Source organism: Nannocystis punicea (assembly GCF_026965555.1).
GTDB lineage: Bacteria > Myxococcota_A > Polyangia > Nannocystales > Nannocystaceae > Nannocystis > Nannocystis punicea.
The window spans coordinates 5,174,353-5,232,023 of the sequence record NZ_CP114040.1; the positions used below are offsets into that span (position 1 = coordinate 5,174,353).

Annotated in this window: 44 protein-coding genes and 1 pseudogene (2 of these 45 only partly in view); 18 read left to right on the forward strand and 27 right to left on the reverse strand. The window is 71.8% G+C overall.

What is annotated here, in order from left to right; genetic code table 11:
* A protein-coding gene (gene serS / locus O0S08_RS20005) for a serine--tRNA ligase (protein WP_269040798.1) crosses the window boundary here: on the reverse strand, window positions 1–1,312 show its 5' portion. It extends 62 nt beyond the left edge of the window; only the first 1,312 of its 1,374 coding nucleotides appear in the window; the start codon lies at window positions 1,310–1,312; its stop codon lies off the left edge, out of view.
* 211 nt (window positions 1,313–1,523) lie between these two features.
* Between serS and O0S08_RS20010 the strand changes: the two genes are divergently transcribed.
* The 3 genes from O0S08_RS20010 (at window position 1,524) to O0S08_RS20020 (ending at window position 5,079) form a co-directional block, all read left to right on the forward strand.
* Window positions 1,524–1,709 (forward strand): hypothetical protein, encoded by a 186-nt coding sequence (locus tag O0S08_RS20010; RefSeq protein ID WP_269040799.1) that lies wholly within the window; start codon window positions 1,524–1,526, stop codon window positions 1,707–1,709.
* Window positions 1,710–1,951: 242 nt separating this feature from the next.
* Window positions 1,952–3,529: a D-alanyl-D-alanine carboxypeptidase/D-alanyl-D-alanine endopeptidase gene (gene dacB, locus O0S08_RS20015; RefSeq protein ID WP_269040800.1), complete on the forward strand. Its 1,578-nt coding sequence runs from the start codon at window positions 1,952–1,954 to the stop codon at window positions 3,527–3,529.
* A 494-nt stretch (window positions 3,530–4,023) separates the two neighbouring features.
* Window positions 4,024–5,079 (forward strand): D-alanine--D-alanine ligase family protein, encoded by a 1,056-nt coding sequence (locus O0S08_RS20020; protein ID WP_269040801.1) that lies wholly within the window; start codon window positions 4,024–4,026, stop codon window positions 5,077–5,079.
* 259 nt (window positions 5,080–5,338) lie between these two features.
* Here O0S08_RS20020 and O0S08_RS20025 read toward each other — a convergent pair whose 3' ends face one another.
* From O0S08_RS20025 to cysC, 5 genes and pseudogenes are all read right to left on the reverse strand, one after another.
* Entirely contained in the window at window positions 5,339–5,719 is a 381-nt protein-coding gene (locus O0S08_RS20025) for a hypothetical protein (RefSeq protein WP_269040802.1), read from the reverse strand.
* 49 nt (window positions 5,720–5,768) lie between these two features.
* On the reverse strand, window positions 5,769–6,488 hold the full coding sequence (locus tag O0S08_RS20030) for a TerB family tellurite resistance protein (protein ID WP_269040803.1): 720 nt from the start codon (window positions 6,486–6,488) through the stop codon (window positions 5,769–5,771).
* A gap of 99 nt (window positions 6,489–6,587) precedes the next feature.
* The gene (locus tag O0S08_RS20035; protein WP_269040804.1) at window positions 6,588–7,949 is read right to left on the reverse strand and encodes a DUF4215 domain-containing protein; all 1,362 of its coding nucleotides are present in this window, start codon (window positions 7,947–7,949) and stop codon (window positions 6,588–6,590) included.
* A gap of 178 nt (window positions 7,950–8,127) precedes the next feature.
* Window positions 8,128–8,346 carry a translation initiation factor IF-1 gene (gene infA / locus O0S08_RS20040; protein WP_096334112.1) on the reverse strand — a complete coding sequence of 73 codons (219 nt, stop codon included), beginning with the start codon at window positions 8,344–8,346 and terminating at the stop codon, window positions 8,128–8,130.
* A gap of 393 nt (window positions 8,347–8,739) precedes the next feature.
* Window positions 8,740–9,267 (reverse strand): annotated as a pseudogene (cysC, locus tag O0S08_RS20045) (adenylyl-sulfate kinase); the annotation flags it as partial.
* Between the two features lie 204 nt (window positions 9,268–9,471).
* Here cysC and O0S08_RS20050 point away from each other — a divergent pair.
* Together O0S08_RS20050 and O0S08_RS20055 are read left to right on the forward strand one after the other, a co-directional pair.
* On the forward strand, window positions 9,472–11,946 hold the full coding sequence (locus tag O0S08_RS20050; protein ID WP_269040806.1) for a DNA gyrase/topoisomerase IV subunit A: 2,475 nt from the start codon (window positions 9,472–9,474) through the stop codon (window positions 11,944–11,946).
* An 18-nt stretch (window positions 11,947–11,964) separates the two neighbouring features.
* Window positions 11,965–13,875, forward strand: a complete 1,911-nt coding sequence (locus O0S08_RS20055; protein WP_269040807.1) for a DNA gyrase/topoisomerase IV subunit B — start codon at window positions 11,965–11,967, stop codon at window positions 13,873–13,875.
* 196 nt (window positions 13,876–14,071) lie between these two features.
* Here O0S08_RS20055 and O0S08_RS20060 read toward each other — a convergent pair whose 3' ends face one another.
* Both O0S08_RS20060 and O0S08_RS20065 read right to left on the reverse strand, forming a co-directional pair.
* Window positions 14,072–14,527 carry a helix-turn-helix domain-containing protein gene (locus O0S08_RS20060; protein WP_245914033.1) on the reverse strand — a complete coding sequence of 152 codons (456 nt, stop codon included), beginning with the start codon at window positions 14,525–14,527 and terminating at the stop codon, window positions 14,072–14,074.
* 388 nt (window positions 14,528–14,915) lie between these two features.
* Window positions 14,916–15,530, reverse strand: a complete 615-nt coding sequence (locus O0S08_RS20065; RefSeq protein ID WP_096334117.1) for an RNA polymerase sigma factor — start codon at window positions 15,528–15,530, stop codon at window positions 14,916–14,918.
* 63 nt (window positions 15,531–15,593) lie between these two features.
* Here O0S08_RS20065 and O0S08_RS20070 point away from each other — a divergent pair, with 63 nt between their 5' ends.
* From O0S08_RS20070 to O0S08_RS20080, 3 genes are all read left to right on the forward strand, one after another.
* A complete protein-coding gene (locus O0S08_RS20070) occupies window positions 15,594–18,050 on the forward strand; it encodes a serine/threonine-protein kinase (protein WP_269040808.1) in 2,457 nt (818 codons plus the stop codon).
* A gap of 460 nt (window positions 18,051–18,510) precedes the next feature.
* Window positions 18,511–18,942, forward strand: a complete 432-nt coding sequence (gene arfB, locus O0S08_RS20075) for an alternative ribosome rescue aminoacyl-tRNA hydrolase ArfB (protein WP_269040809.1) — start codon at window positions 18,511–18,513, stop codon at window positions 18,940–18,942.
* Window positions 18,939–19,346: a c-type cytochrome gene (locus O0S08_RS20080; protein WP_269040810.1), complete on the forward strand. Its 408-nt coding sequence runs from the start codon at window positions 18,939–18,941 to the stop codon at window positions 19,344–19,346. The genes arfB and O0S08_RS20080 overlap by 4 nt, the downstream gene beginning before the upstream one ends.
* Window positions 19,347–19,535: 189 nt before the next feature.
* Here O0S08_RS20080 and O0S08_RS20085 read toward each other — a convergent pair whose 3' ends face one another.
* The 7 genes from O0S08_RS20085 to O0S08_RS20115 form a co-directional block, all read right to left on the reverse strand.
* Complete coding sequence (locus O0S08_RS20085; protein ID WP_269040811.1) at window positions 19,536–21,347, reverse strand: sensor histidine kinase; 1,812 nt, start codon at window positions 21,345–21,347, stop codon at window positions 19,536–19,538.
* A gap of 68 nt (window positions 21,348–21,415) precedes the next feature.
* A complete protein-coding gene (locus O0S08_RS20090) occupies window positions 21,416–23,272 on the reverse strand; it encodes a sensor histidine kinase (RefSeq protein WP_269040812.1) in 1,857 nt (618 codons plus the stop codon).
* 179 nt (window positions 23,273–23,451) lie between these two features.
* Window positions 23,452–24,897: an OmpP1/FadL family transporter gene (locus O0S08_RS20095; protein ID WP_269040813.1), complete on the reverse strand. Its 1,446-nt coding sequence runs from the start codon at window positions 24,895–24,897 to the stop codon at window positions 23,452–23,454.
* Between the two features lie 131 nt (window positions 24,898–25,028).
* Window positions 25,029–26,789 (reverse strand): acetyltransferase, encoded by a 1,761-nt coding sequence (locus O0S08_RS20100; protein ID WP_269040814.1) that lies wholly within the window; start codon window positions 26,787–26,789, stop codon window positions 25,029–25,031.
* Window positions 26,790–26,810: 21 nt separating this feature from the next.
* Window positions 26,811–28,634, reverse strand: coding sequence for an acetyltransferase (locus O0S08_RS20105; RefSeq protein ID WP_269040815.1), 1,824 nt, complete (start codon window positions 28,632–28,634; stop codon window positions 26,811–26,813).
* 53 nt (window positions 28,635–28,687) lie between these two features.
* Window positions 28,688–30,751: a hypothetical protein gene (locus tag O0S08_RS20110; RefSeq protein WP_269040816.1), complete on the reverse strand. Its 2,064-nt coding sequence runs from the start codon at window positions 30,749–30,751 to the stop codon at window positions 28,688–28,690.
* Between the two features lie 796 nt (window positions 30,752–31,547).
* On the reverse strand, window positions 31,548–32,105 hold the full coding sequence (locus tag O0S08_RS20115) for a hypothetical protein (RefSeq protein ID WP_269040817.1): 558 nt from the start codon (window positions 32,103–32,105) through the stop codon (window positions 31,548–31,550).
* 185 nt (window positions 32,106–32,290) lie between these two features.
* Between O0S08_RS20115 and O0S08_RS20120 the strand changes: the two genes are divergently transcribed.
* Window positions 32,291–32,968, forward strand: coding sequence for a hypothetical protein (locus tag O0S08_RS20120; protein WP_269040818.1), 678 nt, complete (start codon window positions 32,291–32,293; stop codon window positions 32,966–32,968).
* Window positions 32,969–33,040: 72 nt separating this feature from the next.
* Here O0S08_RS20120 and O0S08_RS20125 read toward each other — a convergent pair whose 3' ends face one another.
* Both O0S08_RS20125 and O0S08_RS20130 read right to left on the reverse strand, forming a co-directional pair.
* On the reverse strand, window positions 33,041–34,384 hold the full coding sequence (locus O0S08_RS20125; RefSeq protein WP_269040819.1) for a YhjD/YihY/BrkB family envelope integrity protein: 1,344 nt from the start codon (window positions 34,382–34,384) through the stop codon (window positions 33,041–33,043).
* 56 nt (window positions 34,385–34,440) lie between these two features.
* The gene (locus O0S08_RS20130; protein ID WP_269040820.1) at window positions 34,441–35,205 is read right to left on the reverse strand and encodes a hypothetical protein; all 765 of its coding nucleotides are present in this window, start codon (window positions 35,203–35,205) and stop codon (window positions 34,441–34,443) included.
* A 47-nt stretch (window positions 35,206–35,252) separates the two neighbouring features.
* On the opposite strand from O0S08_RS20130, the gene O0S08_RS20135 reads away from it, so the two are divergent.
* Together O0S08_RS20135 and O0S08_RS20140 are read left to right on the forward strand one after the other, a co-directional pair.
* A complete protein-coding gene (locus O0S08_RS20135; RefSeq protein ID WP_269040821.1) occupies window positions 35,253–37,391 on the forward strand; it encodes a serine/threonine protein kinase in 2,139 nt (712 codons plus the stop codon).
* On the forward strand, window positions 37,375–38,049 hold the full coding sequence (locus O0S08_RS20140; protein WP_269040822.1) for a hypothetical protein: 675 nt from the start codon (window positions 37,375–37,377) through the stop codon (window positions 38,047–38,049). The genes O0S08_RS20135 and O0S08_RS20140 overlap by 17 nt, the downstream gene beginning before the upstream one ends.
* Before the next feature lie 346 nt (window positions 38,050–38,395).
* On the opposite strand, the gene O0S08_RS20145 is transcribed toward O0S08_RS20140, so the two are convergent.
* Window positions 38,396–39,526: a DUF4215 domain-containing protein gene (locus O0S08_RS20145; RefSeq protein ID WP_269040823.1), complete on the reverse strand. Its 1,131-nt coding sequence runs from the start codon at window positions 39,524–39,526 to the stop codon at window positions 38,396–38,398.
* A 259-nt stretch (window positions 39,527–39,785) separates the two neighbouring features.
* Here O0S08_RS20145 and O0S08_RS20150 point away from each other — a divergent pair, with 259 nt between their 5' ends.
* Window positions 39,786–41,648, forward strand: a complete 1,863-nt coding sequence (locus O0S08_RS20150) for a protein kinase domain-containing protein (RefSeq protein ID WP_269040824.1) — start codon at window positions 39,786–39,788, stop codon at window positions 41,646–41,648.
* 172 nt (window positions 41,649–41,820) lie between these two features.
* On the opposite strand, the gene O0S08_RS20155 is transcribed toward O0S08_RS20150, so the two are convergent.
* The 3 genes from O0S08_RS20155 to O0S08_RS20165 form a co-directional block, all read right to left on the reverse strand.
* The gene (locus tag O0S08_RS20155; RefSeq protein ID WP_269040825.1) at window positions 41,821–43,245 is read right to left on the reverse strand and encodes an outer membrane protein assembly factor BamB family protein; all 1,425 of its coding nucleotides are present in this window, start codon (window positions 43,243–43,245) and stop codon (window positions 41,821–41,823) included.
* A 128-nt stretch (window positions 43,246–43,373) separates the two neighbouring features.
* Window positions 43,374–43,703: a YkgJ family cysteine cluster protein gene (locus O0S08_RS20160; RefSeq protein ID WP_269040826.1), complete on the reverse strand. Its 330-nt coding sequence runs from the start codon at window positions 43,701–43,703 to the stop codon at window positions 43,374–43,376.
* A gap of 5 nt (window positions 43,704–43,708) precedes the next feature.
* The gene (locus O0S08_RS20165) at window positions 43,709–43,903 is read right to left on the reverse strand and encodes a hypothetical protein (protein ID WP_269040827.1); all 195 of its coding nucleotides are present in this window, start codon (window positions 43,901–43,903) and stop codon (window positions 43,709–43,711) included.
* Between the two features lie 91 nt (window positions 43,904–43,994).
* Between O0S08_RS20165 and O0S08_RS20170 the strand changes: the two genes are divergently transcribed.
* Complete coding sequence (locus O0S08_RS20170; protein ID WP_269040828.1) at window positions 43,995–44,429, forward strand: J domain-containing protein; 435 nt, start codon at window positions 43,995–43,997, stop codon at window positions 44,427–44,429.
* Window positions 44,430–44,745: 316 nt separating this feature from the next.
* Entirely contained in the window at window positions 44,746–46,986 is a 2,241-nt protein-coding gene (locus O0S08_RS20175) for a S9 family peptidase (RefSeq protein WP_269040829.1), read from the forward strand.
* A 147-nt stretch (window positions 46,987–47,133) separates the two neighbouring features.
* Here O0S08_RS20175 and O0S08_RS20180 read toward each other — a convergent pair whose 3' ends face one another.
* Both O0S08_RS20180 and O0S08_RS20185 read right to left on the reverse strand, forming a co-directional pair.
* The gene (locus O0S08_RS20180; RefSeq protein WP_269040830.1) at window positions 47,134–47,967 is read right to left on the reverse strand and encodes a hypothetical protein; all 834 of its coding nucleotides are present in this window, start codon (window positions 47,965–47,967) and stop codon (window positions 47,134–47,136) included.
* Entirely contained in the window at window positions 47,964–48,257 is a 294-nt protein-coding gene (locus O0S08_RS20185; RefSeq protein ID WP_269040831.1) for a hypothetical protein, read from the reverse strand. The genes O0S08_RS20180 and O0S08_RS20185 overlap by 4 nt, the downstream gene beginning before the upstream one ends.
* Before the next feature lie 208 nt (window positions 48,258–48,465).
* On the opposite strand from O0S08_RS20185, the gene guaB reads away from it, so the two are divergent.
* From guaB to O0S08_RS20205, 4 genes are all read left to right on the forward strand, one after another.
* Entirely contained in the window at window positions 48,466–49,932 is a 1,467-nt protein-coding gene (gene guaB / locus O0S08_RS20190) for an IMP dehydrogenase (protein WP_269040832.1), read from the forward strand.
* Window positions 49,933–49,937: 5 nt separating this feature from the next.
* Entirely contained in the window at window positions 49,938–51,482 is a 1,545-nt protein-coding gene (guaA, locus tag O0S08_RS20195) for a glutamine-hydrolyzing GMP synthase (RefSeq protein ID WP_269040833.1), read from the forward strand.
* 142 nt (window positions 51,483–51,624) lie between these two features.
* Complete coding sequence (gene ruvB, locus O0S08_RS20200; protein WP_269040834.1) at window positions 51,625–52,659, forward strand: Holliday junction branch migration DNA helicase RuvB; 1,035 nt, start codon at window positions 51,625–51,627, stop codon at window positions 52,657–52,659.
* 198 nt (window positions 52,660–52,857) lie between these two features.
* On the forward strand, window positions 52,858–54,546 hold the full coding sequence (locus O0S08_RS20205; protein ID WP_269040835.1) for a hypothetical protein: 1,689 nt from the start codon (window positions 52,858–52,860) through the stop codon (window positions 54,544–54,546).
* 10 nt (window positions 54,547–54,556) lie between these two features.
* Here the strand turns inward: O0S08_RS20205 and dapF are convergent, their stop codons facing one another.
* The 4 genes in view from dapF to O0S08_RS20225 are tightly spaced (at most 12 nt apart) and all read right to left on the reverse strand, a layout consistent with a single transcriptional unit that may run on beyond the window.
* Window positions 54,557–55,399, reverse strand: a complete 843-nt coding sequence (gene dapF / locus O0S08_RS20210; RefSeq protein WP_269040836.1) for a diaminopimelate epimerase — start codon at window positions 55,397–55,399, stop codon at window positions 54,557–54,559.
* A gap of 3 nt (window positions 55,400–55,402) precedes the next feature.
* Entirely contained in the window at window positions 55,403–56,032 is a 630-nt protein-coding gene (gene secG / locus O0S08_RS20215; protein WP_269040837.1) for a preprotein translocase subunit SecG, read from the reverse strand.
* Between the two features lie 12 nt (window positions 56,033–56,044).
* Window positions 56,045–56,866 carry a triose-phosphate isomerase gene (tpiA, locus tag O0S08_RS20220; RefSeq protein ID WP_269040838.1) on the reverse strand — a complete coding sequence of 274 codons (822 nt, stop codon included), beginning with the start codon at window positions 56,864–56,866 and terminating at the stop codon, window positions 56,045–56,047.
* Window positions 56,832–57,671: the 3' portion of a phosphoglycerate kinase gene (locus O0S08_RS20225; RefSeq protein ID WP_269040839.1), read on the reverse strand. It continues 396 nt past the right edge of the window; 840 of the gene's 1,236 nt are visible here — the last part of the coding sequence; its start codon lies off the right edge, out of view; it ends in the stop codon at window positions 56,832–56,834. The genes tpiA and O0S08_RS20225 overlap by 35 nt, the downstream gene beginning before the upstream one ends.

The window sequence follows — 57,671 nt, forward strand, 5'->3', positions numbered from 1 at the left end:
CGGCGACGGTGCCGTCCTGCTGCTGGTAGTTCTCGAGGATGGCGACCAGCGCCCGCGAGGTGGCGACGGCGGTGCCGTTCAGCATGTGGACGTGGCGCGGCTTGGGCTTGCCCTCGCCGCCGGGGCGGTAGCGGATCCGCAGGCGGCGGGCCTGGTAGTCGGTGCAGTTCGAGGTGCTGGTGATCTCGCCGTGGGCGCCGCGGCCGGGCATCCACGCCTCGAGGTCGAACTTGCGGAAGGCCGGGCCGCCGAGGTCGCCGCTGGCGATGTCGAGGACGCGGTAGGGGATCTTCAGGGCCTGGAAGATCTCCTCCTCGATGGCGAGCAGGCGCTCGTGCATCGCCTCGCTCTGCTCGGGGGCGGTGAAGGCGAACAGCTCGACCTTGGTGAACTGATGCACGCGGTAGAGGCCCTTCGACTCCTGGCCCGCGGAGCCGGCCTCGGTGCGGAAGCAGTGCGACAGGCCGGCGAGCAGCAGGGGCAGCTGCTCCTCCTCGAGGATGGCGTCGGCCAGCATGCCGCCGAGCGTGATCTCGGCGGTGCCGACCAGGCAGAGGTCGCTGTCGGCGACGCTGTAGACCTGGGTCGACTCGCCGCGCGGCTGGAAGCCGAGGCCGCGCAGGATCTCGTCGCGCGCGAGGTCGGGGGTGGTGTGCAGGGTGAAGCCGTGGCGCGCGGCGACCCCGAGCGCGAAGTGCTGCAGGGCGAGGTCGAGGAGCACGGCCTCGTGCTTGAGGTAGTAGAACTTCTGGCCGGCGACCTTGGCCCCGGCCTCGAAGTCGACGAGGTCGAGCGACTCGGCGATCGCCAGGTGGTCGCGCGGGACGAAGCCCTCGGCCGCGAAGTCGCGGGGGGTGCCGACGCGGCGCAGCTCGCGGTGGTCGTCGTCGGTGCGGCCGCGCGGGGTGCCTTCATGCGTGAGGTTCGGGACCCGGGCCCACGCCTCGTCGCGGGCGCGCAGCGCGGCCTCGGTCTGGTCGACGAGAGATCTCTCGTCGGTGCGCAGCTGCTTGCCCTGCTCGACGAGGCGGGCCCGTTCGGCCGCCTGCTGGTCCTTCGGCAGCGAACCGACCGACTTCATGGCGGCGCTGGTCTGGTTCTGCTGCTGGCGGAGCTCGTCCTGGCGGCGGAGGAGGCCGAGGTAGGCGGCGTCGAGGTCGACGAGGCGCGCGACGGTCTGCGCGGCCCAGTCGGCGCCCGCGGGATCGGCGGCTGCGCCAGGGGCAAGGTCCTCGAACACGCGGGCGTGGCGGTCGCGCAGGTTCTGGGCGATCCGGGCGCTGTCTTCGCGGAGGACGTGGATGTCGAGCATGGGGCGCGGACATTAGCAGGCCCCGCGCGCGGGGGAAGGGGTGGCGAGCGCCCGCGCCGGAAATCAGCCCTTGACCCTGGGGGGCCGCTCACGCATCCTACGCCGCTCCAAAGCGCCGGCCCGAGGCCGGCCTGGGGCCCTCAGGTTGCCCGAATTCGGGTGAATCGGGCCCTGCAGTCCAACATTTGTCGCCACAGAGGTCCTTGCCGCCATGGGATACGGAGATAACCGCCACACGCCGAAGATGCGCCAGCGCCGGAGCCGGAACAAGCTGATCGCCCGCCTCAAGCGCAAGGCCGCCGAGGTCAAGGCGACCCGCCTGGCCAACAAGCAGCAGGTCCAGGCCGAGTCCGGCAGCAAGAAGACCAAGACCAAGAAGAAGACCGACAAGGGCTAGTCGGTCTCGCCGAGGGCGGCGGCCTGTCCCGAAGGTCAGCGCGAAAGCGCGCGGACGGGAAGGAGCCTTCGGCGTTTGGCAGCGGCCTGTCCCGAAGGTCAGCGCGAAAGCGCGCGGATGCGTCGTGGGGCCGTTGAGAAGCCGCAAAAGGGTGCGTGAAGGGGTAGTAGCCCCCCGAGCGGGCGGAAAGTCCGATTTCTTGAGCGCAGGGGGGTGGGTGCGCCATGGTGGGATATCCCGCCGTGACCCGCTCCTTCCCCCAGCTCGCAAGCTTCGCCCTCGCCCTCGTCACTGCGTATGCAGGCCTGGCGACCGCCGGTCCGCGCTCGCCCGGCCAAATTCCGGCGCCGCAGTCGATCCGCGAGGCCGTGGAGCCCGACGAGCCGGTGGTGCCGCCGCGCCTGGCCGCGCCGTTCGCGGCGCAGACGTGGCCGCAGCGGGTGGCGGCTCGCCTGGCGGACGTGTCGGCGCGCGCGAACTCGCGCGCCTGGACGGCCGACCCGACCGACGACGCGAGCCTGCGGCGCAAGCTGGCCGAGCTGGTCCGCCGCGCGGGCGCCGGGGTGGCGGTCCACGTGGCCGACCTGGACGAAGGGACATGGCTGTTCGACCAGAACGGCGCGGCGCGTCTGAACCCGGCGTCGAACCAGAAGGTGTTGACCGCGATCGCGGCGCTCGAGCTGCTCGGCCCCGACTATCGGTTCGAGACCCGGCTGGTGCGCGACGGCGACGCGCTGGTGCTGATCGGCGACGGCGATCCGAGCCTGCAGCTGCAAGGGCTGCACGCGCTGGCCAGCAAGGCGCTGGCCGCCGAGGCGCTGGCGGGGGTGCGGCGGATCGTGATCGACGAGCGGGCCTTCTCGCCGGAGCGGCTCGGCCCCGGCTACGAGGAGCCGCCGGGCCCGGGCCCGAGCTACCTGGCGCCGAGCGGGGCGCTGTCGCTGAGCTTCAACACGGTCGAGACGACGGTCCGCACCGACGGCGCGACGGTCCACGTCGAGGTGACGCCGGCGAGCGGGCACGTGACGCTGGTGAACAAGGCCCGGCCGCTCCGGGGGCGCGCGCTCGAGGTCACCAGCACGTGCGAGGACGGCCGCACGGTGCTGACGGTGACCGGCGCGGCGAAGCGCAAGCCGAGCACGGTGCGGCGGCGGATCTGCGACCCGGGCAAGTTCGCCGGCGAGGCGTTCGCGGCGGTGCTGCACGAGCTCGGCGGTCCGCTCTTGCCGGTCGAGAGCGGGGCGGCGTCGGCCCACGCGCGCGAGGTGGCGTCGCTGGTGTCGCCGCCGCTGGCGCAGATCCTGGCGAGCGCGCTCAAGTACTCGAACAACTTCACCAGCGAGCAGGTGGTGCGCACGCTCGGGCGCCGGATGTCCGGAGAGCCAGGTTCGTGGGACAACGGCCGCGCGGCGCTCAAGGCGTTCTGGCGCGCGGCCGGCAACGACCCGCGCGAGCTGCAGCCGGAGAACGGCTCGGGGCTGAGCCTGCGCGGACGGGTGAGCGCGCGCGGCCTGGTCCGCGTGCTGGCGCTGGCCCGCGACGAGGGGGCGGCGGCTGCGAGCATCGTGCCGGCGCTGGCGGGCGCGGGCGGCGAGGGGACGCTGCGCCTGCGCATGCCCGGCGGCCGCGGCCGCGTGCGCGGGAAGACGGGCACGATCGGCGGAGTGAGCGCGCTGTCGGGGATCGCGGCGACGCCCGACGGCCGCCGCGCGCTCGGCTTCAGCGTGCTGATCAACGGCAAGAACCTGGCGATGCCCCGCAGCCGCCGGCTGCAGGACCGCATCGTCCAGACGCTGCTCGACCACCTCGACGCAGGCTGACCGTTTGGACCTGTGCTTTTATTAATGGCTGAAAGCACAGGTGTAAAAAGACAGGTTCAAAGGGGCAGGGCCAAGCCTGCCGGATGGACCTGCGAGGGGCCGCTGCCGGCGGTACCTGGCGAAAGGGACAGGCGAAGCGCCCGCGGAGACCTCGCCAGGAGCCGCGCTGAGGTCGACGATGGCGACGTGCGCGGTCGCGGCCGCTGCGGGCGACCTGGCGAAATGGACAGGTGAGGGGCGCCGCGGGGACGTCGAGGAGCTCGGCGCGGATCCTGTCGGACGGGGGAGTGAGCGGCGGACGCGACGGCCGACCTGTTGAAAGAGACAGGTCCGCGGGGCCGCGGCGCGCGTCCGCGTGGCCGGCGGGCCGGTCGGGGCCGAGGAGATCGGTCACGGGCGCGGCGAGCGGCTGGGGAATGCCCGCAGGAGCCCGCGCGTGGTGGCAGGGCGCAGTATCGCCATCGCCGTCGCGCGGTGGTAGCGTCCACACGCCCATGCCAGCCCGACGCCTCCTCATCGTCTTCGGCGGTCGCTCCTCGGAGCACGAGATCTCGATCCGCAGCGCGGCCGAGATCCTCAAGGCCATCGATCACCAGCGGTTCACGCCGGTCCTGCTCGGCATCCGGCGCGACGGTGGCTGGTGGACCGGCCCCTCGGAGTGGTCGCTGGAGGCGGTGCTCGAGAACGGCGAGCCGGTGTCCGACCTGCGCAAGCTGGCGCCCGACCTGGTGTTCCCGGTGCTGCACGGGCCCTACGGCGAGGACGGGACGTTCCAGGGGCTGCTCGAGGTGCTCGGCCTGCCGTACGTCGGCTCGGGCGTGCTGGCGTCGGCGCTGTGCATGGACAAGGCGCTGCTGAAGCAGGTGCTCGGGACGCAGTCGCCGGCGATCCCGATCGTCCCGTGGCTCGAGGTCGACGCCCACGGGCTCGGCACCGCGGCGCAGCGGCAGGAGATCGTCGACGCGATCGTCGAGGTGGTCGGGTTCCCGTGCTTCGTGAAGCCGGCCAACCAGGGCAGCTCGGTCGGCATCAGCCGCGTCGACGAGGAGGCCGGGCTGTGGCGCGCCCTGACTCTGGCGTCCCGCTACGACGCCAAGCTGGTGGTCGAGAAGGGCATCGACGCCCGCGAGATCGAGCTGGCCGTGCTCGGCAACGGCGACGCGCACACCCTCGTCAGCGCGCCCGGCGAGATCGGGCTGCCGTCGGGCGAGTGGTACGACTACGAGAACAAGTACCTGAAGGACGCGGCGACCCTGCAGATCCCGGCGGACCTGCCCGAAGCCGCGGCCGAACGCCTGCAGGCCCTGGCCCTGCGCGCGTTCCGGGTGGCCGGCTGCAAGGGCCTGGCCCGCATCGACTTTCTCGTCGACCGCCAGACGCTCCAGCCCTACCTCAACGAGATCAACACGATGCCCGGCTTCACGACGATCAGCATGTACCCCAAGCTGGTCGAACGGGCAGGCGTGCCCTACGCCGAGCTGATCAGCCAGCTGTGCGAGCTGGCGCTGGCCCACCACACGGCGCGCAGCAAGCTCAGCGTGACGCGCTGAAGTGCAGGGCGCGAGCTCGTCGTTCGGCGTAGCGAATCGTCGGGGCCGCGGACCGCGAGTTCAGTGCGCCTTCGGGGCCTTGCGCCGCGGCTCGCCTGCAGCCGAGCCGTCTGCTTCGCTCAGAGCGGTCACCTCGCGCGGCCGCGAGGCGCCCTGTCGGCGACATGGAGCGTCGGCGCTGCGCCTCGGCTTCGTCGGGGCGGCCCATTCATGTCGCAAAGGTCATGTCATCGCGGACATGCGCCATGGGCCATGTCGTTCAGAGCAGGATCCACGGGACACGCTCACCCCAGCCGAAGGCGGCCATCAGGGCGGCGAACACGAGGATGTTGAGCAGCCAGACCAGGGCGGCGAGGGCGGTGGAGCCGAGCCAGCCGGTCTCGGCGACGGCGCGGCGGGGGTGCCAGTGGACCCACCCGAGCAGGTAGATCGGCGCGAACACCAGCCACAGCGCGCCCTGGCCGACGAACAGGGCGGTGACCAGAGCCTCCTGGCCTTCGGGACATGTCCTGGCGAGCAGGCCGAGGAACACCAGGGTGACGGCGGTGGCGAGGCCTGCGGGGGCGAAGGCGAGCAGGAAGACGCGATCGATCGGCCACAGCAGGGTGTCGGACGCGGGGCTCGGCGCGGGATCCGGCATGCTCACAGTGTCCCCGCGGTCGGGCGCCCGGGCAAGCCGCGGCGGGCGGTCACGCGAACAGCAGGCGCAGCGCCTCGTCGCGCGGGACCGCGGCGAAGGCCGCGAGCTCGAGGAAGAAGTCGCGGCCGAGGTCGGCGCGGCTCGAGGCGGACACGAGCGGACCGATGGCCCGCAGGACGGCGAAGCGGCGCTCGCGCGGGAGAGCCGCGAGGCGGGCGCCGACGTGGTCGAGCTCGGGGCGCTTCGACAGGTACTCGCGCGCGAGCGCGTCGCGGCGCTCGGGCGTGAGCGGCAGGCGGCCGAGCAGCGCGCGGTACTGATCGATCTCGTCGGGCTCGAGCACGCCGTCGTGGTGGATCAGCACCGCGGCGAAGGCGGCGATGTGCTCGCCGAGGTCGGCCGCCTGCTCGGTCCACTGCCGGCGCCAGCGCGCCAGCTCGTTCGGGGTCACGCCGAGCTGGGCGGCGATCCGCTCCATCACCGCGACCTCGGCCGCGCTCGCCTCGCCGTCGGCCAGGGCCATCGCCCACGCGCGCTCGAGCGTGGTCTCGGTGAAGGCGGGCAACGGCGGCGGCAGGTCCTCGAAGGTGCGGTGGAGGGCGTCGAGGTCGCCGAGCATCTTGAACCACCGCCGGCTCTCGGCCTCGTCGAGGTGCTCGTCCAGCATCGTCAAGATCAGGTCGGCCTCGCCGGGCTTGATCTCGCCGTCGGCGTGGGCGATGAGGCCGCAGGCGACGAGGATCCACTCCTGCTCGGGGGTCAGGTGCATGGCGCTCTCCGCGGCCAGCGTACAACGGATCGCCGCCGTCGGGGCCGAATCGGCCGTTGGGGCGAGTGCGCGAAGTCGCACTCGGCCTCGGGAACGCCGTCAGTCGAGGCCGCAGTAGCGCAGGCACTCTTCCGGCGGATCGGCGAGCCGGTAGACGTAGTACTCGCCGCAGTTCCGCACCTGGATCGTGGTTTGCCAGTCGCAGTCGGTGTCCCACGCGAAGCAGACCTGGCGATCGACGACGCCGTCGTCGACGATCGGGTGGACGCCGACCATCCAACCGGGAGCGTCGGTGCCGCAGTCGAACGGCTTGAGCGGGTTGGTCGGCATCGCCGTGCCGGCCGGGCCGGTGAGGCGGTACCACTTGTTCTCGAGCTGCTTGTCACACTTGGTGACCTTGCCCGGGCCGTCGTTGAAGATGGCGTTGCGGTCGGGCTCGGCGAGCGGCACGTAGGTGAGGCACTCGGCCGGCAGCTCCTTCTGACACTTGTCGTCGCAGCCGTCGAGCGGGACGAGGTTGCCGTCGTCGCAGGTCTCGATGTCGGGCTCGATCTGGCCGTCGCCGCAGCGCGGCCCGAGCGAGGCGCAGCCGGGGGCGCAGCCGCCGTAGCTGCCGTCGTTGACGCCGTCGTCGCAGGCCTCGTCGCTGTTGTGGATGAAGCCGTCGCCGCAGCTGGCCTGCGAGCAGTCGACCAGGCAGTCGTCGTTGTTGTCGAGGTTGCCGTCGTCGCAGGCCTCCATGTCGGCCCACACGTAGCCGTCGCCGCAGTAGGCGGCCATGCACTCGATGCAGCCGTCGTCGACGCTGAGGTTGGCGTCGTCGCACTCCTCGAACACTGCGTGCTTGAAGCCGTCGCCGCACGAGGAGGGGACGCAGGTCGGCAGGCAGTTGTCGTCGTCGAGGGTGTTGCCGTCGTCGCACTCCTCGCCGTCGTCGACCTTGCCGTTGCCGCACAGCATCACGGTGTCGACCACGCACGCGGTGGTGCAGCCGTCGTCGTCCTGCTCGTTGCCGTCGTCGCACTCCTCGACGCCGAGCTGGACGAAGCCGTCGCCGCAGCGGGCCTCCTGGCACAGCACCGTGCAGGTGTCGGAGTTGTCGGAGTTGCCGTCGTCGCAGGCCTCGGCGCCGTTCTGGACGAAGCCGTCGCCGCACACCGCGAGGACGCAGCTGTTCAGGCAGGCGTCGGAGTTGTCGAGGTTGCCGTCGTCGCAGGCCTCGCCGGGGTCGACGTCACCGTTGCCGCACTGCAGCTCCGCGCCGGTGCTCGTGTCCAGAGTGGTGGTCGGCTCGCCGGTGCCGGTCTCGCTGCCGCCGGTGGTCTCGGCCTCGGTGACGAGCGAGCCGGTGGCGTCGGTGTCAGGGGTCTGGCCGGTGTCGTTCGAGCACCCCGGCGCGACCGCGCCCACCAGCAGCGCCACCCATGCCACCCGTTGTCCGCCGCGTCCGGCCCAAGCCATGTTTTTCCACTACCATCGATCCCGGGGGCCGGCAACCGCGGCCCGGCGCGGGCCCGTGTCGGCCTGTATTGCGGCGTAATGAAGCGCGGATCGCTGACGCGTCCGCGCGGACCTCGAACCCCAACTCTTCCGGCGACGTGCTCGTGCGCGCGTGAACTGTCCTGAAGGACAGGTCAGTTCAACGCGCGCGGTAGACGATGCGACCGCGCGTCGGATCGTACGGCGTGACGCCGACGGTGACGCGGTCGCCGAGCACGACCTTGATGCGAAAGCGTCGCATCTTGCCGGCGAGGTGGGCGAGGACGTGGTGGTCCGGATCGATTTCCACCTTGAATAAACCGCCTGTGAGAACCTCGGTGACGGTTCCCTCAAATTCGATCAGATCGTCCTTGCTCATTCGCGGGGGAGAGTATGGGGCCCACTCGTGTCGCGCAACAGGGGGGACGCGGGATTTCAGCGGAGCCCCGTCACGCACGACGGCGACCCGAGGCGTCGTCACCCAGGCGTGGCACGGGAAACTCGTGCGTTTGCGCGCGACCCAAAGGGCGGCCGTTCGTACGCCCGCGGACCCGTCTCAGGCGCCGGCCGGCGCCACGAGCAGGCCGCGAGCCTCGAGCAGCGCCACGATCGCGGCGGCGTGCTCGTCCGGCGAGGCGCCGACGGCGACGCGCCGCTCTCCGTCGGTCGCGGGCCCCTGCCCGGTGACTTCTTCTGCTGCTTCTGCTGCTTCTGCGTGAGGCAGGCTCGAATCGACGGGCGCGTGAGGCGAGGTCGCGTCGGCGTGAAACAGCAGATGCAGGTCCGGCGCGTCCGGCGGCTCGTAGGGGGCGTCGATACCGCTGAAGCCGGCGATCTCGCCGGCGCGCGCGCGACGGTAGAGGCCCTTGGGATCGCGGGACTCGCACACGGCGAGCGGGGCGTCGACGAACACCTCGAGGAAGTGACCTGCGGGGACGCGCTCGCGCACGCGGGCCCGATCTTCGCGATAAGGGCTGATCGCCGCCACGAGGACGATGAGGCCGGCGTCCTGCAAGAGGCGCGCGGCCTCGCCGAGGCGGCGCACGTTCTCGGCGCGATCTTCCGGCGAGAAGCCGAGATCTCGACACAGCCCGAAACGCAGGTTGTCGCCGTCGAGGATGTAACTGTGTCGGCCGCGCGCGTGGAGCCGGGCGTCGACCCGCGCGGCGATCGTGCTCTTGCCGGCGCCCGAGAGGCCGGTGAGCCAGACGACGACCCCCCGCTGGCCGAGCCGCTGCGCCCGCTCTTCGGGGCCCACGGCGGCATGGTGCCAGCGAACGTTGGTCGCGACCTGGTTCAAGGGCCCCACTTATGACACACCGGCGGGGCCGCGCCCAGGCCGATCCGCCGCGGCCGGCGCCGAGAAACGCGGCCCGGGGAACTTGACGCGGATCGCCCCGCGGGTAACCTTCGGCCGCGCCTGAAAGGCCCGCATGCGGGCGAGACGGGCGTCGCAGGCCGCGCAGGAGCAGTTTTCCGGCGCGTCCAACCTCGGGAGCGCAGGATGACTGTCCGGACGTCTGACGAAGAAGGGCCCTCCAGCCGCGGCCGCCGCAAGGCGACGCGCACGCACGACGACGACGAGGGCGGCGGCCCGATGCCCGTCACGCTCGGCGACCTCGCCGAGGAGGCGCGGCGCAAGTACCTCAACTACGCGCTCAGCGTGATCACGTCGCGCGCCCTGCCGGACGTCCGCGACGGCCTCAAGCCGGTCCAGCGCCGCATCATCTACACGATGTTCGCCGACCTGAGCCTCACGCACGACGCCCGCCATCGCAAGAGCGCGAAGGTCGTCGGCGACGTCATCGGCAAGTACCACCCGCACGGCGACACCGCGGTCTACGAGGCGATGGTCCGCCTGGCCCAGGACTGGGTCATGCGCGCGCCGCTGGTCGACGGCATGGGCAACTTCGGCTCGATCGACGGCGACTCGCCCGCGGCCTACCGCTACACGGAGGCGCGCCTGACCAAGGTCGCGTCGGAGCTGCTCACCGAGCTGACCCGAGATACAGTCGACTTCCGGCCGACCTACGACGGCACCGGCAAGGAGCCGATCACGCTGCCGGCCCGCTTCCCGCACCTGCTCGTCAACGGCAGCACGGGCATCGCCGTCGGTATGGCGACCAACGTGCCGCCGCACAACCTCGGCGAGGTGGTGCGCGCGGCGATCGCCCTCATCCCGCTGCTGCCGCCGGCGCGCGAGGACGAGGCCGCGGCCGAGAAGCGGCGCAAGGAGGCGCTCAAGGTCGCGCTCAAGGCGATCAAGGGGCCCGACTTCCCGACCGGCGGGCGCCTGGTCGCGACCCGCAAGGAGCTGGCCGAGCTGTACGAGGAGGGCAAGGGCTCGTGCAAGCTGCAGGGCGAGTGGAAGGTCCGCGAGGAGGACAAGTCGACCTTCATCGTCATCACCTCGGTGCCGTACGGGATCGAGAAGTCGGCGCTGGTCGAGGAGATCGGCGACATCATCGCCGCCAAGAAGCTGCCGCAGCTGGTCGGCGTGCAGGACCTGAGCACGCGCGACGTGTGCATCGAGCTCGAGGTCAGCCGCAAGTCGGGGGCCGAGCCCGAGCTCATCATGGCCTACCTGTTCAAGCACACGCGGCTGCAGGTCACGGTGAAGTACGACTTCACGTGCCTGGTGCCGATCGCGGGCGCGGACGTCGGCCGTCCCGATCGCCTGGGTCTGGCGGCGATCCTCGAGCAGTTCCTGCTGTACCGCCAGGAGACGGTCCGCCGCCGCTTCGAGTACGACCTCCGCAAGCTGCGCGAGCGGATCCACATCCTCGAGGGCTTCGAGAAGATCTTCGACGCGCTCGACGAGGCGATCAAGATCATCCGCCGCAGCGACGGCCGGGCCGACGCCGGGCAGAAGCTGATGAAGGCGTTCGACCTCGACGAGATCCAGACCGACGCGATCCTCGAGACGCGCCTCTATCGCCTGGCCAAGCTCGAGATCCAGAAGATCCGCGAGGAGCTCGAGGAGAAGCGCAAGGCGGCGCGCAAGATCGAGGCGATCCTCAAGAGCCCCGAGAAGCTGTGGGCCGAGATCAAGGGCGAGCTCGAGGCGCTGGCCGAGGAGTTCGCCGAGCCGCGGCGGACCCGGATCTCCGACGAGGACGTGACCGAGGAGTTCACGGCCGAGAGCTTCATCGTCAAGGAGGACGCGATCGTGCTGGTCACCCGCGACGGGTGGATCAAGCGCCAGCGGACCATCAACCTCGCCAGCACGCGCATGCGCGAGGGCGACGAGGCGCTGGCGCTGGTCGGCGGCAGCACGACCGAGTCGGTGATCCTGCTGACCAACAAGGGCTCGGCCTACAACGTGCGGATCAACGACGTGCCGCAGTCGACCGGCCACGGCACGCCGGTGCAGCAGCTGTTCAAGTTCAAGGACGGCGAGCGGCTGGTGGCGGCGGTCGGGACCGACGCGCGGGTGATGCCGGAGTTCGGCATGCCGAAGCCCGAGCTCGGCGAGGAGTACGAGGAGCCGTACCCGCACATGCTGGCGGTGACGCGCTCGGGCATGGCCTTGCGGTTCACGCTGTGGCCGCACCGCGAGGTCAGCACCACGCGCGGGCGCATGTTCGGCAAGCTGCGCGAGGGCGACGAGTTCGTCGCGGTGTTCAAGATCTACGCCGAGGACGAGGTGTGCGCGCTGACGCGGTCGGGGCGGCTCCTGTGCTGCACGTCGCAGGAGGTCAGCCTGCTCTCGGGGCCGGGTCTGGGCGTCATCCTCGTCAAGCTCGACGACGGCGACGACGTCGCGGCGGCGTTCCCCGCCAACACGACGGTCGAGGTCGAGAAGGCCACCGGCGGGTCGATGAAGGTCGGCGCCGGCGCGGTCAAGGCGACCGCGCGCGGCGGCAAGGGGGCCGAGCTGTGGAAGCGCGGGGCGGTCAAGCGCGTCGTCCTGCCCGAGCCGGTGCTGCCCGATCTCGAGGCGGCCGAGGCGGCCAAGAAGCAGACCAAGAAGGCGTAGCGGGGGAGGAGTAAAGCGATGGCCCAGGCGAGCAAATACGGCGCAGAATCGATCCAGTTCCTCGAGGGCGTGGATCACGTCCGCAAGCGCCCCGGCATGTACATCGGCGGCGTCAGCAAGGACGGTCTGCACCACCTGTTGTGGGAGATCCTCGACAACTCGGTCGACGAGGTCATCAACGGCCACGCGACCCAGATCGAGGTCAAGCTCGACAAGGACGGCAAGGGCGTCAGCGTGACCGACAACGGCCGCGGGATCCCGGTCGAGAACCACCCGACGCTGAAGATGCCGGCGATCGTGGCGGTGTATACCAAGCTCGGCGCGGGCGGTAAGTTCGACGGCGAGAGCTACAAGCACTCCGGCGGCCTCCACGGCGTCGGTGCGGCGGTCGCCAACGCGCTGTCGGAGCAGCTCGTCGCCAAGGTCTGGCGCGACGGGTCGATGTGGGAGATCGAGTTCGTCCGCGGCGTGCCCGACGGCAAGCTGCGCAAGCTCGGCAACGCCCGCGGATCGGGCACCGCGGTCTATCTGCGGCCGGATCCGCAGATCTTCGGCAAGACGATCGCCTTCGACGCGGTGGTCATCCGCGACCGCCTCGAGGCCAAGAGCTACCTGCACAAGGGGCTCAAGATCGTGTTCGTCGACGAGGCGGCGGGCAAGACCGAGACCTTCCACCACGCCGAGGGCGTGTCGGAGTACCTGAAGAAGCTGATCGAGGTGCGCGCCAAGCCGGCGGTGCACCCCGGCATCTTCTTCCTCGATCGCGCCGACGACCCGAAGCTCGAGGTCGCGTTCGCCTGGACCGAGGGCACCGACGACGCGATGCACTCGTTCGTCAACGGCGTGCCGACGCCCGACGGCGGCACCCACGAGCAGGGCCTGCGGGCGGCGCTCGGCAAGGGCATCCGCGCGTACATGCAGACGCACAAGCTCGAGCCGAAGGGCCTGTCGATCGGCCTCGACGACATCCGCGAGGGCATGGTCGCGATCCTCAGCACCTACGTGCTCGAGCCGCAGTTCCAGAGCCAGACCAAGAACCGCCTCAACAACCCGGAGGTCGCCGGCCAGGTCGAGGGCGCGATCCGGGCCGCGCTCGAGCAGTGGCTGCACGAGAACCGCAGCACCGCCGAGGCGATCGTGGCCCGCGTGATCGCGTCGGCGCGCGCCCGCGCGGCCTCCCGCGCGGCCAGCCAGCAGGTCTCGCGCAAGGGCCCCGGCGGGGTGCGCCTGGGCCTGCCCGGCAAGCTCGCCGACTGCTCCGAGCGCGACGCCGCCAAGTGCGAGCTGTTCATCGTCGAGGGCGACTCCGCAGGCGGCTCGGCCAAGATGGGCCGCAACCGCAAGACGCAGGCGATCCTGCCGCTGCGCGGCAAGGTCCTGAACACCGAGCAGGCCAGCCTGGCCAAGGTGCTGGAGAACGAGGAGCTCGGCAACATCGTCAAGGTGCTCGGCTGCGGCGTCGGCAAGGACGTCAACATCGAGCAGCTCCGCTACGGCAAGGTCATCCTGCTGATGGACGCCGACTCCGACGGCCATCACATCGCCACGCTGCTCCTGACCTTCTTCTACCGCCACATGCGCGAGCTGATCCGCAGCGGCCACGTGTACCTGGCCCAGCCGCCGCTCTACCGCGTCGACATCGGCAAGGAGACGCTGTGGGCCGCCGACGACGCCCACCTGCAGCGGATCCTGGCCGACAAGGGCCGCGGCAAGCCGGAGATCCAGCGCTTCAAGGGCCTCGGCGAGATGATGCCCGAGACGCTGCGCGACACCACGCTCGACCCCAAGAAGCGCGCGCTCGTCCAGGTCAAGATCCGCGACGAGCTGCAGACCGACCAGACGATCAGCAGCCTGATGGGCAAGGACGCCGGCGCGCGCTACTCGTTCATCATGGACCGCGCCGCCGAGGCCGACGCGCTCGACGTCTGAGGCCGGCCGCGCTGCGCGTGCCGTCGCCCCTGGCCCGTGCGGGCGAGGGGCGGCGTTTTTTTGGGCTCGGTTAAAACCGGAAAGGAGGGGCCTGGCCCTCCTTTCCTGTTCTGAAGGTACTGTGCTTCAGTACCTGGCTCTTGGTACCTGGTCTCGGGTACCTGTCTCTTCGCTCACGCGGGGACCGCGGTCCGGCTCAGTCGAGGCCGCGGGTCATGCTGTGCGGGTTGGTGGCGTGGACCAGCTCGACGCGGCTGTGGACGCCGATCCGGCGGTAGATCTGGCGCACGTAGGTCCGCACGGTGCTGAACGAGAGGCCGGTGCGGGTGGCGATCTGCTTGTCGGTGCAACCCGAGATGACGAGGCGGGCGATCTTGGCGAGGCGCGGCGGGAGCTGCGGCTCGGGGGCGGAGCTCTGGGTCTCCATCGCCATGTCCGGGATCGCCAGGGTGTAGACCTGACCGTCCGTCTGGATGGTCGCGCGGCGCGGCCAGTCCTTCGGGTCAGCCGGGGCAGCCGGCTCCGGATCGCCGGGCTTGCGATCGAGGGCGCGCATCGCCGGCGCGTTCATACAGAGGATGGCCCCCTGCTCGGTGAGCACGACGGCCGGACGCCGGTAGCCGTGGACCAACTCCGTCAGGACCGAAACCATGGACACGGACCGCGTCTCCTTGGCGTCGACCTCGGGTTGGGCTTTGGACCATGAGTTGGCTGCGCCGCGCGCGGCAGTGTCCACAGTGCTTTGATGGGTGCTATCGAGCTGCATACCAGGTTCCGCGTGAGTGACTCGAAGTGAAGAGTTCAGGCCCGAAGGCCGATGAGCGCTTGGGGCCCGCTGCCCCGTCGATCGGTCGTGGTAGTGCGAGCGGCGTAGGGGTCGATCCCATTTTCTTTCGAAAACGCCTCAGGATGAAGATCTGGCCGAAATGCCCCGCCGACACGCGTGGACAGGGCCTGCACGAGGTCGCGGCGGCGAACCTGCCACCTCCAACATGCCTCGTGAATCAGCCTCCGGTAGCGCCTGGATCGCGCCGCGGCAGCTACTCGCCGGACAGCTGGGCGCGCAACGATCGGACCCAGCCGTCGAGATCGCTGAAGGTCGCCCGCAACAGCTCGGGGGTCCGCGCCAGGCTGCTCATCTTGTCGGCCAGCGCCTCCTTGGCCCGGCGCAACCGGCTGCGCACCGTGCCCTCGGGGATCGCCAAGACCTGCGCGAGCTCGGGCGCGGCCATGTCTTCCCAGTAGTAGAGCTCCAGCACCAATTGATAGTCGAGCGGGATCCGCCGCAGCGCCTCGAGCAACAGCCGCTGCTCCTCGTGCGCCGCGAACACGGCGCTCGGCGACGGCGTGAGCTCGTCGGTCGAGGTCTCGCTGAGGTCGGACGCCAACCCCTCGCGCCGTCGCTCCCGGAAGTGCGCGCGCAAGATGTTGTGGGCCACCGCGAACAAATAGGTACGGAAGCTCGACTGCTTCTGAAACCGATCGCGCGCCTCGACGCAGCCCAGGAAGGTCTTCTGGATCAAGTCGTCGACGCCGTGCGTGACCTTGTTGGCGAAGAAGCGACAAACGGCGTCGAAGTGCCGCTCGAACAGCGCATTGCCGGCTTCGCGGTCGCCGGTCCGCCAGGCATCCAGGAGCTCGAAATCCGTCGCCACGTGGCCTACGCGATCATTTCTATCACCGCCACCGCCCGAGTTGAAGCCGTGGTAAGGTAGGCCGTGCAGCAGGGTAGGTCGGGCGCAGACACGCTGGGCGAGCAGATCCAAGCCGCTCGCGTGTTCGCGCCCGGGCTGGAGATCCAGCAGATCAAGTCGTCCGTGCGCGCGCGTCTGTTCGGGACCTTCGACGGCGCGCCGACCCTCGGCGGCTACACGCTGCGGCGAATGATCGGCCGCGGCGGCACCGGAGCGGTGTTCGAGGCGGTCGGGCGCGACGGCGAGACGGTCGCGCTCAAGGTCCTCCGCGGCTTCGAACCCGCCGCACTCTACCGTTTCAAGCTCGAATTCCGGGCGCTGGCCGATATTTCGCACCCGAACCTGTCACTGCTGCACCACCTCGTGGTCCGCGGCGATCAGGCGTTCCTGACGATGGAGCTGGTCGACGGGGTCGACTTCCTGTCGTACGTGCGCCAGCACCCCGCACGCTTGCGAGCGTGCCTTGCGCAGCTGGCGGCGGGCCTCGACGCCCTGCACGCGGCCGGCAAGCTCCACCGCGACATCAAGCCGTCGAACGTGCTGGTGACCCGCGAAGGCCGCGTCGTGATCCTCGACTTCGGTCTGGTCCACGAGCTGACGGCCGGCCGCGGCATCGAAGTGGTCGGAACGCCGGCGTACATGGCTCCGGAGCAGGTTCACGGGGCCACGCCGGCGCCGGCGAGCGACTGGTACTCGGTCGGCGTGATGCTGTTCGAGGCGCTGACAGGCGAGCTGCCGTTCGCAGGTCCGATGCACGAGGTGCTGCGCGACAAGTGCGAACGCGTGGCGCCGCCGGCGCTCGGTTCGGCGGCAGAACCGCCGCTGGCAGCGCTGTGCGCGGCGCTCCTGGAGCGAGAGCCGAATCGTCGCGCGGGCGGGGCGGAGATCGCTGCGCTTCTTCGCGAGACCGACAATCCCCGCGCTCCACGGGCGCACGTGCCGCCGAGTCCCCGCGGCCACGGCTCGCTGACGCCGCCTGGCGGCCTCATCGGTCGTGAGGTGCCGTTCGCGGCCGTCGGCGCGGCGTTGATGGAGAGCCGCAAGCGACCGGTGGTGACGCTGGTGCGCGGGCGATCGGGCCTCGGCAAGTCGGCGCTGCTGCGGGCCTTCGCCGAGGCGGCGCAGGCCGGAGCGGCCGGGTTGTCGACGCCGGCGGTGGTGCTCGCGGGTCGCTGCTACGAGCGCGAGCAGGTGCCGTTCAACGCGTTCGACAGCGTCATCGACGCGCTCACCGGGCTGCTGCTGGGCGTGGCGCCGACCGAGCTGGCGGCGATCGTGCCGCCCGACATCGCCGCGGTCGCCCGCCTGTTCCCGGTGCTCCGCCGCGTGGCGTCGATCGCCGAGGCATGCCCGCCCGGCCCGCCGAGCGACATCGACGCGGCCTCGCTGCGCCACGCCTCGGCTGTCCTTCGAGACATGTTCCGAAGGATCGCCGACCGGATCCCGCTGGTGGTGCTGGTCGACGACGTGCAGTGGGGCGACAGCGACAGCGCGTCGCTGCTGGTCGAGCTGCTGCGCGGGCCCGACGCGCCCCGCTGCCTGGTGGTGCTGGCCGCCAGCGAGGGCGAGGCGCTGCCGAACGTCGACCTGACGACGCTGGTCGAGCGCCTGCGCGCGAACGGCCCGGTGCTCGAGCTCGGGCTCGAGCCGCTGCGCCTGCAGGAGGCGACGACGCTGGCCGAGGTGCTGCTGCGCCGCGGGCCGTGCGAGCTCGAGGCGGACGAGCTGCACGCGCAGGCGGTGGCGATCGCCGGCGAGGCGGGCGGAGTGCCGCTGTTCGTCCGCGAGCTGGCGCATCATGTCCGAACGACCATGGTCGGAGAGACATCCCTCAGCGACGTGCGGCTCGAGGCGATGGTGGCCGAGCGGGTCGGTCGGCTGCCGCCCGCGGCCCGGGCGATGCTGGCGGCGGTGATCGTCGCCGGGCGTCCGCTCGAGCTCGAGATCGCGTCGGCGCTGTCCGGCGGCGGCCGGCGCGAGCTGCAGCAGCTGCGCGCGGCCCACCTGGTGCGCGTCAGCAAGTCGCCGCGCGGCGAGCTGGTCGAGGCCTATCACGACAAGATCCGCCTGGCGGTGCTGGTCGGGGTGGGCGACGAGCAGGCGCGGGCGATCCACGGCCAGATCGCCGAGCAGCTGCTCGGCCGCGCCGGCGTGCCCCCGGAGCTGCTGGCCGACCACCTCCGCGCCGCCGGCGATCGCGTGCGCGCGGCCGAGGTCACCCGCGTGGCCGCCCAGCACGCCGCCGAGGCGCTGGCGTTCCGCCGCGCGGCGGAGCTCTACCGCGACGCGGCGGCGCTCCTGCCCGTGGAGGACGTCGTCGGTCGACGCGACGCTCTGGCCCGCGCCGGCGAAGCGCTGGCGGCCGCTGGTCGCGGTTCGGAGGCCGCCGAGTGCCTGCTCGCGGCCGCCGCCCTCGCGCCCGAGGTGGTGGCGCTGGCGCTGCGTGAGCGGGCCGAAGAGGCGCTCCGCACCGCGGTCTGAGCCGCGGGCGCCGAACCTGCCGGTGAGGCCGCCTGCATCGGTGTCGGCCCGACGGGGTTCGCCGCGTCGATCGGTCGGCCTCGGCGGACGGCTGCGCCGGCGGTCACGGGCGCGGTGACGATGACCGAGGAGGACCTCATCCCGCTGGCCGATCGACAGGTGGTTCTCGACGACTTCGCGGTGGCCCGGCGCGCGCAGCAGTTCGGGAGGTCGGCGACTCGCTGCGACCCAGGGACGCACGCGCGCCGAGCCGTCGCCCCTGCGCCCACGCGCGACCTGCCGGCGCCCGTCGACGGCCGGTCGAGCTGCGCCGTCTCGGCGAGGATGGGGCCGCCCGGCGAGGTGGTGATTCGGACATGTTCGAAAGTGCAGGCGAGCGAAGATGCGTCGGGCTCGCCGGCGCGCGCGAGGTCGCCGGCGGGGCCTTGCGCGGGGGCGGGGGATCGTTCACCCTCCGCCCGTGATCGAGGGGCCGCTCATCGCCGAGCCCGGACTGCGGGTGCCCGTGTGGGCGCTGCGCTGGAAGGCCGTGCGCTCGGGCGGGCCCGGCGGGCAGAACGTCAACAAGGTGGCGTCCAAGGTCGAGCTGCGGGTCGCGATCGCGTGCATCGAGGGGCTGACCGAACAGACAGGTGCCCGCCTGCGCGCGCTGGCGAAGACGCGGCTGGTCGGCAACGACGAGCTGGTGATCACGTCGGAGCGCACGCGCGACCAGGGCCGCAACCTCGAGGACGCGCTGGCCAAGCTGCGGGTGCTGCTCGAGGCGGCGCAGCGCCAGCCGCGGCCGCGCCGGCCGACCCGGCCGACCCGCGGCTCGGTCGAGCGCCGCCTGGCCGCGAAGCAGCGCCGCGGCGACACCAAGGCGGGCCGGCGATGGTCCGACGAGGGTTGAAGCGCGGCGCCCTGGCGCTGCTGACCGCCGGCTGCGAGCCGCGCGTCGAGCTGAAGCCCGGCGATCCGGAGGTGGTCCGCGCCGCGCAGCAGATCTTCGAGACCCGCTGCGCCAACTGTCACGGCCCCCGCGGCCGCGGCGACGGTCCCGGCGGGCGAGCGTTGTGGCCCCGCCCGCGCGACTTCGGCGACCCGGCGTGGCAAGCCGGGGCCGACGACTCGCACCTGCGCAAGGTCATCGTCCAGGGCGGCGCCTCCGTGGGCCTGTCGCCGCAGATGCAGCCGAACCCCGATCTGGCCGACAGCCCGGCGGTGGTCGGCGAACTGATCGGCATCATCCGCGGCTTCGCGCCCGCGCCGGAGGCGAAGAGCGCGTCCCCGGAGACCGACAAGCCGGGACCGTGAGGCGAGCGCGGGGCGGAGCAGAAGGTATGTCTTTAGGGGCATGCTCTGAAGAGCATGTCCTTGGAGACATGGGAATCAAGGGCCGGGCACCTCGAGGCAGGCGCTGGCGGTCGAGGTGAGCCGCTGCGACCCCGCGCTCGGCGATGAGGGCGGGGCGCTGCGGAATGGCCTGTCCTCGAGGACAGGTCCTCAGACCTTGAGCTGGGCGGCGCGGGCTGCCGCGGCGCGGGCGGCCTCGGCGACGGTGCGCGAGAAGCTGCCGGAGCGGCGCGACAGCGACAGCTCGTGCGGGTCGCTGTACGGCAGGCGCACGGTGAACATGGTGCCGACGCCGAGCTGCGACTTGACCTCGATGGCGCCGCCGAGCATGTCGCAGAAGGCCTTGGAGATCGCCAGGCCGAGGCCGGTGCCGCCGAAGCGGCGCGAGGTGGTGCTGTCGCCCTGCGAGAACGCCTGGAACAGCCTGCCCAGCTGCTGCTGCGTCATGCCGATGCCGGTGTCGGCGACGATGAACTGGATCGCCGGCGCGCCGTCGCGGAGGGTCTTGTTGGCGGTGAGGCGGATCTCGCCGTGGTCGGTGAACTTGACCGCGTTGCTGAGCAGGTTGAGCAGGATCTGCCGCGTCTTGGTGAGGTCGGCGTGGATGAAGCCGATGGTGGACGGGCAGACGACGACGAGGCGGTTGTGCCCGCGGTCGGCGAGCGGGCGGATCGTGCCGAGCACGGCCTCGACCATGTCGGCGACGTCGAAGGTCTCGAGGTGGACGTCCATGCGGCCGGCCTCGATCTTCGACAGGTCGAGGATGTCGGAGATGAGGCCGAGCAGGTGCTTGCCGGCGAACTGGATCTTGCGCAGCTCGTCGAGCGAGCCCTCGAGGCCGCGCTCCTCGGACTCCTCCATGAGCATCTCGGCGTAGCCGATGACCGCGTTGAGCGGGGTCCGCAGCTCGTGCGACATGTTGGCGAGGAAGCGGCTCTTGGCCAGGTTGGCCTCCTCGGCCATCTGCTTGGCCTCGCGCAGCGAGCCCTCGGCGCGCTTGAGGTGGGTGATGTCGGAGGCGACGCAGACGGCCCCGATCGGCTCGCCGTGATCGTCACGCAGGTCGGAGCGGGCGTACAGCACCGGGATCTCGCGGCCGCCCGGGGCCCGGTAGACGCGCTCGACGAGGCCCTGCTGCGGCTCGTGCGGCAGCGGCACCTCGGACGCGAACTCGGGCAGGAGCACGGAGAACGGCCGCCCGAGCAGCTGCTCCGGCAGGGCGTCGAGCAGCTTCAAGGTGGCGCGGTTGACGGTCTGGATCCGCCCTTCGGCGTCGACCACCACCAGCGACTCGGCCATCGAGGCGAGGATGTTGTCGGCGTACCGCCGCGCGCGCTCGGCCTCGCCGAGGATCTGCTCGGCCCGCACCTCGCCGGCGCGCGCGCGCCCGAGGGCGTCCTGCAGGCTGTGCACGGCCAGGGACAGGAACACCCCGGCGGCCGCGAGGTGGAGCATGCGCGAGAGGTACGCGCGCGGGCCGTCCTCCAGGATCGCGTCGGCCGGCAACAGGTCGCCGATCTCGGCGAAGTAGAGGCCGACCAGCGAGGCGAAGCAGAGGCCGAGGATGGTGAGCAAGGTGCGTCGGCCGAACAACAGCATGCCGACGATGACGATGAGGATGAGGCCGCCCAGCGCGGAGCTCCGCAGCCCGCCGGTGTAGGCGGCGTGGGCGACCATGGTGGCGCCCGAGAGGCCGAGCAGCGCGTAGCCGGCGAGGTAGACGTGACCGCGGTGGAGCAGCGCGAGCAGGGCGAAGCTGAGCGCCGGGAACAACAGGTCGAGCGGCGAGAGGGCGGCGCCGCGGGTGAACATCACCACCTGCACGACCACGCCGAGCATCCCGATCGTCGTGGCGACGACCAGCGCGAGGTGGACGATGCCGGCGACGCGCGTCCTCTCCTCGTCGGCGAACCGCGGGCCTTCGAAGAGGCGGCGGAGCCGTTTGAGCGCGGGCGACGTCATCGGCTCGAAAATCAACCTACCAGCCCCAACGACGCGGTCAAGCGCACGATCGGCGGGCGGCGCGAAAATCAGCCGCGGCGTGTAGGCAGATTCTCAGGGGATGGCTGATCGGGCAGGTCAGCGTTCGCAGTGTCGACGAGGCCCGCCCGCATCGCGGCCGCACGCGCCGCGGCGACGACCTCGGCCGCGGTGCCGCGACGACTCGACGACAGCTCGCGCGGGTCCATGTACGGCAGACGCACGGTGAACGCCGATCCGACGCCGAGCTGCGAGGAGACGTCGATGCTGCCGCCGAGCATCTCGGCGAACGCCCTGGAGATCGCCAGCCCGAGGCCGGTGCCGCCGAACCGACGGGCCGTCCCGGCGTCGCCCTGGGTGAAGGCCTGGAACAACTGCGAGAGCTGCTTCTGCGTCATGCCGATGCCGGTGTCGGCGACGATGAATTGGAGCATGCGCGGCAGCTCGTGGCCGATGCGGGCGACGGTGAGACGGACGACGCCCTTGTCGGTGAACTTCGCCGCGTTGCTCAACAGGTTGATGAGGATCTGCCGCGTCTTGGTGAGGTCGGCGTGGACGAAGCCGATGTCCCGCGGGCACACGACCTCGAGCTTGTTGCCGCCCTTGTCGAGCTGCGGGCGCACGGTGACGAGCACGGCCTCGACCATGTCGGCGACGTCGAAGGTCTCGAGGTGGATGTCCATGCGCCCGGCCTCGATCTTCGACAGGTCGAGGATGTCGGAGATGAGGCCGAGGAGGTGCTTGCCGGCGAACTGGATCTTGCGCAGCTCGTCGATGCCGTCGTCGAGGCCGCGCTCGTCGGCCTCCTCCATGAGCATCTCGGCGTAGCCGATGACGGCGTTGAGCGGGGTCCGCAGCTCGTGCGACATGTTGGCGAGGAAGCGGCTCTTGGCCAGGTTGGCCTCCTCGGCCAGCTCCTTGGCCTCGCGCAGGGAGGCCTCGGCGCGCTTGAGGTGGGTGATGTCCGAGGCGACACAGACGGCGCCGAGCGGGGTGCCGTCGTCGTCGAACAGGTCGGAGCGGGCGAACAGCACCGGGATGTCGCGGCCGTCGGGCGTGTGATAGGCGCGCTCGACCAGCGCGGGGCCCTCGCGTGTGCCGCGGCCGCCGCCCTTGGCGGCGCGAAAGCTGGGGAGGATGGCGGTGAACGGCTTGCCGAGCAGCTGCTCGGGCGCGGCGCGCAGCAGCTGCAAGGTGGCGCGGTTGACCGTCTGCACGGTGCCGTGCGCGTCGAGGACGATCAGCGACTCGGCCATCGAGGCGAGGATGTTGTCGGCGTAGCGCCGCGCACCCTGGGCCTCGAGCAGCAGCGAGGCGGAGCGCAGCTCGCCGGCGCGAGCCCGGTCGAGCGCGTTGCGCAGGCCCTTGACGGCCATCGACAGGAACACGCCGCCGGCGCCGAAGTGAATGAGGTGGGCGACGAAGGCCAGCTCGGGGGTGTCGGGGGTGAGCTGCGGGACGACCACGCCGGCCCGCTCGAGCACGAGGAAGCTGGTGATCGCGGCGGCGCTGAGGCCGATGAACACGAGCATCCACACCTGGCGGAACAGCAAGGTGGCGACGATGACGACCAGCATGTAGCCGCCGATGCTCGGGCTGCGCACTGCGCCGTGCGTCAGCGAGCCGAAGGTGACGGCCAGCCACAACAGGCCGAGGAAGATCGCGCCGGCGAGCCGCAGCCAGCCGCGGTGGACCAGGACCAGCAGGCCGAAGCTGAGCAGACCGATGCCGGGGTAGATGATCAGCGCCGCGGAGGCGTCGGTCAGGTACACCACCTGCAACGCGCCGGCGATGGTGCAGATGGCGATGCTGATGACGAGGATCGTGTGCAGGACACCGGCGACCCGGCCCAGCTCTTCGTCCGCGAACTTCGGCCGCTCAAGCAGTCTGCGCAGAAGCCCCGCCATGTCTCTGCGACACGCGACCCCCTCGCCAGCCACGCTACGGGCCGCGCGGGAGGCCTGTCAAGGACGGCGCCTGCGGGCCTCCTGCCTCGCGGCCCTGGCGCTCGCCGAGGCGCCGCGCGCGTGGCTGAGCTGTCCCGAGATGCAGGTCCTTGGGGGCATGCGGCGATCCACCCGACGGCTCAGAAGCGCGCCCGCAGGTGACCGGCGATGGCGGCGATGAAGAGGCGATAGGTGCCGTTGCCGAGGTCGTAGTCGGAGCCCCGCACCTGCCGCGGCGCGATCCCCTGGAAGCGAGCGTCGGCGAGGAGCGAGATCCGCGGGCTCACGTCGAGCACCCCGCCGAGGGCGCCGATGATGCGCTGGCCGTCGGGCGAGGCGGTGTCGATCGTCTTCTCCGGCGAGGCGGGCGACTGATAGCCGAGAGTGGCGCTGACGAGGATCCGCTCGGTGGCCCGGAAGCGGCCGCTGGCCTCGACCCAGATCGTGTCCTTCCACAGGCGCGGCAGGTTGACGGCCAGAGTGTCGCCGATGCCGAGCTTGGGCTGGGCCAGGTCGGGCGAGGTGGCGGTGACGCGGAAGGCGTCGAGCTCGGAGTAGCGGACGTACTGCACGAAGCCGTCGACGCGCCAGCGCTCGCCGATGTCGTAGCCGAGGCCGAGGGTGATCCGCTTGGGCAGGGTGTACTCGAGGGTGGCGTCGCCGCGGACCAGCGGCTTGAACTGCAGGCCCTGCGCGGCCAGGTCCTGGGTGAAGAACGGGTCGTTGAGGTCGACCGCGAACTTGCCGCGGTAGCGCATCGCCGTGCTGTGGAAGTAGGTGAGGGCGATGTTGAAGCGCTTGGTCGGGTTGACGGTGATGCCGACGTTGAAGGTGACGCCGTGGGCGATCGCCTTCTTGAGCGAGAACGGTCGCGACAGCACGTCGAGCTCGCGCACCTCGGTCGGCGCGTCGGGGCCGAACGAGTTCTTCTGGCCGAGAGTGTTGAGGCCGTCGGCGAATTCCTGCACGCCGGCGAAGTCCTGCAGCTTGCTCAGCTCGGCGAACCCGAGCACGTAGGCGACGCCGGCCCCGAGCGAGACGTAGTCGTTGATCCGCACGCCGGCGCCGAGGTGGATCTGCGAGGTGGCGATGAACGCCTGCTGGGCCTGCCACTTCTGCGCGCCGTCCTTGGGGAACTTGAGCGCGGCCGCGAACGGGACGTAGATGCCGAGGCCGAGGGTGAGGCGGTCCTTCACCACCGGGTAGGCGAAGAAGAAGTTGCCGCTCGGCGCGACCGGGTTGGCCTTGACCTGGTCGCTCGGCCCGGTCTTCATGCCGTCGATGTAGGAGGGGTCGATCGGCGCGTTGAACTGCAGGGTGTCGGGCGTCTGATAGGCGCCGGTGCGCTCGCGGTCGTAGCGGATGTCGCCGACGATCAGGCCGACGCCCGCCAGCACCTCGCCCTTCTTGAGGTAGCCGAGGTTGGCCGGGTTCCAGTAGACGGCCGCGGCGTCGCGCGCGGTCGGGTTCGACTGCCCGCTGGTGACGATCGGCGCGTCGAGGCCGGACGCGCGGGCGCTCCCGGGGACGGCGAGGGCGCACAGGGCGAGGGCGGGGACGAGGGCGCGGAGGGAGAGGAGACGCATGGCGGGTGGCTGGGGGGCGGAGGACAGGTGCGAAAGACCAGGAACGAGAGGCAAGGTCGTCAAGGCCAGGTCCGAACGGGCAGGTCCGAAAGCGCAGGTGAGGACAGGCTAGGCGTGGGGCGGCGGGGGCGTCAACGGGTGCGGGTGAGCTCGATGGCGAGGTTGTTGGCGCTCGGCTTGTCGAGCACGCGGAGCTTGTAGCGGCGGCGGTCGTCGTCCTCGACGTAGAGCTCGTCCCCGGGGGCGACGCGGACCTTCTCGTGGGTGGTGTCGCCCTCGATGTCGGCCTTCGACGAGCGCTTGTCGGTGAGCTCGAAGTCGGCGAAAAAGCCGGGCCGCTCGTACTCGTAGGGGCGCGCGGGCAGGCCGTCGGCGTCCTTGCGCAGGTCGGCCTCGGTGACGAAGAACAGGTAGTCGCCGCCCTCGCCGCCGGCCGCGGGGGCGGGCTTGTAGTAGTAGAAGTCGGCGTCGCCGTCGGCGTTGTCGTTGAGCTGCTCGGTGATGCCGATCAGCGCCTCGGGGTTGCGCTCGAGGTTGGCCTTGATCTGGGCGACGATGGCCGGCTCGTCGAGCGGGATCTCGATGTCGCGCAGCGTGAACTCGACGTCGGCGTCGCCCTCGGCCAGGCCGCCGTCGTGCAGGCGGACCTGGGCGACCTCGCTGAGCAGGTCCCAGAGGTAGGCCGGCGGCGGCGGGTTGCCGACGTCGGTGAAGGTCTTCATCTCGGTCCAGCCGGTCGCGTCGACGCAGGCCTCGAAGGCGACGACGTCGGTGCCGAGCTTGTACTCGTCGCAGTGCGGGCCGATGCCCTCGACCGTGCGCCGCCGGGCCATCTCGGCGATCAGGCGCTCGAACAGCCACGGCGGCAGGTCCCACGCCGGCGAGTTGCCGGTCGGCAGCGGCTCGCGGGCGTCGCCGCCGGGGACGAAGGCGTCGTCCTCGAGCACGCGCACGGTCATCTCCGAGATCGTGAGCTCCTTCGACAGGCCCTCGACGCGGATCCACTCCGGGTCGGTGAAGTCGAACACCTCGTGGATCTGGCTGGCGGTGCTGTTGACGCTGGCGACGTAATTGGTGGTGAGGTCGACGCCCTTGTACGGCAGGGCGTTGAGGTTGACCCGCACGAACATGGTGAACGCGTCCTCGGTGATGCCCGAGGCGGCGAGGACGAAGCCGGGGTGGACGAGCGCGTTGGGATCCGCGGGGTCGAGCGAGGCGGGGCCGAACCGGTCGGGCAGGCTCTCGAAGGCGTAGACGATGTCGCCGAGGGTGATCGGCAGGGCCCGCGGGGCGATCGGCCACAGGCCGTCGGGGTGGTCGCCGTCGACGGCCCCCTTGCGCGACTGGGCGGCCGGGTGCGAGCCGAGCAGCTCGTCGAGGAACACCTCCGAGACGACCTTCGGCGGGATGGCGTCGTCGGTCACGCCGATCTGCATGAGCGCCGCCAACGCCTTGGCCGGCGGCACGCCGACGGCCGCCGACAGCGAGATGAGCTCCTCGAGCTTGGTGCCCTCGAGGTCGACGTTGTCGGCGGTCATGTTGAGCAGCCGGCGCATGTTCTGGGCCGCCGGCGCCAGCGCGTCGGCCTCGTCCGGCGGCAGCGCGCGCAGCTCGTCGAGCACCACGGTGACCGACTCGGTGAGGTCGTAGTCGAGCAGCCACAGGTCGTCGAGGATCTTGCGCGGCAGCTTGCGCATCTGCTCGAGGGTGATCGCCTGCTCGAAGTTCTCGACCTCGAAGCGGAGCGAGCGCAAGACGACCCGCTTCGGCTGGCCGATCGCGGCCTCCGTCGGGACCTCGGCCGCGGGGACGGCGATGTCGTCGATGCAGCCGGCCGGGCCCAGGAGGGCCGCGAGGGCGGACGTGGCGAGGGCGAGGCGGCGCGTGGTCATGGCTGGCCTTGAGGGCAGGTTTCAGCGGGAGCGCGTGACGGTGAGGGCGACGCTGTGCGGAGCCGGCTTGTCCTCGACGACGAGCTTGAACAGGCGCTGCTGATCGTCGAGCAGGTAGAGGACGTCGCCGGCGGCGATCTTGACCTTCTCGTGGCTGGTGTCGCCGTCGATGGCGACGACCTCGGAGGCCTTGTCGGTCAGCTGGGCGTCGCGGAAAAAGCCGGGCTTCTTGTAGCCGTAGGGCCGCACGGGCTCGCCCTCGTCGTCGTTCTCGATGTCGGCGGCGGTGACGAAGTACAGCCAGTCGCCCTGCAGCTCGGGCGGGTTGTCGCCCTTGGGGACGTAATAATAGAAGTCGGCCCGGCCCTCGGTGTTCTCGTTGAGCAGCTCGGCGATGGCCGACAGGGCGGCGGGGTTCTTCTGGATGTTGCCCTTGATCTGCGCGACCAGGTCGTCGACGGTGGTGCCGACCGGGACCTGCTCGAGCGTGAAGCTGATGTCGCCCTCGCCCTCGGCGAGGCCGCCGTCGTGCAGGCGGACCTGGGCGACCTCGAGCAGGACGTCCCAGAAGTAGGACGGCGGCGGCGGCGGCGAGTCGAGCAAGACGCTGTCGTCGATGGCGATCGAGGTCCAGTGCGCGGGCGCCTCGGCGTCGGGGTCGAAGCCGTCGCCGGTGAAGTCGCCCTGGCCGATGCACGCCTGCACGGCGATGAACGGCGGGTCGACCTGGCCCTTGGGCCCGTACTCGCTGCAGTGAGCGGGGATGGCGGCGGCGCGGGCGACCGCGACCTCGGCGATCAGCCGCTCGAACAGCCAGCGCGGCTTCTGCCACACCGCCGAGTCGCCGAGCGGGGCCGGCTCCTGGCTGGCGCCGCTGGCGACGAACTCCTTGTCCTCGTCGATGGTCATCGTCATCTCCTCGACGACCAGCGCCGGCACGAGGCCCTCGATGCTCATCCAGTCCTCGCTGGTGAAGTCGAAGGCGCTCAAGATCTGGCTCTTGGTGCTGTTGACGTTGGCGACTGTCCCATCGGTCAGGTCGAGGCCCTTGTACGGCAGGGCGTTGAGGTCGACCTTGACGACCATCTTGAAGTCGGGCGTGGTCGCCTTGAACTTGAAGGCGCCGCCGATGAAGCCGGGGTGATCGGGGTCGTCGGGGTCGGGGGCCTCGGCCGGGCCGAACCGCACCGGCATCTCGGCGAAGTCGGTGACGACGTCCCACAGGCTCACCGGCAGGCTGCCCGGCGCGACCGGGTACTTGCCGTCGGGGTGCTCGGCGTCGACCGGGCCGGGGCGGAACTGGGCGTTCGGGTGGGTGCCGACGACGTTGTCGATGACCGCGCGGGTGGTCAGGTCGACGGTGATGATCGGCTCGTTGGGATCGACGGCGATCAGGTCGGCGAGGATGGTCGCCGGGCCGAGGCCGACGGCCTCGCCGACGCCGATGAGCGGCGCCAGCGAGGTTCCGTCGAGGCTGGTCGACTTGGCGGTCATGTTGAGCAGCTTCCACATGTTCTGGGCGCTGCGCGGGAGCTGCGGGACGTCCGCCTCGGGGGTGGCGATCAGGGTCAGCAGGGCGTTGCGGATCAGCGGCTCGAGATCCATGTCGAGCAGCCAGGTCTCGCGCAAGATCTTCTCCGGGAACCGCTCCTGGATGTCCGCGAGGCTCAGCTCCTGGACGAAGCCCTTGGCGTCGAGGCGGAGGAACCGCAGCTCCACCCGCCGCTCGGCGCCGAGCGCGACCTCCACCGCGGCCGGCGGCTCGGGCACCGTGACCTCCTCGACGCAGGCGGGCGCGAGCAGGGCGGCGAGGATGAGGGGGACGTGGGGGGTATTTCGGGACATGGCGGAACGCACAGGAAGGAAGGGACAGGAGGCGGTGGGGGCCGACCTGCTGCTCACAGCTTGCGGACGCGGACGACGATCTCGACCGGGTCGCCGCCGGCGGGGACGGTGAAGCGCAGCTCGTAGGTGTCGCCGGCGTCGTCCTGGATGAACAGCGTCGACTCGCCCTCGGGCAGGCGGTACTTCTCGTGCTCGGTGTCGGTCACGCCGTCGACGGCGGTCGAGGACAGCTTGTCGGTCAGCTCGGCGTCGGCGAAAAAGCCGGGCTTGGCGTAGTCGTAGGCGGCCAGCGCCAGCGGATCGTCGGCGTCGGGCCGCTTGTCGTCGGGGCCGACGAAGAAGAGGTACGGGGTGCCGCCGTCGGCCGCGCGCCGGTAGTAGAAGTCGAGCCGGCCGTTCGAGGTCCAGTAGTTGCCGAGGATCACGTCGGCGATCTTGTCGGACTGGCTCTGCAGGGTCGGCCGGATCTGCGCGATCATCTCCTCGGCGGTGAAGCCGATCGGGACGCCCTTGAGCGCGAACACCGGGCGCGCGGCGCCCTCCGCGAGGTTGTCGGCGGTGTTCTGCTCGCCGCCGACGATCTTGCCGTTCATGTCGCGCATGAAGGCGTCGTTGCCGGCGGGGTCGTGGATGATGTCCTGGGCGACGGCGAGGAGCATCTCCCACAGGTACTGCGGGGCCGGCGAGACGAGGTTCGGGACCTGGATGTCGAACTCGGCCCAGCCGGGCTCGATGGTGCCGATCGAGGCGCCGGCCAGGCACGGCAGGCCGGGGGCGAAGCAGTAGAACGGGTAGTCGAGGTCCTTGAAGGCGAGGTAGGCGGCCTGGGCGACGATCCGCTCGAGCGACCACTCGGGCTGCGACCACACGTAGGTGTCGCCCAGCGGGCTGTCGGGGAGGTTGGGGGCGCAGGTGGCGTGGCCGTCGGTGCACGACGCGACCTTGGTGTCGAGCTCGGCGATCGCCATGCGCATGTCGACCGTGGGGTTGGCGGCGATGCCCTCGATCTGGACCTTGTCGGGGTCGTTGAAGTCGAAGGCGAGCGGGGCGGCGGCGAGGCTCAGGAACATCTCGCCGGCGCCGTCCGAGGCGTCGATGCCGTCGACGCGCCGCAGGTTGCTGGCGGCGGTGGCGACCATCTTGAACTCGGAGGTGAGAGCGTCGCTGTAGGTCGTGAAGTCGGCGTCGTCGGGGACGAGCAGGCCGGGGTGATCGCCGGTCGGGCCGAGCTTGTCGGACAGCGGCTGCATGTCCATCAGCGCGTCGTAGAGGGTGACCGGCAGCTTGCCCTCGCTGTTGGCGATGTTGGGGTGCGAGGCGAGCAGGGTGACCTTGAGCGCGTCACGCAGGACGGCGATCGGGATGAAGGGCCGGGTGTGCAGGTCGCCCTCGTGGGCTTTGTCGAGCTTGGAGTCCTTGAGCTTCTCGGTGCACTGGACCGAGCCGAGCTCGTGGCCGCCGCAGAACAGGCTGGCGGCGAGGACGTCGCTGAAGGTGAGGCCGTTGACGGTCTCGTTGTCGTAGAGCGAGAAGAGGTACTGGAAGTCCTCCATCACCGTGGTCGCCACGTTGGCGTTGCGCGGCGTCATGGTGAGGAGGCGGACCATGGCGAACTGCGGCGAGGTGCGCCACAAGGCCGGGTCGTTGGCGTCAGGGTCGCCGTCGTACAGCTTGCCCAGCGGGGTGAGGTTGCAGTCGTGCTTGGGATCGACCGGCAGGTCGCCGTTCAGGACCGCGGGGTCGTAGACGTTCCACTTGTCGCCGCACGAGCTCTGGATGGTCGAGAGGACGTTGTCGAGCAGCGGGGTGCTGTCGAGCTCGATGAGCTTGATGTCCCTGGCGGCGACCTCGCCGAAGATCTCGAGCGCCTTGGCCTTGTCCATCTCGAGCACGACCGGCGGCGGCGGGGTGTCGTCGATGCGCAGGAAGAAGCGGTCGGTCGGGACCTGGGGAGCGGCGGGCTCGCCGGTGGTGGGCGCGTCGGTGGTGTCGGTGTCGGCGGCCGTGCCGGTCTCGGTGGTGGTGCTGTCGCCGTCAGTGTCGCCCGGGTCGCCGGGACACGCCGCGAGCGCGGGGATGAGCAGCGAGAGCGAGAGCAGGGGGCGGGGGTGTCTCATGGCGCAGGCCGTCCGAAGCCCGCAGTATCGCAGCTTTTCACCGACCCCGCGATAGGACGAGGCGCCCCGCGGCCTTGCGCCCCCGCGCCGTGCCGGGGCGATCCGGGTGCTGCAGCCGCGAGGTGCTCACGAGCGGACGGCTCGCAGAAGAGCCTGCGCCGGTCGCCCGGCCGCCGCAGCGGCGAGGCGATCACGCGCGCAGGCGGAGAGGCGCGGGGCTCGACGGACGCAGACGCGGCGAGCTCGCGGCGCGAACGGTGAGCACGGCGCGGCACGGTGCGGCGATTCGCTGCGCACAGGTGCGTACGCGGGACTCGGGGGCCGTGAGGCGAGCCGGTGATTCGCGGACGCGGGCGAGGTGACTGGCCCCGCACAGGGCGTATGCGGGCCTCGAGGGCCGTGGGGCGAGCCGGTGTTTTTTGCGACGAGCGAGGCGACCGGCCGCGCACCGGGGGCGTATGCGGGCCTCGACGGCCGTGAGGCGATCCTATGATTTTGTGCGACGGGGGCGAGGCGCTGCGCACAGAGCGTATGCGGGCCTCGACGGCCGTGAGGCGATCCTATGATTTTGTGCGACGGGGGCGAGGCGCTGCGCACAGGTGGCCACGCGGGACTCGGCGGTAGCGAGGCGAGCGGGTGATTCGCGCGACGGGGGCGCACAGGGGGCCACGCGGGACTTGTCGGTAGCGAGGCGATCCGGTGATTCGCGCCCTGCGGGCGAGGCGATTCGGTGCGTGCAGGTGCGTCCGCGGGCCTCGGCGGCCGCGAGGCGATCAGGGGGCGGGCGCGGCGCCTGTCACTTGCTGCCGGGCGCCGGGGCCTTCGCCGGCGCGGGCGGCGGGGCGGGATTGGCGGGCGCGGGCGGCGGGGCGTTGAAGCGGCTCTCGAGCTCGACGCCGCGGACGCAGAAGGCCCCCGGCTGGCGCGGATCGGGGTCGCGGTCGACGATCAGGAAGTACTGGTGTTGCTGGGCGAAGCCGGCCTGCAGCACGTGGTAGACGCGATCGCTGATGTCGGGGCAGCCGCGGCCCCAGTAGAGCCGCGCGGGCTTCTCGACGGGGTCGCCGAACTGCCGCCAGAACCCGTAGAGGTAGCCGCTGCCGTTCTCGTAGACGACCATGTTCGACAGGCTCACGGCCCACATGCGCGGCTTGACCTCGCCGGAGCCCTTGGGCCCGCCGAGCGCAGGGCCGGGGGTGGGCGTCGGCGCGGCCGGGGGGGCGGTCGCGGCCGAGAGGTTCGTCGACGCGCTGCTCGGCGCGGCCGCGGAGGCGTCGAAGCCGATCAGCGCGAGGAGGCCGAGGATCGCCGCGGCGAGGGGGGCACGGGCGGGGCGCACTGACGAGTCGGACATGCGTGAATTTGACACAATGCTCACGCGCCTTGTAAAGCGGGGTACCCCGATAATTGCCTCACGCCGCTCGGCGCAGGGCCGGTTTGAATAAATGGGTCGTGGTTTGCGACGCGACCGTCCGGTCGCCGGCATCGCCGCCGCGGCGGCTTCACCGGGGCGCAGGACTTTCGGTATAGTCGCCGCCGATGCCCGGCTCGTCGCTGCACGGGCGCGCCTTCACGCGCGTCGCCGTGATCGTCGCCCTCTCGCTGACCCCGGCGCTGGCGCAGGCCCAGGAGCCCACGCTGGAGCCGGTGGCCGAGGGGCCCGCACCGGCGGCGGCGCCGGCGTCGCCGCGACCGCCGGCGGTCGAGGTCGAGACGGCCACGCGCGTGCGCCACAACTGGTACGCGGGGTTCGGCGTCGGCCTCGGCGCCGGCAACCTGCGCCGCACCGAGGGCGGCCGCAACGCGCTGTCGGTGGCGCTGCTCGGCCAGGTGCGAGCGGGCGGCCGGGTCCGCGACAACCTGCTGGTCGGCGGCTTGCTGTCGATGACGCTTGGCGGGGCCCGCCGCGGCCAGGCGCTGCTCGCGGTGCTGGCCGAGGTCATCGGCTACCCGATCAAGGGCAAGGGCCTGGTGCTGCAGGGCGCGGCCGGGCTCGGCACCTTCGTGCAGGCCGAGGTGGCCACCGACATCGTCAATCCGAATGCGGGGATCAGCCGCGCGGCCGTCGGGCTCGCGTTCGGCGTCGGCCTCGGCTACGAGTTCTGGCTGGCCCGCCGCTTCAACCTCGGGCTGATGATCCGCGGCGACGGGATGGCGGCGCCGCAGCTCGGCCTGCGCGCGGCCGGTACGTTCGGCCTGACGTTTACCTGGTACTGAGGACAGGCCCGAAGGGGCAGGTTCGAAGGGACAGGGCGCTTCGCCCAGGTCCGAAGGGACAGGGCGCGAAGGTCAGGTGACTCCGCCGGCGGCGCGGCGCTCGCGGGCCTGCTCGATGAGGTGCTGGTAGGTGACCTCGCCGAGGACGCTGGCCTCGCCGCGGTCGCAGCGCTCGAACAGCTCGGTGAGGCTGTCGTTGCGCGGCTGGTCGACGTCGGCGCGGAACAGCCGCAGGATGTCGAGGACGCGCAGTTGGTCGAGCGGGCGCGCGGGCACGTAGCCGTTGTCGTCGCCGACGAGCCGCAGGACCACGCCGGCGGCCTCGAGGCGGGTGAGGACGTCGGACAGGCGGGTGGCCTCGACGCGGAACCGCGAGGCCAGGGCCTGCAGCGCGAGCGGGGCGCCGCGGCGGTCGTAGTGGTCGCAGATGGCGAGGACGATCCGCGCGGCCAGGCGGGCGGCGCTGACGCCCCCCTCGGGGTCGCGCCGCAGGCTGGGGTTGACGAAGCCGTCGCGGCGGACCACGGCGATGTGCTGGACGACGTAGGCGATCTCGGCGGCGAGCAGGACGATCAGCCACGAGAGGTAGGCCCACACGCAGAACACGGGGATCAGGGCGAGCGCGCCGTAGGTGCCCTCGTAGGTGCGGAAGGTGCCGAGGTAGAGGGCGAAGCCCCGCTTGCCGAACTCGAACAGGGTGGCGCCGACGACCCCGCCGACGACGGCGGCCCTCCAGGTGACGGAAGTGGCCGGCAAGAACCGCAGCAGGACGATGAAGGCGATGTCGGTGCTGAGGTAGGGGATGACGGAGAAGTTCTGGTCGGTGAAGCGGGCGACGATCGACTGGGTGATGCTGAAGAAGATCACCAGCGGGGCCAGCGTGGTGAGCGTGTAGAACATCGCGAACTTGGCCACGATCGAGCGCCGCAGCTTGGCGCGCCAGATCTGGTTCATCGCGTCCTCGAGGGTGATGAACAGCAGCATGGCGCCGCCGATCGAGCCGAGGAAGCCGATGACGCCGAGGTTCTCGACGGTGACCCGCGAGGCGAGGTCGTAGACCTGGGCGCTGATGACCTCGGAGCGCCCGGGGTCGGGGATCAAGGCCCGCGCGACCCGGTTGATGAAGCTGCGCCCGCTGTCCTCGCCGAGCAGGCCGAGCAGGGTGAGGATCAGGCCGGCGAACGGGACCAGCGAGAGCAGGGTCTGCAGCGCGAGGCTCGAGGCGAGGGTGGTGCTGCGATCGACGAACAACCACCGCCGCACGGCGTAGACGGCGGCGAGCCAGACCTGGCGCCCGGGGCTCGGGTCGAAGGTGACTGTCCTCGGGAACAGGTACTCGCGCAGCCACGCCAGCCGGTCACGCCGCTCGGCGGGCGCCGGCGCCTGGACGTCGAGGTCGGGCTGCGGTTCGTCCATGGCTCCCCGCTCAGTGTGTCCGAGGTCCGTGCGGACCCGCTAGCGGGCATCGACGCTCATCCGCCCTGGGCGGCCGGGAGGCGCGGCGGCGCGGTCCGCTTGGCGGCCCGGGCGACCTTCTCGCGCAGCGGCTCGGCGAGGGCCTCGATGTCGTCGCGCAAGGCGCCCAGCTCCTCCTCGAGCCGACGCACGCGCTTCTCCGGCAGGCCGTCGAGGTCCGGCAGCAGCTCGGCGAGCTTGCGCGCGGCGGCGGAGGCCTTGTTGAGCATGTCGAGCTTCTCGGCGCCCTTGGGCCGCGGATGCAGGACGGGGTCGAAGCGCTTGCGCAGCTCGGCGACCGGCTGGCCCTCGTCGAACACGGCCGACTTGAGCTCGGTGAGGACCTCGGGGGCGTGCGGGCGCGGGGGCGCGCGGCGGGAGGGCGCGGGCTCTTCTTCGCCCTCGCTGAGATCGTTGGCCGGACCGTCGCCGATCGCGCGCGAGAAGTAGTCGATCGCCTCGACGGTCGGGATGGTGCGCGCGACGCCGTCCCACTCGAGCACCTCGGGGGCGTGCCGCTGCACGGTCGAGTAGCTGACGGTCAGCTTGTCGACGGTGGCCTTCTTGAGGGTCAACTCCTGCGCGCAGTAGGCGTGGAAGTCGTCGTAACCCCAGCGCTCGTAGGCCCGCCCGGCGCGGACCTTGATGAGCGCCTCCGCGAGCTCGATCCACGAGCGCTTGAAGCGCTGGGTCCGCCGCACGACCTCGAGCCGCTGCGCGTCCCCGCCGGTCCGCTCGAGCAGCTCGGCGAGGTCGTCGATCTTCTTGGTTCCCTTGGACACCGGGGCTCCTATATCACCCGGGCCGCGCCCTTTGGTACCGTGGCCGCGTGGCCCCGGACGCACACGCGCTGGCGACGCTGGCCCCGCAGACGCCGGCGGAGCCGCAGTCCGCGGCCGTCCGCCTGACGCGGACGGCGCGCGCGGACTGGCAGCCGGCGGAGGCCGATCCCCCGCTCCGGAACGGGGCGGTGATCGACGGCCGCTACCGGGTGGTCTCGGTCATCGGCGAGGGCGGGATGGGCCGCGTCTACGAGACGGAGCACCTGTTCCTCCGCCGCCGACTGGCGCTCAAGCTGGTCCGCCGCGACGCCGGCACCGGCGAGGCGGCGGCGCGGCTGCTGCAAGAGGCGGTGCTCGCCGGCAAGGTGCCGCACGCGACGGTGGTGCCGGTGTTCGACTGCGCCGCGTTGCCCGACGGCCAGGTCTACGTGGCGATGGAGCTGCTTCGCGGCGAGAGCCTCGAGGAGGCGCTGCTGCGGCCGCAGCGGGCCGAGGAGGTGCTGCGCTGGCTGGCCGAGGTGGCGCGCGGGCTGGCGGCGGCCCATCGCGCGGGCATCGTGCACCGCGACGTGAAGCCGGCGAACCTGTTCCTGGCCCGCACGAACGACGGGCGCGTGCAGCCGCGGATCCTCGACTTCGGCATCGCCAAGCTGCTCCCGGGCCTCGCCGGAGAGGCCGGCGCGGCGGTCCAGACGCAGGCCGGCGCGCTGCTCGGGACGCCGTTCTACATGGCGCCGGAGCGGATCCGCGGCGAGACCGGCGACGGCAGCGCGGACCTCTACGGCTTCGGCGTGATCCTCTACGAGGCGCTGACCGGGCAGGTGCCGTTCCTCGCCGACGGCTTCATGGAGATCGTGGCTCGCCACCTGCGCGAGCCGCCGCTCGACCCGCGCCAGGCGGCCCCGCAGCGGCGGATCCCCGACGCCCTGGCCGAGCTGGCGCTGGCGCTGCTGCGCAAGGACCCGCAGGCGCGACCCGGCGACGGCGACGCGGTGGCCGCGGCGCTGCTGGCGGTGCTGGAGCGCGAGCCCGTCGCGGTGGCGAACCTGTGGCTCGGGGCGGAGGCACCGGTGTCGGCCGCGGCGGCGACGCAGGCGATCGAGGAGGGCTCGACGCAGCGGCTCGAGGGACAGGTCTTGACGGACATGTCCCGAGGGGCAGGTTCCGTCGACGGCGCCGAGCGGGGCGGGGCGGGGCGAGCGGACCTGTCCCAGGGGGCAGGTCTTGCGCGGGCGAGCGCGACGGCGGCGACGCTGGTTCCGGGGCTGGACCTGTCCGCAGGGACAGGCGCGGAGCGCTCGGCCCAGGGGGCCGGGGTCGCGCGGGCGAGCGCGACGGCGGCGACGCTGGTTCCGGGGCTGGACCTGTCCGCAGGGACAGGCGCGGAGCGCTCGGCGCAGGGGGCAGGGTTCGCGCGGGCGAGCGCGACGGCGGCGACGCTGGCGCCGGAGCTCGAGCTGTCCGTGGGGACAGGCGCGGACGAGCGCTCGGGAGCCTCCATGTCGCGCGGGGCGAAGGGCTCGTCCGCAGGCGCGGCTTCGGCGGGCTCGGCGGGAGACAGCCTGTCCGCGGGGACAGCCTCGAGCTCGCGCGCCGCTCGGGCGCGAGCGGACGGCCCGGCCACCGACTCGGGGGGCGCGGCGGAGGCCGCAGCGGTGCGAACGGACATGTCCTCACGGCCAGGTACGGCGGCCGGCAGCCTGCGCGTGGCGGCGCTGGTGCTGGCGTGCGCGGCGGGCGGGCTGGTGGCGTGGGTGTTGATGCCGCGCGACGAGGCGGGCGCGGACAGATCGCCCGCTCCTGCACCGGACGGGGTCGGGGTGGCGCTGCCGTTCGCGTCTCCGGGGTCTGGTCCGCCGCGAACCGTGGACGCGGCGCCGGGGGGCCCGGAGCCGGCCGACTCGCAGGATCGGTCGGCGACGACGGGGTCCTCGCCGCCGGTGGCCGACCCGGGTCCGGCGACGGGTACGAGCGGGGCTTCGACCTCGGGGACCGAGTCCGGGTCCGCGACGCCCGGCGCCGCGGCGACGACGGGCCCTGCGGCCGAACCCGAGGCGACGGCGACCGATCCGGAGGTCTCGGCGCCGAAGAAGCGGGGCAAGAAAGCGCCGCGCAAAGCTGGTACAACCGAGCCGGGTCCGCGCGAGGCGGGGCCGAAGATCAAGACCGATGTCTACGACGAGTGAGACTCTCTGGCGCCAGCGCCCGCGTGCGGCGGGTTGGCGACGCGCGCTGGTCGGCGCCCTCGTGTTCGCCCTCGCTCGGCCGGCCGCGGCGGCTCCGGGCGGCCCGGCCGAGGCGCCGGCGACGGTCGACGCGGCCCTGGCGGCCGGGGACCTCGGGACGGCGCGCGGCCTGGCCGAGAAGGCCCGCGAGGCCGATCCGAGCGCCGACAACTGGCGCCGCGAGGCCGAGGTGTGCCAGCGCCTGGCCGACTACGCGTGCGCGCGCGCGGCCTGGAAGGGGCACCTGACGGCGCTGCCGAAGGGGGCCGACCGCGAGGCCGCGGAGGCGCAGCTGGCTGCGCTGGAGGACATGTCCCGGGGGACAGTCGCCGACGAGGCGGCGTCGACCCACCGCGCGGCGCTCGACAAGTCCCGCGCCGACAAGGAGGCCGCGCTGCACCCGAAGCCGGCCGTCGCGGAGGGGCCGAAGAAGGCGCCGGCGAAGCGCGAGCGGATCGTGAAGAAGTGGTACTTCTGGGTGACGACGATCGCGATCGCAGCCGCGGCCGGGGCGATCACCGGCATCGCCATCCAGGCGGCCCGCGACGAGCGCGCCGACGACCTCGACGAAGGCGCCCGCCTGCGCCTCCAGCCCGAGGGCCTCGGGCTGCGGTTCTGACGCGGCTGTCTTGAAGGACAGACTGGCTGTCCCGAGAGACTGGTGTTCAGCCCGAGGGCCTCGGGCTCGGCGGTTTGAGCTGTCCTGAAGGACAGCGTATCGAGCTGCCCTGAAGGACATGTTACCCGTGCGCCTCGACTTCGCCGCGCCCCGTTCGCGCGTGACCTGGCCCAGGGGGCACGTCGGCGGGCGACGCTCGCGGAGAGCTCGCGCTCGCGGGCGCGACGGCGGCCTCGCCGGGGGGCACGGCGGAGCCTGCTTCGCAGGGGTGTCTCGAGAGACATCCGCGACGAGGCGATCTTCGTCGGCGCGTGTGACCGATCCGACGCGGCGCGGTTTTGTCCAGCTAGTAGACCGCGCCGTGGAGGGTGAAGCGCAGGCGCTTGAGCGAGAGGGCGCCGCTGCCGCCGGAGGCGAAGATGCGCAGACCCTGGAATTCGTTGTTGTCGACGATGCAGGTCCCGAGGTCGACGCCGGTGCTGTGGATCGACCAGTCGTTGGCCATCATGCCGGTCGAGCCGCACTTGTTGAGCTGGTTCTGCACGGTGAAGGTCACCGAGGAGCCGACCGAGTAGCTGCGGCCCTGGACGCACACGGTCGCGTAGTCGTAGGTGAGGCCGCCGATGCCGAACATGATCTGCAGGGCCCCGTTGCCGTCGACGATGGCGACGGTGCCGATCTGGTCGGCCTCGACCTCGACGTTCTGGTAGACGTCCCACACCTCGGGCCAGGACTCGCCCTGCGGCGCCCAGTCGACCTCGCCCCAGCCGGGGGTGGGCGAGTAGGTCCACTTCGGGTTGGTCGCCGTGAAGGCGTTGCCGTAATCGATCTCGAGCCAGACGCCGTCGGACGGGAAGCCGCACGGGTCGGTCGCGGGGGCGGGCGTGGGCGTGCAGTCGTTCTCGCAGCCGTCGCCCGGGATCTTGTTGCCGTCGTCGCACTGCTCGCCGCCCTCGACGTCGCCGTCGCCGCAGACCGGCGGGGCCGGCGGTCCGCACAGGCCGGCCTGGCACTCGAGGCCGGGGTCGCAGGCGTCGTTCTGGCCGCAGGGACAGCCGTCCTGTCCGATCGGACAGGGCTCCGCGGTGGTCTCGTCGGTGGTCTCGCCGGCGGTCGTGCTCGCGCCGGTGGTGGTGGTGGTCGCGTCGCTGGCGGCCGTGTCGCCGCTCGTGTCGGTCGCCGAGGTGCCGCTCGCGGGCTCGCTGGTGCCCGTGGTGGCGCCGGTGGTGTCGGTGTCGGTGTCGGCGGCGTCGGTGGTCGCGCGGGTCGTCGCGTCCGTGCTCGTTTCGCTGGCCGCAGTCGTGGACCCGGCGGATGTGGTCGGTGTCGGCTCGGAGGTGCCGGGGTCGGACGTCGACGTGGAGGTCGAGCTCGAGGCAGTGACCGATGTGATGCCGGCGGTGGCGGTCGTCTGGGTGTCCGTGGGATCGCCGCACGCGGCGAGCAGCAGGAGCGGTCCGAAGCGACGGGGGCGCATGGCGGCGCATGGTAGTGGGTGGCTCCGGGGCAGGCGAGGGGGGTCGAGTGCGGGGTTTGCACCAGACGATCCCCCGGGCGACGCAGCACTTTCGTCGCGCGCAGCGGGTCCATGCTACGTTGGGTCGCACGACGACACGCGGACGCGGGTCCGTTCCCGCGCACCGGGACTTGCTTCATGGGCCTTCGGCCCGCTCGCTTGATGGCCTTCGGGCCTGCACGCTTCACGGGCCTGAATTCGCCACCGTACCGAGGCCACGATGCCGGTTAAGAGATCCATCCCCGCATCCGGGACAGACGCCCTGATCGGCCAGACGATCGGCAGCCACTACACCCTGCAGCGCGTCCTGGAGCGTGGGCCGCGGGCCCAGGCGTTCCTCGCCACCCACCGCACCATGCACCGCACCGTCGTCGTCCAGCTCGCCTCCGCGGCGTGGCCCGACGGCTCGCCGGCGGCGGTCCGGTTCGACGAGCAGGCCAGGGCGCTGGCGACCCTGGAGCACCCCAACATCGCTGCAGTGCACGACCACGGGCGCGAGACGGCGCGGGTGTGGGTCGCGGTCGAGTACGTCGAGGGCGAGACGCTGGCCGAGTACGTGCGCCGGATGGGTCGCCTGCAGCTCGAGGCGTTCGTGCCCATCGCCGCGCAGGTGCTGAAGGGGCTCGGCGGCGCGCACGTGCGCCGGATCGTCCACGGCGATCTCAACGCCGACCAGGTGATGCTGGTCGAGGAGCAGGGCCGCGCCAACTACGTCAAGCTGCTCGACCTCGGGATCGCGGCGCTGTTCGAGACGCCCGAGGGCAGCGACGAGGACGCGCCGGTGGTCGGCGAGCCGGCCTACCTCGCGCCCGAAGTCATCATGAACCGGCCGGCCGACGCGCGCTCCGACGTCTACGCCGTCGGCGTGCTGTTCTATCACATGCTCTCGGGTCGGCTCCCGTTCGAGGGCGACAGCCCGCGCGACGTGCTCCACAAGCACGTCAACGCCAAGCCGACGCCGCTCGAGACGGTGCTGCCGCCCAGTCACGGCGTGCCCGACGAGCTGATCCACCTGGTCCACGACTGCCTGGCCAAGAACCCCGACAATCGGCCGGCCGACGCCAACGAGATCGTGGAGCGGATGATCGATTGCGTGCCGGCGGCGATGTTCCGCCTGCCGGTCGCGGCCCCGCGCAGCCGCCCCGCCGCCAAGGATAACCTGTCCCGCGGGCCAGGTCTCAGCGAGACCGAGGCGGCCCAGGACCGCGCCCGTTCGGCCACGCTCGCCGCCGCCGTCGAGGCCAGCGGCACCCACGCGATCCCCGCGATCGAGCCGACGCCGAGCGCCGTCGTCCACGAGCCGCCGAGCTCCGGCGGCAGCTCGGGCTGGATCTTCGCCCTGCTGGCGATCGTCGGCGTGGGCGTCGGCGTGTACTTCTACCTCGAGAGCCAGAAGCAACCGCCGCTGCCGCCGCCCGTCGCCGCCCCGCCGCAGGAGGCGCCGCCCCCGCAGAGCGCCGCCGGGCTGGCCAAGGCGCAGGAATTCGAGGACGCCGGCAAGCTGCAGGAGGCGCTCGCGGCCTACGAGGTCGTGCTCGTCACCGACCCGACCAACGCCCAGGCGAAGGAGCGGCAAGCTGCCCTGAAGGCCATGATCCAGGAGCTGGAGGCGAAGGGCCAGCTGCCGGACACGAAGGTCGAGGCGCCGCCGGATACGAAGGTGGAGACGCCGCCGGACACGAAGGTCGAGGCGCCGCCCGAGACGCCGCCGGACACGAAGGTGGAGACGCCGCCGGACACGAAGGTGGAGACGCCGCCGCAGCCGGCCGGGCCGGTGGCGATCAAGGTCGACGCCACACCCAAGGCCGAGGTGCTGGTCGACGGAGTGTCGAAGGGCAAGACCCCGCTGACGCTCGAGCTGACGCCGGGGCCGCACCAGTTCGAGTTCAAGGCCAAGGGCTTCGAGAACTACCTCGAGACGCTCGAGGTCGCGGCCGAAGGGCAGAAGGAGCTCAAGGCCAAGCTCAAGCGGGTCGACCGCAAGAGCTTCCGCGACGAGGAGAACGCGGCCTCGGAGGAGCTCGACCCCGAAGAGGGCGTCGGCACCAACATCGAGATCACGCGGCCCAAGAAGGGCGGCTGAGCGCCCGCGTCGCATCGCGCCCCGTCGAGGCAGCGACCTGGCGAAAGAGACAGGTGTCGCGGAGGCCGGCCGGCGCCTGGTGAAAGAGACAGGTCGGCCGTCGAGTCCTGGGGAAAGCGACCGGTCGGCCGCGGGCGCCTGGCTGAACAGTCAGGTCCGCCGCCAGTCGCGCTCAGTCGGCGCGCAGCACCACGATCCGCAGCGGCTCGCGCTCGCCGCGGTGCTCGCGGAGCAGCACCGCGGCCGGCCCGAGCGCGGAGGTCGAGTCCTCGACGGCCCAGGAGCCGTCGACCGCGAGCGCGACGTCGAGGTCGGGTCGGCGGTACACGCGGAAGCGCGAGTCCTCGCGCGCGGCGACGAAGCGGGCGCCGACCCACTCGACGCCCTGGATGTCCTTCGGGACAGTTTGTAAGAGGCGACCGTCGCGCGCCAGCAGGGCCACCTCGGGGCCGCCGACCCGCACATAACCGTCGCCGCCGGGGTCGCGGGCGAGCGCCTGGTCCTGCGCCCGCGTGTGCTGGTGCAGCGTGGCGCCGCTGCGCAGGTCGAGCCAGGCGAACACGGGCGTGTCGGCGAAGACGAGGACGTTCGGGTCCTCGCCGGGGGCCAGGGCCACGTGGTCGGGCGGCAGGCTGCGCCGCCACCGTTGCTTGCCGGTGACGACGTCGCGCAGCTCGACCAGCAGGCCGCGCTCGGACCGGCGCCGGACCAGCAGCTGGCCGGGAGCGACCAGGCGGGCGTCGCGGGAGAATCGCTGGCCCGCGCCTTCGAGCTTGGCCCGCCACTTGTGCTGTCCCGTCGAGCATGTCCACGCGACGATGTCCGTGTCTTCGAGCGACCAGCACACGTCGGTGGCGACGTCGCCGTCGACCCAGAGGTGGCGCTCCACGGCGGCCGACAGCTCGGGCCGGCGCCACTGCACCTTGCCCTGGTCGTCGACCGCGATCGCCTCGTAGCCCTCGCTGCGGGGCTCGCTGCGCCGGACCCCGAACAGATAGCGACCGCCGAGTCGCCCGAACAGGCGCGGCTCGCCCAGGCACAGGACCGTGGCCGCCTGCTCGAGGTCGTCGTGGAGGTTGATCTCGTTGCCGTCGAAGGGCTCGCCGATCGGCGCGCCCGTGTCGCAGCGGAGCAGCCGCTTGGTGCAGGTGCAGGCGGCGGCGCAGGCGGTGAGCGCCGGGTCGAAGGCGGTCCACCGGCGCCCCATGTCGGTGAAGCCGTGGGTGACCTCGAGGCGGCAGTCCGAATCGCCGCCGTTGTAGGCGCGGGCCGAATGGGTCGCGACGACCGCGCCCGCGCGCGCGTCGACGGCGACGAGGGCGGACCCGGCGTGCAGCAGGACGCGGTCGCCGACGGCGTACAGGGTGTGGCGCCCTCCAGGCTCTTGCTGGGCCTCGAGTCGCCACAGCTGGGCGCCGGTGACGGCATCGAAGGCGCGCATGTGGCGGAAGTCGTCGTCGAGCACGACGACGCGGTCGGGCAGGGCGACGACCGCCTGGCCGCGCACGTCGAGCGCGACGCGGGCCCCGGGCCCGGGCGTCAGGGCCGGCAGCGGCGCGGAGGCGGGCTGCTCGATAGGACCGGTCTTTTCGGGCATGTCCGCAGGGACAGCCTTCACGGCGACCGGCGCGGGCTCCGGCGGCGCCGGCCTGGGTGCGCAGGCGACGGACAGGAGCAGGAGCAGCGAGCGGCGCACCGCGCGATCGTGCCGCAACGCCGCGGAATTCACACCCGCAGACCGCGGCTCCGGCGGTAGCGCTGGCACAGGTCGCTGCCGGCCTCGACGCTGCGGCACGGGGTCGGCCGCTCGCGATAGATCTCACAGCGCACCCGCGCGCCGATCCGCCCGCGCAGCGCGACGCAGCGGCCGTCGGGGTGGAGCCGTAGGTGCGCCGCGCCGTCCTCGTCGCGGACCACGAGCTTGCGCACCAGGTCCGGGCGGCGCCACAGCGGCGCCGCCGGGTCGACCTCGATGTACTGCGAAAAACCCTCGGCGAGGTTCTCCGGGGTGTTCTGGCAGCAAGCGCCGCAGCTCAGGCAGTCGTAGCGGGCCACGGCCGTCAGCCTCGCTCCGGTTGGCGCGCGGCCGCGGTGAAGGACGCGGGCGCGCTCACGGGCGCGACCTCGGCCGTCTCGCCGCGACAGCACTCCTCCAGGTTGATCCCGCAGCGGACACACTGGCCGTGGCCGTGGACCCACACCAGCGCGAGGGGTTGTCCGCACCAGGGGCAGCGCCTGTCGCACACCGGTTGCACGCGCGCACGGTAGCGTCGCCGCGCGGGCTTGTCGACCCGCCGGCGGCCGCACTCGCGCCGCGCGCCGCGGCGTGTGGCAAGATCGCCGCGCATGCCGGCCTTCGTCGATCACTACCGGGTCCTGGGTGTCGCGCCGTCCGCGTCGGAGGCGGAGATCCGTCAAGCCTTCCGCCGCGCGGTGCACCGCCACCACGCCGACCGTCACCCCGAGGACGCGGCCGCGAGCGAGCGCATGCGGGCCATCGTGACCGCCCGCGACGTGCTGTGCGATCCGCAGCAGCGCGCCCGCTTCGACCTCGCGCGCGCCGGGCAGCGCGCCGCCGAGGTGCCGGTCGATCCGCTGTTCCAGGCGGCCGCCCGCGCGTGGGGCCAGGCCCCGCCGCCGAGCTCGCCGACGCCGCCGCCGACGCAGACGCAGGGCTGGGCCGTGGCCGCGGTCGCCGGCGCGGCCAGCCTCGCCGCGCTGGGCCTGTCGCTGCTCGCGGTCGCCGGCGTGGCCAGGGTCCGCGCTCGCCTGGCGCGGTGAGGCGAAAACTGTCCCCGAGGACATGCGCTCGGGGACACTTCGCATGTCGAAAGGAGCATGCCCTCGCGGACATGCGCGTTCGGACAGTCATGGCATCACCATGACATGGCGGTGGGGACATGTCTTCGAGGACATCCTGTCCAGGTCGTTATGATCGGCCCGTGACCATCCGTTCACCGAGGACGAGGTAGGCGGGCCGCCCGCGCCGCGGCCCGGTCGCCGCCCGACGCGCCGCCGAAGCGCCGCGGACGGCCGGTTGGCGTCGCTCGGCTGCATATTTCCCCGGCGCGCGCGGACGCCCGTATAGTCTCGGCCAATGGTGCGCGTTCGCCCTCGCCTTCGAACCATCCTCGGTCTGTCCACCCTCGCCGTCGCCTGCGGCGGCACCCGCGGGAAGGTCGTCCGCGACTGTCCGCCCGCGGCCGCGCCCGCAGCCGAGGTGCCCGCCGCCGAGGTCCGCGCCGCCGCGCCCGAGCCGTTCGTCGACCAGCCGATCGCGCCGGCCGGGCAGCACCCGTTCTCGGTGCTCGACCTGCTCGCGTTCGATCGGATCAGCGACCCGCAGGTGTCGCCGAACGGCAAGAAGGTCGCCTTCGTGCTGCGCAAGACCGACCTCGAGAACAACCGCGGGCGCGCCGACATCTACGTCATGGGCATCGACGGCTCCGGCCCGATCCGCGTGACCACCGACCCCGAAAGCGAGTCGAGCCCGCGCTGGGCCGGCGACAGCGAGACGCTGTACTTCCTCGGCAAGCACGAGGACACGCAGCAGGTGTTCCGCGTGGCCGTGGGCGAGACGCCCACGCCCGTCACCGACTTTCCGGTCGACGTGAACGCGATCCTGCTCGACGACGCCGGCCACTTGCTGTTCTCGGCCGAGGTGTTCCCGGAGTGCGACGCGGCGCCCGAGGGCTCGCTGGCGTGTACGGCCGCGCTGTCGCGCGAGCGGGCGCGCAAGGCCAACGGCACCGGCACGGTCTACAACCGCCTGTTCGTGCGCCACTGGGACGAGTGGGAGGACGGCCGGCGCGCCCAGCTGTTCGCCTGGTCGATCAGCGGGGGCGGCAAGCCGGTCCACCTCTCGCGCGGGGTCGACGGCGATGTCCCGTCGAAGCCGTTCGGCGGGGTCGAGGAGCTGACGTTCACGCCCGACGGCAAGGGCGTCGTGTTCGCCGCCCGCGTCGCCGGCCAGACCGAGCCGTGGTCGACCAACTTCGACCTCTTCTACGCCCCGCTCGACGGCTCGGCCGCGCCGAAGAACCTCACCGCCGGCAACCTCGCCTGGGACGCGCGCCCGGCCTTCTCGCCCGACGGCAAGACGCTGGCGTACACGGCGATGACCCGCCCCGGCTACGAGGCCGACCGCTTCAGCCTGGTCCTTCGGCCATGGCCTGAGGGACAGTCGAAGATCCTCACCGGCGACTGGGACCGCTCGGTCGAGGAGTTCACGTGGAGCGGCGACGGCAAGACGATCTACGCCGCCGCCGACGACCTCGGCCGGCTGTCGCTGTTCGCGATCGACGTCGCCACCGGGGCCGCGAACCAGCTGATCCGCGGCGGGGCGATCCACGACGTCCAGCGCTTCGGCGACCGCCTGCTGTTCCTGCGCAACGACCTCTCGCACCCCGACGAGATCTTCACCGCGACGCTCGAGGGCGAGACCGAGGCCACGGAGCGCTCCACGTACGTGCCCGGGCAGCGGGTCACGGTCGAGCCGTTGTCGCACGTCAACGACGCCAAGGTGGCCGCGGCCGACGTCGGCGTGGCCGAGCAGTTCAGCTTCCCCGGGCACAAGAACGAGATGGTGTTCGGCTGGGTCGTGCGCCCGCCGGGCCTCGCCGAGGGGGACAAGGCGCCGGTCGCGTTCCTGATCCACGGCGGCCCGCAGGGCTCGTTCAGCGATCGCTGGAGCTACCGCTGGAACCCGCAGACCTACGCCGGCGCCGGGTATGCGGTGGTGATGATCGACTTCCACGGCTCGACGGGCTACGGCCAGGCGTTCACCGACGCGATCCAGGACGACTGGGGCGGGGCGCCGCTCGTCGACCTGCAGAAGGGCCTGGCCGCCGCGCTGGCCCGCTACCCGTGGCTCGACGGCGACCGCGTGTGCGCGCTCGGGGCCTCGTACGGCGGCTTCATGGTCAACTGGATCGCCGGCCAGTGGCAGCAGCCGTTCCGCTGCCTCGTCAACCACGACGGCGTGTTCGACAACCGCATGATGTACTACGCCACCGAGGAGCTGTGGTTCCCCGAGTGGGAGCACCGCGGCCCGTACTGGCAGTTCAGCAAGCAGCACGAGGCGCACAACCCGGCCAACTACGTCGACCGCTGGCGCCTGCCGATGCTCGTCATCCAGGGCGGCAAGGACTACCGGATCCCCGAGACCCAGGGCATCGCCACCTTCACCGCGCTGCAGCGGCGCGGGGTCCCGAGCCGCTTCCTGTACTTCCCGGACGAGAACCACTGGGTGCTGAAGCCGGCCAACAGCAAGGTCTGGCACGACAACGTGCTGGCCTGGCTCGACACCTGGCTGCGCACGCCGACTGCCGCGAAGTAGCGGCGCCTGTCCGCAGGGACAGGCCGACCTGCTCGCAGGAGCAGGCGGGCCGGCTGTCCGCAGGGACAGGTTTGCATGTCCGAAAGGGCAGGGTGAAAATCTGCCCCTTCGGACAGGCGCCTCGAAGTCGAGCGGCGACCGGGAGCTTCAGGCGCCGCGAGTCGCCCGGGCGGCCGCGGCCGGGCCCGACACGCGCGGCGCCTTGGGGGCCAGCAGGAGGGCCTGGATCAGCGCCGCGGCGGCGAAGCAGCTGAACGCGAGGGCGCCGATCAGCTTGGAGGTGGTGTCGGTGAGGTCGGTCTGCGCGGTCTTGCCGACGGCGACCAGCCAGACGTCGACCACGAGGAACGCGGCGGCGCCGATCGCCATGAGCAGGTAGGGCAGGGCGATGCTGCCGCCGACCAGGGGCCGCAGCAGCCACACGAGGTAGAGGCCGCCGGCGAACACGGTCGCGTCGGACAGGGTGCTGACCCCGCTGGTGATCGCGCCGGCCCACGCGTCGCTGGTGGTGGGCATGCCGCGGCTGGCCAGCTCGATCACGTTGTAGGCGATGAACGCGAGCCCGGCGAGGGCCAGCGAGCCGATGACGGCCATCGCCCGGGTGCGCGCGCCGCCTGTCCGTTCGGACAGCAGCTCCGAGCTGCCGAGCACGCGGCCGAAGCCGACGATCGAGCCGGCGAAGAAGATGTTGCCGAAGATCAGGAGGATGTTCTGCAGCTGGACCCCGGCGATCGACCAGCCCTGCCAGGTGGCGATCCGGATCAGCGGGACCACGCCCATCGCCAGCAGCAAGACGATCCACGGCCGCCGCGGCGGGTCGCCCGCGCTGAAGCGGAGCACCACCAGGGCGCACAGGGCGACCACGAGGACCTCGATCCCGCGCTGCCAGGCGTCGCCGGCGCCCAGCAGCACCTCGGCGGCGTAGCGCCCGCCGACGGCGATCGCACAGAGCAGCAGACCCGGGCCGCGCGGCGCGTTCACGACGCCTCCTCCGCCTCGAGGTCGGCGAGCACGCGGATCGTCACCTCGTTGCCGATCAGCGTGCGCAGCATGGGCCGCAGGGTCGTCTGGGCCAGCTGCAGGTCGTCGGGCCCCAGCTCGGCGGCGTCCTTGCCGGCCCGCTTGCAGATCATGGCCAGCGCGCGCTTCGCCGTGTGCGGGCCAAGCAGCGGGGTCAGCACGTTGACGACGCGCTCGGCGAAAGGGCCATCGATGGGCTGTACAGGCGGCACAACCGACGCTCTGGTGACGGCGCCGACCACGGCGCCCACGGTCGACGGAGCTTATCGCACCTTGTCGTCGCGCGATCGCCGAGGTCGCCAACGGATCACGACTTGCGCGCGTCGCCGCCGTGAGATTGATTCGTGATCGTGCGTGCACAGCAGCGGCGCGCGAAGTCGTCAGGTAACGCACGCCTTCGCGCATGCGCGCGCAGGGTCGCGTTGGGTAGTCTCCCGCAACCTTTACGAGGGAGCAGGTATGGCTGCGATCGAGATCCACGAGGCGTTGACCTTCGACGACGTGCTGCTCGTCCCGGGCTACAGCGAGGTGCTTCCGGCCCAGGTCGAGGTGCAGAGCCGGCTGACGCGCGACATCACCGTCAACATCCCGCTGATCTCCGCGGCGATGGACACCGTCACCGAGGCCGCGACCGCCATCTGCATGGCGCGTCACGGCGGCCTCGGCGTGATTCACAAGAACCTCACCCCCGAGCAGCAGGCTCAGGAGGTGCGCAGGGTCAAGCGCAGCGAGAGCGGGATGGTGGTCGACCCGATCACGGTCACCGCCGAGCAGACTCTGCGGGAGGCGCTCGCGCTCATGCACGCGCACGGCTTCTCCGGCCTGCCGGTGGTCGAGGGCAAGCGCCCGGTCGGGATCCTCACCAGCCGCGACGTCCGCTTCGAGACCAACCTCGATCAGCCGGTCGGGCGCGTGATGACGCGCGACCCGATCGCCGTGCGCCAGGGCATCGCCCTCGAGGAGGCGCTCAAGCTGCTGCACAAGCACCGCATCGAGAAGCTGCTGGTGGTCGACGCCGCCGGCACCGAGCTGCTCGGGCTCATCACCGTCAAGGACATCCGCAACGCCCAGACCCACCCGCACGCGATCAAGGATTCGAGCGGGCGCCTGCGCGTCGGCGCGGCCGTGGGTGTCGGCGCCGACACCGAGGCGCGCGCGCAGGCGCTCGTCCACGCCGGCGTCGACGTGCTCGTCGTCGACACCGCCCACGGCCACTCGAAGGGCGTGCTCGACACCCTGCGCGGGATCCGGCGCACCTTCCCGGACCTGCAGATCGTCGCCGGCAACGTCGCCACGCCGCAGGGCTACCGCGCGCTGGTCGAGGCCGGTGCGGACGCGGTGAAGATCGGGATCGGCCCGGGCTCGATCTGCACCACGCGCGTGATCGCGGGCGTCGGCGTGCCGCAGATCTCCGCGATCCTCGAGGCCGCCGAGGAGGCCAAGAAGCTCGGCGCGCCGATCATCGCCGACGGCGGCATCAAGTACTCGGGCGACGTCGTCAAGGCGCTGGCCGCCGGCGCCGACACCGTGATGATCGGCTCGCTGTTCGCCGGCACCGACGAGGCGCCCGGCGAGCTCGTGCTCTACCAGGGCCGCAGCTACAAGGTCTACCGCGGCATGGGCTCGCTCGGGGCGATGAAGGCCGGCAGCAAGGACCGCTACTTCCAGGGCGGCGTGTCCGACGATCGCAAGCTGGTGCCCGAGGGCATCGAGGGCCGCGTGCCGCACCGCGGGCCGCTGGCCGAGAGCCTCTACCAGATCGTCGGCGGCATCCGCTCGGGCATGGGCTACTGCGGCTCCGCCAACCTCAAGGCGCTGCGCGAGGGCTCGGTGTTCCGCAAGATCACCGCGCAGGGCCTCCGCGAGAGCCACGTGCACGACGTCATCATCACCAAGGAAGCCCCGAACTACCGGGTGGACGGATAAAGCGAATGGCCCATCAGACCCTCGTCGTCCTCGACTTCGGCTCGCAGGTCACCCAGCTGATCGCCCGGCGCGTGCGCGAGCTGGGGGTCTACGCGGAGATCCTGCCGTACCACACCTCCGCCGAGAAGCTGGCCGCACGCGCGCCGCGGGCCATCATCCTCAGCGGCGGTCCGTCGTCGCTCTACGACGAGGGCGCGCCGCGGCTCGACCCGGACGTCCTCAAGCTCGGCGTGCCGGTGCTCGGGATCTGCTACGGCCTGTACCTGATGGTCGCCGGCTTCGGCGGCCAGGTCGAGCGCGCGACGCATCGTGAGTACGGCCCCGCGGCGTTGACCGTCGGACGCGCCGAGGGCCCGCTGAAGCGCCTGCGCGCCGGCGATCGCCTGGGCGTGTGGATGAGCCACGGCGACCGCGTCGTCTCGCTGCCGCCGGGCTTCCACAACCTCGCCTCGTCCGACAACTGCGAGCACGCGGCCGTCTTCGACCCCGAGCGCAAGCTGTGGGGCGTGCAGTTCCACCCCGAGGTCACCCACACCGAGCGGGGCGACGAGATCATCGCCACCTTCCTCGACGCCGCCGGCTTCGCGCGCGACTGGAGCGCCGCGCGCTTCGTCGACGAGGCCGTCGCGGCCGTGCAGGCCCGCGTGGGCACCTCCGGCACCGTGATCTGCGCCCTGTCGGGCGGCGTCGACTCGTCGGTCGCCGCGCTGCTGGTCGAGCGGGCCATCGGCGAGCGGCTCCACTGCATCTTCGTCGACAACGGCGTGCTGCGGAAGAACGAGCGCGAGGAGGTCGAGCGCATGTTCGCCGGCCGCCTGCACAACAAGCTGATCGTCGCCGACGCCCGCGAGCGTTTCTTCGCCGCCCTGCAGGGCGTCACCGACCCCGAGCTCAAGCGCAAGCGGATCGGCGCCACCTTCATCGAGGTGTTCGAGGAGGAGGCCAAGAAGCTCGGCGGCGCCGACTACCTGGTCCAGGGGACGCTCTATCCCGACGTGATCGAGAGCGTGAACCTGCGCGGCGCCTCGGTCACCATCAAGACCCATCACAACGTCGGCGGCCTGCCCGAGCGCATGCGCATGGGCGTGGTCGAGCCGCTGCGCGAGCTGTTCAAGGACGAGGTCCGTCGCCTCGGCCTCTTGGTCGGGCTGCCCGAGGACATGGTCTGGCGCCACCCGTTCCCGGGTCCCGGCCTGGCGGTGCGGGTCCTCGGCGAGGTGACGCCGGCCCGCTGCGACCTCCTGCGCGAGGCCGACGCGATCATCATCGAGGAGGTCCGCAAGGCCGGCCTCTACCGCCAGCTGTGGCAGGTGTTCGGCGTGCTGCTGCCGGTCCAGAGCGTCGGCGTGATGGGCGACGGCCGCACCTACGAGAGCGCCCTGGCGATCCGCGCCGTCACCAGCACCGACGCGATGACCGCCGACTGGGCCCGGCTGCCCTACGAACTGCTGGCGACCATGAGCGCCCGCATCATCAACGAGGTCCGCGGCATCAACCGCGTCTGCTACGACATCAGCAGCAAGCCGCCGGCCACCATCGAGTGGGAGTGACGCCCGGTGGCCGCGGGCCGGCCGCTGGGCTATCGTGCTCCCCACCATGCGCGTCCCCCACGACGACGGTCCGCCGCCGCCTCCGCGGTCACCCAAGGGTCGCAAGCGGTCCGAGCGGTCGCCCGAGCCTGGCGAATCGGACATGTCGCAAGAGCTAGGTCGTGCCGCGCTCTCGCCGGCGGTCGGCGGCGGCGAGGCGGGGGAGACGGCGTCGCTGCGCCCGCAGACCCTGGCGGAGTACGTCGGCCAGGCCGCGCTCAAGCGCAAGCTCGAGGTGTTCGTCCGCGCCGCCCGCGGGCGCGACGAGCCGCTCGACCACACCCTCCTGCACGGGCCGCCCGGGCTCGGCAAGACGACGATGGCGCACATCCTGGCCCACGAGCTCGGCGTGCGCCTGCACCTGACCTCGGGGCCAGCCATCGAGCACAAGGGCGTGCTCGCCGGCCACCTCACCGCGCTGGGTTCGCGCGACGTCCTGTTCATCGACGAGATCCACCGCCTCGCGCCGACGGTCGAGGAGAGCCTCTACTCGGCGATGGAGGACGGCCGCATCGACCTGCCGGTCGGCGAGGGCAACCGCGCGCGCACGATCGGCTTCGAGCTGGCGCCGTTTACCCTCATCGGCGCCACCACGCGCACGGCGCTGCTCAGCGGCCCGCTGCGCGACCGGTTCCAGATCATCGAGGCGATCGAGTTCTACGGCGACGACGAGCTGGCCGCGATCGTCTGCCGCACCGCGTCGATCCTCGGCGTCCCGGTCAGCGGCGCGGCGGCGCTCGAGATCGGCCGGCGCTCGCGCGGCACCCCGCGGATCGCCAACCGCCTGATCCGCCGCGTCCGCGACTTCGCGCAGGTCCGGGGCGCGCGCTCGATCGAGCTCGCCGACGCCACCGCCGCGCTGCTCGAGCTCGGCATCGACAGCGAGGGCCTCGACATGCTCGACCGCCGCCTGCTGACGATGATCGTCGAGAACTTCCGCGGCGGCCCGGTCGGCGTCGACGCCCTCGGGGCCAGCCTCGGCGAGCCGCGTGACACCCTCGAGAGCGTGGTCGAGCCGTTCCTGTTGCAGCGCGGCTTCTTGCTGCGCACCTCGAGGGGACGTGTCGCCACCATCAAGGCCGCGCGTCACCTCGGACTCGAGCTCCCGCCTGGCTGGCAGGGCGCGCTCGATCTGTAGGAGCGTCGTTCTCCGGCTCGCGGTGCCCTGAACCACCGTTCGCGTCGGAAGTGACACCGACGGCGCTCGCCGATGCACGCCTGAAACCGAGATGTAGGGCCTCCTCCTGCCGTTTTACGCGTGATGGGTGCACGCGACCTCAGCGCCGCCGACGGCGTGTTATCGTGGTCGGCGAGTGGGCGAGGGGGTTCGTAGAACATGAAGATCGAGCATTGGTTGGCGTGTAGCTGCGCGTCGTTGGTCCTGTTCGCGTGCGGTGACGACGGCGCGGGCAGCTCGTCGGTGACGGCCACGATGGGCAATTCGGGGACCGGCGTCACGGGCCTCACCAGCGAGGGGACGGCCGCGACGGACGACCCCGAGACGGGCGGCACGGACGGCTCCGGGTCGGCGACCGCGACCGGGACCTCGGCGCCGACCACCGGCGGGCCGACGTCGACCTCGGTCGGGCCGACGAGCTCGACCACCGCCGAGCCGATGACCGGCACCACGAGCGCCACGGACGGCCTGTCCGAAGGGACATCCGAGGGCACGAGCGAGGGCACGACCACCAACGGCCTCACCGACGGGACTTCGACGACGACCACCACCGGCCTCGTGCCGGGCGTGTGCGGCGACGGTCAGCTCAACGTCGGCGAGGAGTGCGACGACGGCCCGGAGAACGGCCCCGACGCCCCGTGCAGCGAGGAGTGCCTGCTCGACAAGTGCGGCGACGGCAAGACCGATCCGGGCGAGACCTGCGACCTCGGGCCCTTGAACGGCCCCGACAACGGCTGCTCGATCACCTGCGACATCCTGCCGACCGCGTGCGGCACCCAGGAGGCCGAGGCCGAGCTGATCCCGAAGCCGGTCGACATCATCATCACGATCGACAACTCGGGCAGCATGGGCGAGGAGATCGCCGGCGTCCAGGACAACATCAACGTCAACTTCGCCCAGATCATCGAGGCCAGCGGCCTCGACTACCGCGTCATCATGGTGTCTCGCTTCGGCAACGACAGCGCCGAGAGCGTGTGCATCGAGGCGCCGCTCGGCGGCATCCCGCAGGGCGGCTGTACCAACCCGCCCAACAAGCCCGTCAACGGCGACCGGTTCTTCCACTACAGCATCGAAGTCGGCAGCCACAACTCGTGGTGCCGGCTGCTGCAGACGCTGAACGGCAACACCGACGACGAGTACGGCTTCGCCCCCGAGGGCTGGCAGAAGTGGCTGCGCGCCGACGCGTTCAAGATCTTCCTCGAGCTCACCGACGACGGGGTCGAGTGCTCGTACAACAACATCAGCTACGACGACAACAACAACGTCAACAGCGGCCTGACCGCGGCCACCAAGTTCGACCAGCGGCTCGTCACCGTCGCGCCGCAGCACTTCGGCGACTCGATCGAGAACCGCAACTACAAGTGGTACAGCATCGTCGGCATGGGCTACAACAACCCGCCCGACAAGCCCTACACGGACGCGGATCCGATCGTCACCAGCAAGTGCCCGACGGGCGCGGACAACGGCACCGGCTACCAGACCCTGAGCAACATGACCGGCGCGCTGCGGTTCCCGCTGTGCGACACGAGCAAGTACGATGTGGTGTTCCAGGCGATCGCCAACGGCGTGGTCGCGGACGCCAAGATCGCCTGCGACTTCGAGATCCCGCCGCCGCCCGAGGGCAAGACGCTCGACGAGGACTCGATCGTCGTCGAGTTCACGCCCTCCGGGCAGATGAACCCGCTGCTCCTCGGCAAGGTCCCGGGCCTCGGCCAGTGCGACCCGATGTCGTTCTACGTCGAGAACGGCAAGGTCATCCTCTGCCCCGACGCGTGCTCCCTGGCGCAGGACGACAAGGACGCGACCCTCAAGGTCGAGTTCACCTGCGACCCGCTGATGCCGCTGTGAGCCCCGCCGTTCACGCGGCCGGCGATGTCGTGTGAACCTCGACCTCGCCGACGAAGGCGACCCGCGCCGGCCCGGTCATGGTGATCGAGCCGCCGGCGCGGTCCTGTCGCAGCACGAGCGGACCGCCCGGCAGCCGCACCACCACGTCGCGGGCGTACGGCGCGAGTCCCTCGGCGATCGCGGCGGCCAGGGTGGCGCAGGCTCCGGTCCCGCACGCCGAGGTGATCCCGCAGCCGCGCTCCCACACCCACAGGGTGATGCTGCCGTCGGACTCGACGCGGGCGAACTCGACGTTGGTCCGGGCCGGAAACTGCGGGTCGCGCTCGATCGCCGGGCCGTCGCCGCGAGCCAGCGCCTCAGGATCCTCGCCGGTGACGAACGCGATCGCGTGCGGGTTGCCCATCGACACCGCCGCGAACGACCGCCCGCCCACGCGCCGCGGGCCGAGCAGGTCAGGCGGGCCCATGTCGATCGCAACCTGCCCGGAAGGACATGTCCCTGGGTGAAATTCACGTACTGCGCACGGCTTGGGCCCGGCGTCGGTGTCGAGCACCAGCCCGCGGACCGACCCGGCGACCCACAGGGCGACGCACCGCAGGCCGTTGCCGCACATCTCCGGTCGCGAGCCGTCGTGGTTGATGACGATCATCGTCGCCGCCGCCTCGGTCGAACGCGGCGGGCCGACCACGAGGAGCCCGTCACCGCCGACGCCGAGGCGCCGATCGCAGAGGGCAGGGGCCGCCTCGCGCAGGCGGGTTACGAGGGCGTCCAGGGCCGCCGGCGAGGCATCGCGGCGGTCGAGCAGCAGGAAGTCGTTGCCGAGGCCCTCGACCTTGGCGAAGCGCTCCAGCATCGCTCAGGGCGCCTTGGCGGGCTCGACGGGCGTCGGGACGGGAGCGTCACCGGCAGGCGCGGCCTCGGCGGCCGGGGTGCCCGAGTCGGCCGGGGCATCGGCGGCCGGAGCCGGGGTGCCGGAGTCGGCCGCAGCGGCGGCGCCGGAGTCGGCGGCCGGAGTCGGCTCGGCCGGGGCGCCGGAGTCGGCCGCGGGAGCCTCCATGGGCGGCGCAGCGGGCTCATCGGAGGCGGCCGGGGTCGCAGGCTCGGCGGGCGCCGACTCACCGGGGGGCGGCGTGTACGCTTCCAGGTTCACGGGGTTGGGCCCGATGGCCTCCCAGTTGATCTCGCCGGAGGCGTCTTCCTCTGCGGGAGCCGTCTCCTCGCTGCGCTCCTGCAGGCGGTCCGAGCCGGAGTGGCTGCCGGCGTACGCGAGGAACATCGCGAAGACCATGAAGCTCATCGCGCAAATCTGCGTAACCTTTGCCAAAACGTCGGAGCTGCCGCCCCCGCCGAAGACGCTCTGGCTGGCCCCGCCACCGAGCGCCGTGCCCATGCCGCCGCGCCCTGCCTGCAGCAGGATGACCAGCACCATGAACAGGCACACCAGGATGTAGAGGACCGAGACGATGGTGACGATGATGTCGAACATGGAGAGCTCGGTTCAGCTGGCCTCGGCGACGAGCCGGACGATCTGCAGGAAGGCTTCGGCCTCGAGCGAGGCCCCGCCGACGAGGAAGCCGTCGACGTCGCCGGCGGCCATGAGCCCGGCCGCGTTTCCAGGCTTCACACTACCACCGTACAGGATCGATCTGTCGGCGCCCATCGCGCCATAATGCTCGGTGAGCCAGGCACGGATCCGGCGGTGCATGGCCCCGGCATCGCGCGCGCTGGCCGTCTTGCCGGTGCCGATCGCCCAGACCGGCTCGTAGGCGAGGACGAGCCGGTCCTGAAACAATTCAGGATCGACTTGATTGAGTGAGGCCGAAAGCTGCGAAATCACGAAGTTTTCGTGATCGCCGCGCTCGCGGATCTCGAGCCCCTCGCCGACGCAGAGCACGACCCGTAAGCCGGCCTGGAGGGCGCACTGGACCTTGCGAGCGATGAGCGCGTCGTCCTCGCGGAAGTGAGTCCGGCGCTCGGAGTGGCCGATGATTGCGCCGTGCGCGCCGACATCGGCGAGCTGGCCGGGGCCGACCTCGCCGGTGAAGGCGCCTTCTTCCTGGGCGGCGCAGTTCTGGCCGAACAGGTAGAGCGGCCCGGCCGGGCGGCTCCAGGGGGCGAGGGCGTCCAGCGCGACCAGGGTCGGCGCGACGCCGATCTTGGTGCGCACCGGGCCCTCGAGCAGCTCGGGCGGCAAGCCGTCGACGATCTCCGTCGCCAACAGCTCCGCCGTGCCGCGGAACAGGTTCTGCTTCCAGTTGCCGATCGTCCAGCGAACAGGTGCCACGTCACGCGCTCCGGTTCGTGGGAAGGAGCAGGGCATCGATGCCCGGCAAGCTGCCCGACTCGATCATCTCCAGCGAGGCGCCGCCGCCGGTGGAGATGTGCTTGATCTTGTCGGCCACGCCGCTGTCCTGCAGGGCCGCGACGCTGTCGCCGCCGCCGACCACGGTAAAGCCGCCGCAATCGGCAACCGCCCGCGCCACGGCGAGGGTCCCCTCGGCGAACACCGGGTTCTCGAACAAGCCCATCGGCCCGTTCCAGAACACCATCTTGGCGCCCAGGATGGCCGCGCGAAACCGCGCAGCGCTCGCGGGGCCGATGTCGAGGGCCATCTCGTCGTCCCCGAGCGCGCCGCTCTCGACCTGGATCACCCGGGCCGTGGTGGCCTTGGTGCCGGCACCGACCCGCAGATCGGTCGGCAGCAGCACGCGCACGTCGCGGGCGCCGGCGCGGGTCAACAGGTTCTTGCAGTCGGCGAACCGATCCGGCTCGTGCAGCGAGGCCCCGACGGCCACGCCGGCGGCGGCGAGGAACGTGTTCGCCATGGCGCCGCCGATCAGGATGCTGTCGCCCGGTCGCAGGCGGTCGAGGGTCGCCAGCAGCACGGGCAGCTTGTCGCTGACCTTGGCCCCGCCGACGACCATCACGAACGGGTGCTCGGGCTGGTACATCACGCGCCCGAGAGCCTCGACCTCGGCCGCGAGCAGCAGCCCCGCGGCCTTGTCGGCGACCAGCGCCGGTACGCCCACGATCGAGGCGTGCGCGCGGTGCGAGGCGCCGAAGGCGTCGTTGACGTAGGCGTCGCACAGCGAGGCCAGCGCCTGCGCGAAGGCCGGGTCGTTGCG

What these genes read in the sequence shown, in the direction of transcription:
- O0S08_RS20010 (WP_269040799.1), top strand. Translation starts at nt 1,524, where the DNA reads ATGGGATACGGAGATAACCGCCACACGCCGAAGATGCGCCAGCGCCGG.
- O0S08_RS20020 (WP_269040801.1), top strand. Translation starts at nt 4,024, where the DNA reads ATGCCAGCCCGACGCCTCCTCATCGTCTTCGGCGGTCGCTCCTCGGAG.
- O0S08_RS20025 (WP_269040802.1), bottom strand. Translation starts at nt 5,719, where the DNA reads ATGCCGGATCCCGCGCCGAGCCCCGCGTCCGACACCCTGCTGTGGCCG.
- O0S08_RS20030 (WP_269040803.1), bottom strand. Translation starts at nt 6,488, where the DNA reads ATGCACCTGACCCCCGAGCAGGAGTGGATCCTCGTCGCCTGCGGCCTC.
- O0S08_RS20035 (WP_269040804.1), bottom strand. Translation starts at nt 7,949, where the DNA reads ATGGCTTGGGCCGGACGCGGCGGACAACGGGTGGCATGGGTGGCGCTG.
- infA (WP_096334112.1), bottom strand. Translation starts at nt 8,346, where the DNA reads ATGAGCAAGGACGATCTGATCGAATTTGAGGGAACCGTCACCGAGGTT.
- O0S08_RS20050 (WP_269040806.1), top strand. Translation starts at nt 9,472, where the DNA reads ATGACTGTCCGGACGTCTGACGAAGAAGGGCCCTCCAGCCGCGGCCGC.
- O0S08_RS20055 (WP_269040807.1), top strand. Translation starts at nt 11,965, where the DNA reads ATGGCCCAGGCGAGCAAATACGGCGCAGAATCGATCCAGTTCCTCGAG.
- O0S08_RS20060 (WP_245914033.1), bottom strand. Translation starts at nt 14,527, where the DNA reads ATGGTTTCGGTCCTGACGGAGTTGGTCCACGGCTACCGGCGTCCGGCC.
- O0S08_RS20085 (WP_269040811.1), bottom strand. Translation starts at nt 21,347, where the DNA reads ATGACGTCGCCCGCGCTCAAACGGCTCCGCCGCCTCTTCGAAGGCCCG.
- O0S08_RS20090 (WP_269040812.1), bottom strand. Translation starts at nt 23,272, where the DNA reads ATGGCGGGGCTTCTGCGCAGACTGCTTGAGCGGCCGAAGTTCGCGGAC.
- O0S08_RS20095 (WP_269040813.1), bottom strand. Translation starts at nt 24,897, where the DNA reads ATGCGTCTCCTCTCCCTCCGCGCCCTCGTCCCCGCCCTCGCCCTGTGC.
- O0S08_RS20100 (WP_269040814.1), bottom strand. Translation starts at nt 26,789, where the DNA reads ATGACCACGCGCCGCCTCGCCCTCGCCACGTCCGCCCTCGCGGCCCTC.
- O0S08_RS20105 (WP_269040815.1), bottom strand. Translation starts at nt 28,634, where the DNA reads ATGTCCCGAAATACCCCCCACGTCCCCCTCATCCTCGCCGCCCTGCTC.
- O0S08_RS20110 (WP_269040816.1), bottom strand. Translation starts at nt 30,751, where the DNA reads ATGAGACACCCCCGCCCCCTGCTCTCGCTCTCGCTGCTCATCCCCGCG.
- O0S08_RS20115 (WP_269040817.1), bottom strand. Translation starts at nt 32,105, where the DNA reads ATGTCCGACTCGTCAGTGCGCCCCGCCCGTGCCCCCCTCGCCGCGGCG.
- O0S08_RS20120 (WP_269040818.1), top strand. Translation starts at nt 32,291, where the DNA reads ATGCCCGGCTCGTCGCTGCACGGGCGCGCCTTCACGCGCGTCGCCGTG.
- O0S08_RS20125 (WP_269040819.1), bottom strand. Translation starts at nt 34,384, where the DNA reads ATGGACGAACCGCAGCCCGACCTCGACGTCCAGGCGCCGGCGCCCGCC.
- O0S08_RS20140 (WP_269040822.1), top strand. Translation starts at nt 37,375, where the DNA reads ATGTCTACGACGAGTGAGACTCTCTGGCGCCAGCGCCCGCGTGCGGCG.
- O0S08_RS20145 (WP_269040823.1), bottom strand. Translation starts at nt 39,526, where the DNA reads ATGCGCCCCCGTCGCTTCGGACCGCTCCTGCTGCTCGCCGCGTGCGGC.
- O0S08_RS20150 (WP_269040824.1), top strand. Translation starts at nt 39,786, where the DNA reads ATGCCGGTTAAGAGATCCATCCCCGCATCCGGGACAGACGCCCTGATC.
- O0S08_RS20155 (WP_269040825.1), bottom strand. Translation starts at nt 43,245, where the DNA reads ATGCCCGAAAAGACCGGTCCTATCGAGCAGCCCGCCTCCGCGCCGCTG.
- O0S08_RS20170 (WP_269040828.1), top strand. Translation starts at nt 43,995, where the DNA reads ATGCCGGCCTTCGTCGATCACTACCGGGTCCTGGGTGTCGCGCCGTCC.
- O0S08_RS20175 (WP_269040829.1), top strand. Translation starts at nt 44,746, where the DNA reads ATGGTGCGCGTTCGCCCTCGCCTTCGAACCATCCTCGGTCTGTCCACC.
- guaB (WP_269040832.1), top strand. Translation starts at nt 48,466, where the DNA reads ATGGCTGCGATCGAGATCCACGAGGCGTTGACCTTCGACGACGTGCTG.
- guaA (WP_269040833.1), top strand. Translation starts at nt 49,938, where the DNA reads ATGGCCCATCAGACCCTCGTCGTCCTCGACTTCGGCTCGCAGGTCACC.
- ruvB (WP_269040834.1), top strand. Translation starts at nt 51,625, where the DNA reads ATGTCGCAAGAGCTAGGTCGTGCCGCGCTCTCGCCGGCGGTCGGCGGC.
- O0S08_RS20205 (WP_269040835.1), top strand. Translation starts at nt 52,858, where the DNA reads ATGAAGATCGAGCATTGGTTGGCGTGTAGCTGCGCGTCGTTGGTCCTG.
- dapF (WP_269040836.1), bottom strand. Translation starts at nt 55,399, where the DNA reads ATGCTGGAGCGCTTCGCCAAGGTCGAGGGCCTCGGCAACGACTTCCTG.
- secG (WP_269040837.1), bottom strand. Translation starts at nt 56,032, where the DNA reads ATGTTCGACATCATCGTCACCATCGTCTCGGTCCTCTACATCCTGGTG.
- tpiA (WP_269040838.1), bottom strand. Translation starts at nt 56,866, where the DNA reads ATGCCCTGCTCCTTCCCACGAACCGGAGCGCGTGACGTGGCACCTGTT.